Annotated in this window: 49 protein-coding genes and 3 pseudogenes (2 of these 52 only partly in view); 27 read left to right on the forward strand and 25 right to left on the reverse strand. The window is 70.8% G+C overall.

What is annotated here, in order from left to right:
- On the forward strand, positions 1-936 hold the 3' portion of the coding sequence (locus ACFY5C_RS17185) for a FadD3 family acyl-CoA ligase (protein ID WP_389445065.1). Its footprint begins 666 nt before the window's first position; only the last 936 of its 1,602 coding nucleotides appear in the window; its start codon lies beyond the left edge, outside the window; the stop codon is at positions 934-936.
- Between the two features lie 39 nt (positions 937-975).
- On the opposite strand, the gene ACFY5C_RS17190 is transcribed toward ACFY5C_RS17185, so the two are convergent.
- The 3 genes from ACFY5C_RS17190 to ACFY5C_RS17200 form a co-directional block, all read right to left on the reverse strand.
- Positions 976-2,343, reverse strand: coding sequence for an O-antigen ligase family protein (locus tag ACFY5C_RS17190; RefSeq protein WP_389445067.1), 1,368 nt, complete (start codon positions 2,341-2,343; stop codon positions 976-978).
- A gap of 168 nt (positions 2,344-2,511) precedes the next feature.
- Positions 2,512-2,706, reverse strand: a complete 195-nt coding sequence (locus ACFY5C_RS17195; RefSeq protein ID WP_389445069.1) for a hypothetical protein — start codon at positions 2,704-2,706, stop codon at positions 2,512-2,514.
- A gap of 240 nt (positions 2,707-2,946) precedes the next feature.
- Entirely contained in the window at positions 2,947-5,907 is a 2,961-nt protein-coding gene (locus ACFY5C_RS17200; protein ID WP_389445071.1) for a BTAD domain-containing putative transcriptional regulator, read from the reverse strand.
- 197 nt (positions 5,908-6,104) lie between these two features.
- On the opposite strand from ACFY5C_RS17200, the gene ACFY5C_RS17205 reads away from it, so the two are divergent.
- The gene (locus tag ACFY5C_RS17205; protein ID WP_389445073.1) at positions 6,105-7,337 is read left to right on the forward strand and encodes an amidohydrolase family protein; all 1,233 of its coding nucleotides are present in this window, start codon (positions 6,105-6,107) and stop codon (positions 7,335-7,337) included.
- Positions 7,338-7,395: 58 nt separating this feature from the next.
- Here ACFY5C_RS17205 and ACFY5C_RS17210 read toward each other — a convergent pair whose 3' ends face one another.
- On the reverse strand, positions 7,396-8,295 hold the full coding sequence (locus ACFY5C_RS17210; RefSeq protein ID WP_389445074.1) for a hypothetical protein: 900 nt from the start codon (positions 8,293-8,295) through the stop codon (positions 7,396-7,398).
- 335 nt (positions 8,296-8,630) lie between these two features.
- Here ACFY5C_RS17210 and ACFY5C_RS17215 point away from each other — a divergent pair, with 335 nt between their 5' ends.
- The 6 genes from ACFY5C_RS17215 to ACFY5C_RS17240 all read left to right on the forward strand — a co-directional run bounded on the left by ACFY5C_RS17215 (position 8,631) and on the right by ACFY5C_RS17240 (position 15,747).
- On the forward strand, positions 8,631-9,539 hold the full coding sequence (locus ACFY5C_RS17215; protein ID WP_389445459.1) for an LLM class F420-dependent oxidoreductase: 909 nt from the start codon (positions 8,631-8,633) through the stop codon (positions 9,537-9,539).
- 12 nt (positions 9,540-9,551) lie between these two features.
- Positions 9,552-10,322, forward strand: coding sequence for an SDR family NAD(P)-dependent oxidoreductase (locus ACFY5C_RS17220; RefSeq protein WP_389445076.1), 771 nt, complete (start codon positions 9,552-9,554; stop codon positions 10,320-10,322).
- A gap of 117 nt (positions 10,323-10,439) precedes the next feature.
- The gene (locus tag ACFY5C_RS17225; RefSeq protein ID WP_383606576.1) at positions 10,440-11,558 is read left to right on the forward strand and encodes an LLM class flavin-dependent oxidoreductase; all 1,119 of its coding nucleotides are present in this window, start codon (positions 10,440-10,442) and stop codon (positions 11,556-11,558) included.
- 138 nt (positions 11,559-11,696) lie between these two features.
- Positions 11,697-13,427 carry an amidohydrolase family protein gene (locus tag ACFY5C_RS17230; protein ID WP_389445078.1) on the forward strand — a complete coding sequence of 577 codons (1,731 nt, stop codon included), beginning with the start codon at positions 11,697-11,699 and terminating at the stop codon, positions 13,425-13,427.
- Complete coding sequence (locus ACFY5C_RS17235; protein WP_389445080.1) at positions 13,424-14,887, forward strand: aldehyde dehydrogenase family protein; 1,464 nt, start codon at positions 13,424-13,426, stop codon at positions 14,885-14,887. Before ACFY5C_RS17230 ends, ACFY5C_RS17235 begins: the two co-directional genes overlap by 4 nt.
- Before the next feature lie 62 nt (positions 14,888-14,949).
- Positions 14,950-15,747, forward strand: a complete 798-nt coding sequence (locus tag ACFY5C_RS17240) for an alpha/beta fold hydrolase (protein ID WP_389445081.1) — start codon at positions 14,950-14,952, stop codon at positions 15,745-15,747.
- A 15-nt stretch (positions 15,748-15,762) separates the two neighbouring features.
- Here the strand turns inward: ACFY5C_RS17240 and ACFY5C_RS17245 are convergent, their stop codons facing one another.
- Positions 15,763-16,155, reverse strand: a complete 393-nt coding sequence (locus tag ACFY5C_RS17245; RefSeq protein ID WP_389445082.1) for a nitroreductase/quinone reductase family protein — start codon at positions 16,153-16,155, stop codon at positions 15,763-15,765.
- Positions 16,156-16,267: 112 nt separating this feature from the next.
- On the opposite strand from ACFY5C_RS17245, the pseudogene ACFY5C_RS17250 reads away from it, so the two are divergent.
- Positions 16,268-17,109, forward strand: a pseudogene (locus tag ACFY5C_RS17250) (endonuclease/exonuclease/phosphatase family protein).
- Positions 17,110-17,197: 88 nt separating this feature from the next.
- On the opposite strand, the gene ACFY5C_RS17255 reads toward ACFY5C_RS17250, so the two are convergent.
- The 4 genes from ACFY5C_RS17255 to ACFY5C_RS17270 all read right to left on the reverse strand — a co-directional run bounded on the left by ACFY5C_RS17255 (position 17,198) and on the right by ACFY5C_RS17270 (position 22,353).
- On the reverse strand, positions 17,198-19,477 hold the full coding sequence (locus ACFY5C_RS17255; RefSeq protein WP_389445084.1) for an ABC transporter permease: 2,280 nt from the start codon (positions 19,475-19,477) through the stop codon (positions 17,198-17,200).
- On the reverse strand, positions 19,474-20,127 hold the full coding sequence (locus ACFY5C_RS17260; protein ID WP_389445085.1) for an ABC transporter ATP-binding protein: 654 nt from the start codon (positions 20,125-20,127) through the stop codon (positions 19,474-19,476). Before ACFY5C_RS17260 ends, ACFY5C_RS17255 begins: the two co-directional genes overlap by 4 nt.
- A gap of 97 nt (positions 20,128-20,224) precedes the next feature.
- A complete protein-coding gene (locus tag ACFY5C_RS17265; protein WP_389445087.1) occupies positions 20,225-20,647 on the reverse strand; it encodes a hypothetical protein in 423 nt (140 codons plus the stop codon).
- Between the two features lie 182 nt (positions 20,648-20,829).
- The gene (locus tag ACFY5C_RS17270; protein WP_389445089.1) at positions 20,830-22,353 is read right to left on the reverse strand and encodes a CehA/McbA family metallohydrolase; all 1,524 of its coding nucleotides are present in this window, start codon (positions 22,351-22,353) and stop codon (positions 20,830-20,832) included.
- A gap of 214 nt (positions 22,354-22,567) precedes the next feature.
- On the opposite strand from ACFY5C_RS17270, the gene ACFY5C_RS17275 reads away from it, so the two are divergent.
- The 3 genes from ACFY5C_RS17275 to ACFY5C_RS17285 all read left to right on the forward strand — a co-directional run bounded on the left by ACFY5C_RS17275 (position 22,568) and on the right by ACFY5C_RS17285 (position 26,850).
- On the forward strand, positions 22,568-23,416 hold the full coding sequence (locus tag ACFY5C_RS17275; protein WP_389445091.1) for an LLM class F420-dependent oxidoreductase: 849 nt from the start codon (positions 22,568-22,570) through the stop codon (positions 23,414-23,416).
- Between the two features lie 167 nt (positions 23,417-23,583).
- Positions 23,584-26,196 carry a bifunctional FO biosynthesis protein CofGH gene (locus ACFY5C_RS17280; protein WP_389445092.1) on the forward strand — a complete coding sequence of 871 codons (2,613 nt, stop codon included), beginning with the start codon at positions 23,584-23,586 and terminating at the stop codon, positions 26,194-26,196.
- 102 nt (positions 26,197-26,298) lie between these two features.
- On the forward strand, positions 26,299-26,850 hold the full coding sequence (locus ACFY5C_RS17285; protein ID WP_389445093.1) for a hypothetical protein: 552 nt from the start codon (positions 26,299-26,301) through the stop codon (positions 26,848-26,850).
- A gap of 32 nt (positions 26,851-26,882) precedes the next feature.
- Here ACFY5C_RS17285 and ACFY5C_RS17290 read toward each other — a convergent pair whose 3' ends face one another.
- Entirely contained in the window at positions 26,883-27,389 is a 507-nt protein-coding gene (locus ACFY5C_RS17290) for a DUF2165 domain-containing protein (protein ID WP_389445094.1), read from the reverse strand.
- A gap of 88 nt (positions 27,390-27,477) precedes the next feature.
- Here ACFY5C_RS17290 and ACFY5C_RS17295 point away from each other — a divergent pair, with 88 nt between their 5' ends.
- Entirely contained in the window at positions 27,478-30,474 is a 2,997-nt protein-coding gene (locus ACFY5C_RS17295; RefSeq protein WP_389445095.1) for a tetratricopeptide repeat protein, read from the forward strand.
- Here the strand turns inward: ACFY5C_RS17295 and ACFY5C_RS17300 are convergent.
- From ACFY5C_RS17300 to ACFY5C_RS17310, 3 genes are read right to left on the reverse strand one after another with little or no spacing between them, the layout of a single operon-like run.
- A complete protein-coding gene (locus ACFY5C_RS17300) occupies positions 30,410-31,045 on the reverse strand; it encodes a class I SAM-dependent methyltransferase (RefSeq protein WP_389445097.1) in 636 nt (211 codons plus the stop codon). The genes ACFY5C_RS17295 and ACFY5C_RS17300 overlap by 65 nt on opposite strands.
- Complete coding sequence (locus tag ACFY5C_RS17305) at positions 31,042-31,233, reverse strand: DUF397 domain-containing protein (RefSeq protein WP_389445098.1); 192 nt, start codon at positions 31,231-31,233, stop codon at positions 31,042-31,044. Before ACFY5C_RS17305 ends, ACFY5C_RS17300 begins: the two co-directional genes overlap by 4 nt.
- The gene (locus ACFY5C_RS17310) at positions 31,230-32,042 is read right to left on the reverse strand and encodes a Scr1 family TA system antitoxin-like transcriptional regulator (RefSeq protein WP_389445100.1); all 813 of its coding nucleotides are present in this window, start codon (positions 32,040-32,042) and stop codon (positions 31,230-31,232) included. Before ACFY5C_RS17310 ends, ACFY5C_RS17305 begins: the two co-directional genes overlap by 4 nt.
- Before the next feature lie 114 nt (positions 32,043-32,156).
- Between ACFY5C_RS17310 and ACFY5C_RS17315 the strand changes: the two genes are divergently transcribed.
- From ACFY5C_RS17315 to ACFY5C_RS17325, 3 genes are all read left to right on the forward strand, one after another.
- Positions 32,157-32,591, forward strand: a complete 435-nt coding sequence (locus tag ACFY5C_RS17315) for an ATP-binding protein (RefSeq protein WP_389445102.1) — start codon at positions 32,157-32,159, stop codon at positions 32,589-32,591.
- A 225-nt stretch (positions 32,592-32,816) separates the two neighbouring features.
- The gene (locus tag ACFY5C_RS17320) at positions 32,817-33,632 is read left to right on the forward strand and encodes a helix-turn-helix domain-containing protein (RefSeq protein WP_389445104.1); all 816 of its coding nucleotides are present in this window, start codon (positions 32,817-32,819) and stop codon (positions 33,630-33,632) included.
- Positions 33,633-33,806: 174 nt separating this feature from the next.
- Positions 33,807-34,922, forward strand: a complete 1,116-nt coding sequence (locus tag ACFY5C_RS17325; protein WP_389445105.1) for an ADP-ribosylglycohydrolase family protein — start codon at positions 33,807-33,809, stop codon at positions 34,920-34,922.
- A gap of 389 nt (positions 34,923-35,311) precedes the next feature.
- Here ACFY5C_RS17325 and ACFY5C_RS17330 read toward each other — a convergent pair whose 3' ends face one another.
- Together ACFY5C_RS17330 and ACFY5C_RS17335 are read right to left on the reverse strand one after the other, a co-directional pair.
- A complete protein-coding gene (locus ACFY5C_RS17330) occupies positions 35,312-36,898 on the reverse strand; it encodes a sodium:solute symporter family protein (protein WP_389445107.1) in 1,587 nt (528 codons plus the stop codon).
- A gap of 126 nt (positions 36,899-37,024) precedes the next feature.
- Entirely contained in the window at positions 37,025-37,810 is a 786-nt protein-coding gene (locus ACFY5C_RS17335) for an SDR family oxidoreductase (RefSeq protein WP_389445108.1), read from the reverse strand.
- Positions 37,811-37,903: 93 nt separating this feature from the next.
- Between ACFY5C_RS17335 and ACFY5C_RS17340 the strand changes: the two genes are divergently transcribed.
- Complete coding sequence (locus tag ACFY5C_RS17340; RefSeq protein WP_389445110.1) at positions 37,904-38,743, forward strand: hypothetical protein; 840 nt, start codon at positions 37,904-37,906, stop codon at positions 38,741-38,743.
- A 28-nt stretch (positions 38,744-38,771) separates the two neighbouring features.
- Here ACFY5C_RS17340 and ACFY5C_RS17345 read toward each other — a convergent pair whose 3' ends face one another.
- Both ACFY5C_RS17345 and ACFY5C_RS17350 read right to left on the reverse strand, forming a co-directional pair.
- Positions 38,772-40,628, reverse strand: a complete 1,857-nt coding sequence (locus ACFY5C_RS17345; protein ID WP_389445112.1) for an MFS transporter — start codon at positions 40,626-40,628, stop codon at positions 38,772-38,774.
- A 196-nt stretch (positions 40,629-40,824) separates the two neighbouring features.
- Complete coding sequence (locus tag ACFY5C_RS17350; RefSeq protein WP_389445114.1) at positions 40,825-43,707, reverse strand: D-alanyl-D-alanine carboxypeptidase; 2,883 nt, start codon at positions 43,705-43,707, stop codon at positions 40,825-40,827.
- A 253-nt stretch (positions 43,708-43,960) separates the two neighbouring features.
- Between ACFY5C_RS17350 and ACFY5C_RS17355 the strand changes: the two genes are divergently transcribed.
- From ACFY5C_RS17355 to ACFY5C_RS17365, 3 genes are all read left to right on the forward strand, one after another.
- Entirely contained in the window at positions 43,961-44,716 is a 756-nt protein-coding gene (locus ACFY5C_RS17355) for a GPP34 family phosphoprotein (protein WP_389445115.1), read from the forward strand.
- Between the two features lie 374 nt (positions 44,717-45,090).
- Positions 45,091-45,948, forward strand: a complete 858-nt coding sequence (locus ACFY5C_RS17360; protein WP_328881032.1) for a helix-turn-helix transcriptional regulator — start codon at positions 45,091-45,093, stop codon at positions 45,946-45,948.
- Between the two features lie 215 nt (positions 45,949-46,163).
- Positions 46,164-46,355: a DUF397 domain-containing protein gene (locus ACFY5C_RS17365; protein ID WP_383238589.1), complete on the forward strand. Its 192-nt coding sequence runs from the start codon at positions 46,164-46,166 to the stop codon at positions 46,353-46,355.
- 141 nt (positions 46,356-46,496) lie between these two features.
- Here ACFY5C_RS17365 and ACFY5C_RS17370 read toward each other — a convergent pair whose 3' ends face one another.
- The 4 genes and pseudogenes from ACFY5C_RS17370 to ACFY5C_RS17385 form a co-directional block, all read right to left on the reverse strand.
- Positions 46,497-47,351 carry a MerR family transcriptional regulator gene (locus tag ACFY5C_RS17370; RefSeq protein WP_389445117.1) on the reverse strand — a complete coding sequence of 285 codons (855 nt, stop codon included), beginning with the start codon at positions 47,349-47,351 and terminating at the stop codon, positions 46,497-46,499.
- 103 nt (positions 47,352-47,454) lie between these two features.
- Positions 47,455-47,958: a glutathione peroxidase gene (locus ACFY5C_RS17375; protein WP_389445119.1), complete on the reverse strand. Its 504-nt coding sequence runs from the start codon at positions 47,956-47,958 to the stop codon at positions 47,455-47,457.
- Between the two features lie 10 nt (positions 47,959-47,968).
- Positions 47,969-48,430 (reverse strand): annotated as a pseudogene (locus tag ACFY5C_RS17380) (winged helix-turn-helix domain-containing protein); the annotation flags it as partial.
- A 356-nt stretch (positions 48,431-48,786) separates the two neighbouring features.
- Positions 48,787-49,353 (reverse strand): CGNR zinc finger domain-containing protein, encoded by a 567-nt coding sequence (locus ACFY5C_RS17385; RefSeq protein ID WP_389445121.1) that lies wholly within the window; start codon positions 49,351-49,353, stop codon positions 48,787-48,789.
- A 107-nt stretch (positions 49,354-49,460) separates the two neighbouring features.
- Between ACFY5C_RS17385 and ACFY5C_RS17390 the strand changes: the two genes are divergently transcribed.
- Both ACFY5C_RS17390 and ACFY5C_RS17395 read left to right on the forward strand, forming a co-directional pair.
- Positions 49,461-50,333 (forward strand): alpha/beta fold hydrolase, encoded by an 873-nt coding sequence (locus ACFY5C_RS17390; RefSeq protein WP_389445122.1) that lies wholly within the window; start codon positions 49,461-49,463, stop codon positions 50,331-50,333.
- Between the two features lie 215 nt (positions 50,334-50,548).
- The gene (locus ACFY5C_RS17395; RefSeq protein WP_389445123.1) at positions 50,549-51,466 is read left to right on the forward strand and encodes a hypothetical protein; all 918 of its coding nucleotides are present in this window, start codon (positions 50,549-50,551) and stop codon (positions 51,464-51,466) included.
- Positions 51,467-51,544: 78 nt separating this feature from the next.
- Here the strand turns inward: ACFY5C_RS17395 and ACFY5C_RS17400 are convergent, their stop codons facing one another.
- Positions 51,545-51,748, reverse strand: a complete 204-nt coding sequence (locus tag ACFY5C_RS17400) for a hypothetical protein (RefSeq protein ID WP_389445125.1) — start codon at positions 51,746-51,748, stop codon at positions 51,545-51,547.
- Positions 51,749-51,793: 45 nt separating this feature from the next.
- Entirely contained in the window at positions 51,794-52,015 is a 222-nt protein-coding gene (locus ACFY5C_RS17405; protein WP_389445126.1) for a hypothetical protein, read from the reverse strand.
- Positions 52,016-52,348: 333 nt separating this feature from the next.
- On the opposite strand from ACFY5C_RS17405, the gene ACFY5C_RS17410 reads away from it, so the two are divergent.
- The 3 genes and pseudogenes from ACFY5C_RS17410 to ACFY5C_RS17420 form a co-directional block, all read left to right on the forward strand.
- Positions 52,349-52,729: a hypothetical protein gene (locus ACFY5C_RS17410; RefSeq protein ID WP_389445127.1), complete on the forward strand. Its 381-nt coding sequence runs from the start codon at positions 52,349-52,351 to the stop codon at positions 52,727-52,729.
- A 355-nt stretch (positions 52,730-53,084) separates the two neighbouring features.
- Positions 53,085-54,083, forward strand: coding sequence for an RNA polymerase subunit sigma-70 (locus ACFY5C_RS17415; protein ID WP_389445129.1), 999 nt, complete (start codon positions 53,085-53,087; stop codon positions 54,081-54,083).
- A gap of 69 nt (positions 54,084-54,152) precedes the next feature.
- Positions 54,153-54,385: pseudogene (locus ACFY5C_RS17420) on the forward strand (tyrosine-type recombinase/integrase); the annotation flags it as partial.
- A gap of 118 nt (positions 54,386-54,503) precedes the next feature.
- On the opposite strand, the gene ACFY5C_RS17425 reads toward ACFY5C_RS17420, so the two are convergent.
- A complete protein-coding gene (locus tag ACFY5C_RS17425; protein WP_389445131.1) occupies positions 54,504-54,818 on the reverse strand; it encodes a YrhB domain-containing protein in 315 nt (104 codons plus the stop codon).
- A 367-nt stretch (positions 54,819-55,185) separates the two neighbouring features.
- On the opposite strand from ACFY5C_RS17425, the gene ACFY5C_RS17430 reads away from it, so the two are divergent.
- On the forward strand, positions 55,186-55,938 hold the full coding sequence (locus ACFY5C_RS17430; RefSeq protein WP_389445132.1) for a DUF4328 domain-containing protein: 753 nt from the start codon (positions 55,186-55,188) through the stop codon (positions 55,936-55,938).
- Between the two features lie 176 nt (positions 55,939-56,114).
- On the opposite strand, the gene ACFY5C_RS17435 is transcribed toward ACFY5C_RS17430, so the two are convergent.
- Positions 56,115-56,669: a hypothetical protein gene (locus ACFY5C_RS17435; RefSeq protein ID WP_389445133.1), complete on the reverse strand. Its 555-nt coding sequence runs from the start codon at positions 56,667-56,669 to the stop codon at positions 56,115-56,117.
- Between the two features lie 203 nt (positions 56,670-56,872).
- On the opposite strand from ACFY5C_RS17435, the gene ACFY5C_RS17440 reads away from it, so the two are divergent.
- Positions 56,873-56,905, forward strand: the start of a protein-coding gene (locus tag ACFY5C_RS17440) for a DinB family protein (RefSeq protein WP_389445135.1). The gene runs 528 nt beyond the window's last position; only the first 33 of its 561 coding nucleotides appear in the window; the start codon lies at positions 56,873-56,875; its stop codon lies beyond the right edge, outside the window.

A 56,905-nucleotide genomic window follows, 5' to 3' on the forward strand; every position in this document is an offset into this window, starting at 1 on the left:
TACCTCATCGTGAACCCCTTCTTCCACACCTTCGGCTACAAGGCAGGGGTGATCGCCTGCTTGATGCGGGGCGCGACGATGATCCCCCAGCCGGTCTTCAACGTCGGCACGGCCCTGGCGAACATCGCGGCGGAACGGGTGTCGGTCCTGCCGGGCCCGCCCACCCTGCACCAGTCCCTCCTGGACCACCCGGCCCGCGACGCCCACGACCTGTCGGCGCTGCGGCTCGTGGTGACGGGCGCGGCGGTCGTGCCGCTGCAACTGGTGGAGCGGCTGCGCGGGGAACTCGGCGTCGAGACGGTCCTCACGGCATACGGCCTCTCGGAAGCCAGCGGCATCGTGACGATGTGCCGGCGCGGCGACGACCCGTCGGTCATCGTGTCCACGTCGGGCCGCGCGATCCCGGGCACCGAGGTGCGGGTGGCCGGCCCGACGGGACAGCCGGCGCCCGCCGGCATCCCCGGCGAGGTCCTGGTCCGCGGCTTCAACGTGATGCGCGGCTACTACGAGGACGAGGCGGCCACCGCGGAAGTGCTGACGGAGGACGGCTGGCTGCGCACCGGAGACGTGGGCGTGCTGGACGATGCGGGCAACCTTCACATCACCGACCGCATCAAGGACATGTACATCGTCGGCGGCTTCAACGCCTACCCGGCGGAGATAGAGCAGCTTCTGGGCCTGCATCCCGACGTGGCGGACGTGGCGGTGATCGGCGTCCCCGACGCGAGGCTGGGCGAGGTCGGGAAGGCGTACGTGGTGCGGCGGCCCGGGGCGGTGCTCACCGGGGACGATCTGATCGCCTGGGCGCGGCGGGAGATGGCGAACTACAAGGTGCCCCGGGCGGTGGAGTTCCTGGGTGAGCTGCCGCGGAACGCGAGCGGCAAGGTGGTGAAGGGGGAGCTGCGGGGCGGGGCGGCGCGCCGCCGCTCGGGGTAGCACCGCCGCTCGGGGTAGGACCGTGGGGGCGGCCGTCCCTCAGGTCGCCGCACCGACGCGCTGGGGGCCGTGCCGGGGCCGCTTCATCTGTGCCGGCACCACAGTGGCGGGCGTACCGGAGCCGCGGCGCCACCCGGCCGGCGCCTCGGCCATGACGACGGCGAGCACGCACCAGAAGAGCACATCGATCCGGTCCAGGTTGGCCGGGTGGTCCATCATGCTCGCCAGGAAGAACCCGGTCAGCGCGGCCAGCCCGACCGTCCCGATGACCGATTTCGCTCGGGCGGCGCGGGCCGCGCAGGACAGGGCGACGACGGCCACCGCGGTCATGGCGAGCAGCCCGAAAGGCCCCGTCTCCACCAGCCAGTTGAGCCAGAGGTTGTGCGCGTGGACGAATACCCGGTCGCCGGGCGCGGTGGCGGATATGACGGCACCGGAGCGCCCGAGTCCGACGCCGAGGGGGTTGTCGGCGGCGAGCTGCAGCGCGGCTTGCCACGCCTGTCCCCGCACGCCCAGTGAGTTCCCCGCCCGGGACACGGACCAGATGACGCCGGCCGCCGCCAGCAGGGCCACGGCACCGAGGGCGGCGAACAGCCGGCGCTGGGCCCGGTCGGCGAGCCGGGGAGCCAGCCAGTAGGCGCCGCCGAGCACGAGAAGCCCGGCGGCAGCGGCGACGTACCCGGCGCGCGAGAAGGTGGTCAGCAGGGCCCCGTATCCGACGACGACCAGCACCACGATCGCCGTACGGGCGGTCCGCTCGTCCACGCACACGGCGGCGAGCAGGGCGAACGGCAGGAGCAGCACCAGGAAGGCGGCCAGCAGGTTCGGGTTGGAGAAGGTGCCGGTGGCCCGGATGAGGATGCCGTCCCCGCCCGCGTCACAGGCGACGTCGGTGAGCAGGCCCGTCCGGCAGAAGCCGGTCGGCGTCTCGTTGGTCACCTGGGAGAAGGCGGTGGTGGAGGCCGCTGTGACGCCGGCCAGCGCGAGGATCCCGATCGCCCGCCACGACTCGGTCTGCGTACGGCGCACTCCGACGACCAGGTAGTAGCAGCACATGACGGTCAGCAGGCCGCGCAGCGGCGCCGTGGCGTACCCGCCGTGGTACGTCGCCGCCCCGGCGGCCACGACCAACAGGCCGATCGGCACGTCCAGTCGCGTCCGGAAGTCCCGCGCCCGCGCCCGCGCCCGGCCCCGCACGGGAACGACGAGGGCGATCAGGCCGGCCAGCAGGGCGAGCCGCGTCGGCGTGACGATCCCGACGACCGACTCGACGGGGTCGTCGGGGAAGAAGTCGGTGGCGGAGTCGAGCAGCACGACGGCCACCGCGCCCAGCGGCACGAACTGAACGAACCTGACAATCGCCGACGGCCGTCCGGGACCGGCCGGCACGCTCTGGTCGGATGCCATGGCACCCGAGCGTGGCGGCCGGGTGCGACGGTTGGGTGTCGTCAGGAGGAACGGGGCACAGAGCCTTGGCGGACGCCGGTCCCCCATGGCCCGGTCCCGCCCCCGGACACACCTCGGCCGCAGCGGCTCCCCTCCGCGCCGCCGCGGCCGATCCCCGTGGGATGAGGCTTACTTGTCGTTCAGGTCCAGTGCGGCGGGGCCGGCCGGCATGGCGTTGTTGAGGGTGGTGATCTCCTCGGCCTTGGCGGGCTCGCTCGGCATGGCGTTGTTCAGCGTGGTGATCTTCTCGTCCGCGGCGGGCTCGCTCGGCATCGCGTTGTTGCCCTGCGGAGAGACGGTCGCGTCCTTCTTCTGGTCGCTCATGGGCTCGTGGTCCTCTTTTTCGGTGATGAGTGAGGAACGCCCGCCCGGAAACTCCCCCGAGGATTGCCGGGCGGGCGTTCGGAGCCGCACATTAACCCGTCAGGCTCCGGTCGGACCGTCTGCCCCCCGACGCGACGGTCTGACGGGTATGAGCGTGCCGGGTGGAGATAAACGAACGCTGAACGCCGACGCCGTCCCGCAACCACCCGGTGAGCGGCCTGACTTCTGGGCCGTCCGCTTCTACGCCGCGGCGGCCGAGGTGAGCAGCGACCGCACCTCGTCGGCCTCCGCGGCGCTGTTCTGCTCGTAGAGATTGATTGCCTCACGCCAGCAGGCTTGCGCCCGGTCCGCCTGACCGAGCGTGGCGAGGGCGCGCCCGAGCAGTGTCAGGACGTTGCCCCGCATCCGGTCTCCGCCGATGCACCCGAGGGCCAGGGCCTGTTCGGCGTGCTGGGCGGCCTGAGCCGGGCGGCGGTCGGCCAAGTGCACTTCGGCGATGCGGAAGTGGGTGACGCCCTCCCAGAGCCGCTGCCGGTGGTCGTTGAAAATGCCGAGGGCGTCGCAGAACCGACTCAGCGCCTCGGTGTAGCGGCCTGCACGGGTCAGCGCGACGCCCAGCGCGAAGTGGCCGTTGGCCAGGCGTACGGTCCGGCCGATCTCGATGTGCGCGGTGAGACCGTGCTGCGCGATCTCCACCGCCTTCGCGATGTTGCCCATGCCCAGGTAGGCCCGGGACAGATTGCCCAGCGCGGTGGCTTCGAAGGGCCGGTTCCCCGCTGCCCGCAGACCTTCGAGGGCCTGGTCGAAGAAGACCTTGCCGTCGGCGAACCGGCCCTCGTGCAGGCAGATGAGTCCCCGGTTGTTGGCCACCCAGCTGACGGCGGTGGAGTCGTGCGCGCTCGCCGCGAGCTCCATGGCGACCCGCGCCTCCTCCTCCGCCTGCCGGATACGTCCGGAGACCAGGAGGACATCGCTGAGAACCGTACGTGCCCTGCCCTCCGCCCGGTCGTGGCCGAAGGCCCGGGTGGCCCCGCAGGTGGCCCTCGCCGTCATCTCGTACTGATGCGAGTTGGCCCCCGACTCGGTCAGGTCCTTGGCCGCCCAGAGCAGATCGACGGCCCGCCGCAGCCTGTCGGTCCCCGCCGCCTGCCGTACGCAGGCCAGGAGTTGCCCCGCCTCCGTGTACAGCCAGTCGAGCGCCGCCGCCTGTCCGGTGAGGCGAAGCCCCGGATAGCTCGTCGGCTCCAGGTCGTCGATCAGCCGGTCCCCGGGGTGCTCGATCGCGTACACCTGCGCGGTGGTCGCCAGATAGAAGTCCAGCAGCCGTGACAGAGCCGCCTCCCGCTCGCTCGGCGGCTGTTCGTCCCTTTCCGCACACGCACGCGCGTAGAGCCGCACCAGATCATGGAACCGGTACCGCCCCGCCGCCGCCGACTCCAGCAGCGACGTGTCGACGAGGGACTCCAGGAGGTCCTCCGTGTCCTCGACCGGGAGGTCGAGGACTGCCGCAGCTGCCGCAAGGGAGATGTCCGGCCCGTCCGCCAGGCCCAGGAGGCGGAACGCGCGGGCCTGCCCGGCGTCCAGGGCGCCGTAGCCCAGTTCGAAGGTGGCCTTCACCGCCAGGTCGCCGGCCTGGAGCTCGTCCAGCCGGCGGCGTTCGTCGGCGAGCTTGGCGGCGAGGACCGAGACGGTCCAGGTGCGGCGGGCCGCGAGGCGGGACGCGGCGATGCGGATCGCCAGCGGCAGGAAGCCGCACGCCGCGACGACGTCCAGCGCGGCCTCCCGCTCGGACGCCACCCGCTCCTCCCCGACGATCTTCGTGAAGAGGGACAGCGCCTCGTCCGGGGACATCACGTCCAGGTCGACCAGGTGGGCGCCCGCGAGGTCGACCATGCGGACCCGGGAGGTCACCAGCGCCGCGCAGCCCTCGGTGCCCGGCAGCAGCGGCCGTACCTGGGCGGCGTCCCTGGCGTTGTCCAGCAGGACCAGGACCCGGCGGCCGTCCAGGACCGAGCGGTACAGGGCCGAGCGCTCCTCCAGCGAGTCCGGAATGGCCGAGTCCGCCGTGCCCAGGGCCCGCAGGAAGGACCCCAGTACCGTCTCCGGCTCCGCCGCCCGCGGGCCCGCGCCCTGCAGGTCGACGTACAACTGCCCGTCGGGGAAGGCCGAGCGCGCCTGGTGTGCCACGTGCACGGCGAGCGTCGTCTTGCCGACCCCGCCGATGCCCGCCAGCGCCGACACCGCCATCACCCGGCCCTCGGACGAGGCGAGGACCTCGCTCAGCTCGGAGACGAAGGCGGAACGGCCCGTGAAGTCGGGCACGGTCGCCGGGAGCTGGGCGGGCCGCACCGGCATCACCGGCGGGTCGGCCACCGGGGCCGACGGTTCCGCCAGGCCGGGGTCGGCCTGCAGGATCCGCTGCTGGAGTTCCTTCAGATCAGGACGCGGGTCCACGCCGAGTTCGTCCGCCAGCAGGCGGCGGGTGTCCGCGTACACCGCCAGCGCCTCCGCCTGCCGCCCGCTGCGGTACAGCGCGAGCATCAGCAGCTCACGCAGCCGCTCGCGCAGCGGGTGCTCCGCCGTCAGCGCCGTCAGCTCCGAGACCGCCTCGGCGTGGCAGCCCTGCTCCAGGTCCATGTCGAGGCGGGACTCCAGCAACTGCAGCCGCCACTCCTCCAGACGGACCCGCTGGGCCTCCGCGTACGCCCCGGGAACCCCGGCCAGCACCTCCCCGTCCCACAGCGCCAGCGCCCGGCCCAGCACCTCCCGGGCATGGCACAGATCCCCGGCGCCCCGCGCCTTCTCCGCCTCCGCCGCCAGCTCCTGGGCCTGCGCGAGGTCCAGCGCGCCCTCCGCCAGGCCCCGCACCGCGTAGCCGCCCGACTCGCTCACCAGGACCCCGGGGTCCAGCACCTTGCGCAGCCGGGAGGCGTACGTCCGTACCGCCGCCAGCGCCTGCGAGGGCGGCTCCTCGCCCCACAGGGCGTCGATCAGCTCCGCCGCGGTCGCCGTACGGCCCTCGCGCAGCAGGAGGGCCGCGAGCAGGGCGCGTTGCTGGGGGGACCCGGTGGGGAGCTGTTCCTCGCCGCGCCAGGCGCGTACCGGGCCGAGCACACCGAAGCGCAGCGCCCCCGCCTGCTCCGCCGTATCTGCCGAGAAGCCGGGACGCCTCTGCTCCGGCACTCGCGGTACCCCGCCCATCGCAGTCCCCCTAGGACCCGTTTACATCCCCGCCAGTTTGCCTTGTTCACGGCAGATGCGTCAGCTCCGGAGAGGGCGATCACAGCAGGGCGCGCGGGATATCACAAGGTCCTCACACGCTCTCCGCGCGGCGTTGGCCGGTCGCCGCCGCTCCCGCGTAGCTGACGGACCGTCAGATCGGCGCTACCGTGGCGGACATGGACACCGAGACCGCGTTTCCGCTGATCATCTCCGTCGACGACCACACGGTGGAGCCTCCGACCGTGTGGCAGGACCGGCTTCCCAAGAAGTACCGGGACATCGGCCCGCGCATAGTCCGCGCGCCACTGAAGGAAATGACCTTCCTGGGCGGGCGGTTCAAGCCCGTCATGGGCCGGCCGGGCGACGACGGGCCCATCGGCGACTGGTGGGTGTACGAGGACCTCCAGCGGCCGCTGACCCGCCTGGACACCGCCGTCGGGTACAGCAGGGACGAGATCAAGCTGGAGGTCATCACGTACGAGCAGATGCGCCCGGGGTCGTACGACGTCCCCGCACGCCTCGCCGACATGGACGTCAACCACGTCCAGTCCGCGGTCTGCTTCCCGACCTTCCCCCGCTTCTGCGGCCAGACCTTCACCGAGGCGCAGGACCACGAGCTGGGCCTGCTGGGCGTCCGGGCGTACAACGACTGGATGGTGGAGGAGTGGTGCGGGCCCGACGCGCATGGGCGGCTCATACCGCTCACCCTCATCCCTCTGTGGGATGCCGAGCTGGCGGCCGCGGAGGTCCGCCGCAACGCCGCACGCGGCGTGCGTGCCGTCGCGTTCTCCGAGATACCCCCGCACCTCGGGCTCCCGTCCGTCCATACCGACTACTGGGACCCGTTCCTCGCCGCCTGCGACGAGACCGGCACGGTCGTCGCCATGCACATCGGCTCGTCCAGCCGGATGCCCTCCACCTCGGCCGACGCCCCGCCCGCCGTCGGCTCCACCATCACCTTCGCCAACTGCTGCTTCTCGATGGTCGACTGGCTGATGAGCGGCAAGTTCGAGCGCTTCCCGAACCTCAAGGTCATGTACGCCGAAGGCCAGATCGGCTGGATCCCGTACATCCTGGAGCGCGCCGACGTGGTGTGGGAGGAGAACCGGGGCTGGGGCGGGGTCGCCGACAAGGTGCACCGGCCGCCGTCGGAGCTGTTCGCCGACCACGTCTACGGCTGCTTCTTCGACGACGCCTTCGGGCTCAGGAACCTGGACTCGATCGGCGTCGGGAACGTCCTGTACGAGACCGACTACCCCCACTCCGACTCCACCTGGCCGAAGTCGCGCGAGGTCGGCGAGGCTCAGATGGGGCACCTGGACGCGGACGTGGTCGACCGGATCGTACGGCGCAACGCGATCGAGCTGCTGGGCCTGACGGACGACGGGCTGTGGCCCGGGAGGGCATGAGCAGGCCGCGGCCCCGGCAAGGGACCGCGGGCGCACCTCGTGGTCCGGGCCGGTGGCGTCAGCCGAGGAACACCGACGAGATCCTGTCGTCGAAGTCGACCGAGGCCAGGTCGGCGATGTTGCCCTGCACCACCTTGGAGTCGCCCTCGCAGTCCTTCTCGGACCAGATCTTCAGGGTGCCGGAGGCCTGGAGGGAGGAGGCGGAGTCGTCGCGGCCGACGTTCCGGCAGCCGGCGCCCGCCAGCCCCTCCGAGGGGTCGCCGAAGTTCGGCTCGTCGGAGAGGGTGACGCCGGTCGCGGGGGCCACACCGCCCTGCTCGTCACCGGCGCCCCCCTCCTCGTCGCCCGCGCCACCCTCCTCCCCGGCTCCCGCCTTCTGGCCGTCCGGCGTCACGCCGAACCAAGTGCCGCCCACACCCTGCCCGTTGGTGTCACCGGGCTCGAGGTCCTTGCTGAAGCGGTAGACCGGCCAGCCGCCGACGGTCACCTGGAGGTTGCCGTCGGCGCGCTTGACGACGCCCACGTCGGACTTGTCCACACCGTCGATGAAGATCTTGCCGCCGGGGGCGACGAGGACCGGCGGCCAGGTGGTGGCGCACTCGCCGGCGCAGTTCGACCTGGACGGGTTCGCGGTGTCCTTGTCGAAGCGGTAGAGGGTGAAGCCGGCGCCGTTGACGACGACGGGGTTCAGGTCGCCCGCCCGGCCCGCGCTCAGCTGCACCCACTTCTTGGCGACCGGCTTGCCCGCCGGCTTCCCCGGGCTGTCGGCCCAGTCGCCGGTGCCGGGGGCCGCGTTGTTCTGCTTGGCCGACCCGCTGGTGAAGCTCAGGCTCCCCTGCGCGGCGGCGGCGCCCTCCCGGGCGGCGGACGCGGCGTTCTCGGTGCCGTTGCAGGCGGTCAGCAGCAGGGCTGCCGCGGCGGTGGTGGCGGCGATCGCGGCGATGCGGTTGCGGATCATTCTCGGTCTCCCCGTTGTTCCGGCGCCCGGACCTCCCGGGCAGCCACCGCCCAGTACGGGCCCCTCGTCGGCCGCCCTCACCCGGTGACGTGCCTGAGACACGAACACGACGGATCGCGGTCAATCGGACGAAGTTCGCGACATTCCACCGGCCCGGCGAGCGCCCCGCGCGGGCGGCGGCAGTTCCGGCCGCTTCCGGCGGTTGCGTGTCCACCCCTTGTCTGTTGCGGCGCCAGCCCCGACGATGACGGCCGGAACACGGATATGACGGTTCGTCAGATCGAGGAGGGTGTGTGTCCATCCAAGTCCCGCCGGACGGGCGGACGCTGTTCGGGATGCAGCTCCCGATCCAGTCCCAGAGCACGATCTACGCCGAGCCCTGGGAGGCGGCCGCAGGGCCTGGCGACCTGAGGGCGATCGCCGTCGCCGCCGACCGGGCCGGCTTCGACTACATCGCGAGCTGCGACCACGTCGGCGTCCCGCGCCGCCTCGCGCCGGCGATGAGCACGATCTGGTACGACCCCGTCGCCACCCTCGCCCACCTCGCCGCCGTCACCGAACGCGTCCGGCTGCTCAGCCACGTAGCCGTCGTCGGCCTGCGTCATCCGCTGGCCACCGCCAAGCAGTACGCCACGCTGGACCACCTGTCGGGCGGGCGCCTGGTCCTCGGCGTCGGCGCCGGGCACGTGCGCGAGGAGTTCGAGGCGCTCGGGCAGGACTTCGGGCAGCGCGGGGCCGTCCTCGACGAGGCGATCGACGCCCTGCGCGCCGCGCTCGGGCCGGAGGAGTTCCCCGAGCACCACGGGAAGTTCTACGACTTCGAGGGGCTCGGCCAGCTGCCCCGGCCCGCTCAGCCGCGCGTACCCGTCTGGGTCGGCGGATCCTCGCCCGCCGCCGTACGCCGGGCCGCGCTCAAGGGCGACGGCTGGCTGCCGCAGGGCGACCCGCGCGACCGGCTGCCGGAGCAGATCGCCACGCTGCGGCGACTGCGCGCGCAGGCCGGCGTCGAAGAGCCGATCGTCGTCGGCGCCATCACCGAGCCGCTGTACGTCGGCCGGCCCGGCTGGGAGGTGGGGCGGCGGACGATCACCGGTGCGCCGGAGGCGCTCGCCGAGTCCCTGCGGGCCTATCGCGCGATGGGCGTGCACCAGATCCAGGTGCGCTTCCGCTGCCGGAGCCGGGACGAACTCGTGGAGCAGATCACCGCCTTCGGGGCCGAGGTCGCCCCGCACCTCGACCACTGACTGGAGTGAGCCATGGGCAAACTGGACGGCCGGGTCGTGATCGTCACCGGCGCGGCACGCGGACAGGGCGAGCAGGAGGCGCGGCTCTTCCGGGAGGAGGGCGCGGAGGTGCTCGTCGCCGATGTGCTCGACGAGCAGGGCGAGACGCTCGCGAAGGAGATCGGCGCGCTGTACGCGCATCTCGACGTGGGGAAGGAGACGGACTGGCAGGCCGCGGTGGCCGCCGCGAAGAGGGCGTACGGTCGCGTCGACGGGCTGGTCAACAACGCCGGCATCCTGCGCTTCAACTCCCTCGTCGACACGCCCCTCGACGAGTTCATGCAGGTCGTGCGGGTCAACCAGGTCGGCTGTTTCCTCGGCGTCAAGACGGTCGCGCCCGAGATGGAGGACGGCGGCACGATCGTGAACACCGCCTCCTACACGGCCGTGACGGGCATGGCGGCCGTCGGCACGTACGCGGCCACCAAGCACGCCATCCTCGGCCTCACCCGCGTCGCCGCGCTGGAGCTCGCGCCCCGCGGCATCCGGGTCAACGCGATGTGCCCGGGCGCGATCGACACCGCCATGTCCAACCCGGCCCACCTGGACCCGGGCGCGGACCCCGAGGAGACCTCGAAGGCCCTCGACGGGCTCTACCGCAAGCTCGTGCCGCTCGGGCGGATCGGGCAGCCGCAGGAGGTGGCCCGGCTCGCACTGTTCCTGATGTCGGACGACTCCTCGTACATCACCGGCCAGCCGTTCGTGATCGACGGCGGCTGGCTGGCCGGGGTGAGCGTCATCTGACGCATGGCCCGCATCTGATGGTCAGTCAGCTATTGACGGTGCACGTGAGCGGTGCCACAGTCGGCGGAAAGTGAATCTGACGGAACGTCAGAAACTATGTGGGGACGGTGAACCTCCTTGGAATTCGGGCTCTTTGTACAGGGATACGTGGGCAAGCGCGCCGAGACCGACCCGCTCGCCGAGCACAAGGCGCTGATGGAGGAGACCGAGTACGTCATCCAGGCGGACAAGTCCGGCTTCAAGTACGCCTGGGCGTCGGAGCACCACTTCCTGGAGGAGTACTCCCACCTCTCCGCCAACGACGTGTATCTGGGGTACCTGGCGCACGCGACCGAGCGGATCCATCTGGGGTCCGGCATCTTCAACCCGCTCGCCCAGGTCAACCACCCGGTCAAGGTGGCCGAGAAGGTCGCCATGCTCGACCACCTCACCGAGAACCGCTTCGAGTTCGGCAGCGGCCGCGGGGCGGGGTCGCACGAGATCCTCGGGTTCATACCGGGCGTGACCGATATGAACTACACCAAGGAGATCTGGGAGGAGACCATCGCCGAGTTCCCCAAGATGTGGCTCCAGGACGAGTACGCCGGCTTCCAGGGCAAGCACTGGTCGCTGCCGCCCCGGAAGGTGCTGCCCAAGCCGTACGGGAAGTCGCACCCCGCGATGTGGTACGCCGCCGGGTCGCCGCCGTCGTATGCGATGGCCGCGAAGAAGGGGCTCGGCGTGCTCGGCTTCAGCGTGCAGAAGGTCTCCGACATGGAGTGGGTGCTGGAGCAGTACAAGACGGCTGTCGTGAACGCCGAGCCGATCGGTGACTTCGTCAACGACAACGTGATGGTGACGACCACGGCCATCTGCGCGCCGACGCACGCCGAGGCGATCGAGACCGCCGTGAACGGCGGGCTGCACTATCTGCCGTCGCTGGTGTTCCGGTACCACGACACGTTCCCCCGGCCCGAGGGGTTCCCGGTGTGGCCGGAGACGCTGCCCCCGTACACCCCGGAGTTCGTGGAGCTGCTCATCGAGGAGGAGCTGCTGATCTGCGGGGATCCGGACGAGGTGCTCACGCAGTGCAAGCGGTGGGAGCAGGCCGGGGCCGATCAGTTGAGCTTCGGGTTGCCGGTGGGGGTGCCGAAGGAGGAGACGTTGCGGACGATTCGGTTGATCGGGGAGCACGTGATTCCGAAGATCGATACGGATCCGGTGCATCGGACGTCCCGTTTCCGGCAGAGCGCCTAGTCGCCGGGGGGCTGCGGGCCGTTTGCGACTGCGGGTTCGTGGGGGCTGGTCGCGCCCACGCGGCGGAGCCGCATATCGATACAGCCCCGCGCCCCTGGAGGGGCGCGGCCCGCACCCGGAATTTGAGGAGGAACCGTCATGCTCGATCACGTCATCAAAGGCGCGACCGTCGTCGACGGGACGGGCGCGCCCGCCTACACCGCCGACATCGGCATACGCGACGGCCGTATCGCCGTCATCGGCACGATCACCGAAGAAGCCCGTACCAGCGAGGACGCCACCGGACTTGTCCTTGCCCCCGGCTTCGTCGACCCCCACACCCACTACGACGCCCAGCTCTTCTGGGACCCGTACGCCACCCCGTCCCTGAACCACGGGGTGACCACGGTCGCGGGTGGGAACTGCGGGTTCACGCTGGCGCCTCTCAACCCCGCGCGGCCCGAGGACGCGGACTACACGCGGCGGATGATGTCCAAGGTCGAGGGCATGTCGCTGGTGGCCCTGGAGGAGGGGGCGCCCTGGAGCTGGCACAGCTTCGGGGAGTATCTGGACGCCCTGGAGGGGCGGATCGCGGTCAACGCGGGGTTCATGGTGGGGCACTGCGCGCTGCGCCGGTACGTCATGGGGCCGGACGCGGTGGGCGGGCAGCCCTCCTCGGAGCAGCTTGCCGCGATGGTGAGGCTGTTGCGGGAGGCGATGGAGGCAGGAGCCTGGGGGCTGTCCACCACCCAGTCGACCTCGCACTCCGACGGGGACGGGAAGCCGGTGGCCTCCCGGCACGCCGGGCCGGCCGAGCTCCTGGCGCTCTCACGGGCCGTCGGCGAGCACGAGGGCACGCAGATCGAGGCCATCGTGGCGGGCTGCCTGGACCAGTTCAGTGACGACGAGATCGACCTCTTCGTGGAGATGACCGCCGCCGCCGGCCGCCCCCTGAACTGGAACGTGCTCACGATCGACGCGGCGGTTCCCGAGCGGGTGCCCAGGCAGCTGGAGGCGAGTGAGCGAGCCCGCAAGGCCGGTGGCCGGATCGTGGCGCTGACCATGCCGATCCTCACACCGATGAACATGTCGCTGGGCACCTTCTGCGCCCTGAACCTCATCCCCGGCTGGGGGCCGGTCCTGGGGCTGCCCGTCGAGGAGAGGATCGCGCGGCTCCGTGACCCGGACGTGCGGGCCGAGATGCTGCTGCGGGCCCGGTCCAAGGAGGCGGGAGTCTTCCGGCGGCTCACCCACTTCGGGCGGTACGTCATCGGGGACACCTACAGCGAGGCGAACCGCGGGCTGACCGGGCGGGTCGTGCAGGACATCGCGGCCGAGCGCGGGCAGGAACCCTTCGAGTGCCTGGTCGAGATCTGCGCGGCGGACGATCTGCGTACGGTCCTGTGGCCGATGCCCACCGACAACGACCCCGACTCCTGGGCACTGCGTGCCGAGACCTGGGGGCACGAGGACGTCATGCTGGGCGGCTCGGACGCCGGGGCGCATCTGGACCGGATGTGCGGGGCGCCGTACACGACCCGGTTCCTCGGGGACTGTCTGCGCGGGCGGAAGCTGGTCGGCCTCGAGCAGGCGGTGAAGATGCTCACCGACGACCCCGCCCGGCTGTTCGGCCTCCGTCACCGGGGACGTGTCCAGGAGGGCTTCCATGCGGACCTGGTCCTCTTCGACCCGGAGCGCATCGACGCCGGCAAGGCCACCCTGGTGCACGACCTGCCGGGTGACAGCCCGCGGCTGGACTCCAAGGCGATCGGCGTAAGGGCGGTCTGGGTCAACGGCGTCGAGGCGATCCGCGACGACGTGGTGACCGGGGCCGTGCCGGGGCGCGTGCTGCGCTCGGGCCGGGACACCAGGACGGTGGCCACCCGGTGAGCTTCAAGGCCGTCGACCGGCAGCGGTTGTTCGTCGGGGGCTCCTGGGTGGAGCCGGACGGCGGCTACTACGCCGTCGTCGATCCGGCGACGGAGGAGACCGTCGGGTGGGCTCCGGAGGCCTCGCGGGATCAGGTGCACGCGGCCTGCGCCGCGGCCCGCGAGGCCTTCGGGCCGTGGTCGCGTACGTCGCCGGAGGAGCGGGCGGCCGTGCTGGGGCGGGCGGCGGACATCATCCGCGGCCACCTGGTGCCGTACGCCGAACTGGCCCAGGCCGAGACCGGGGCGACCACCGGGACGGCCCGGGGCATGCAGGTGGGCGTCGGGGCGGCCCGGTTCCGGCGCTACGCGCGCGTGGAGCCCGCCGAGTGGGCGATCCCGCCGCAGATCAACGAGGCCGGCCCGATGGGGAAGGCCGGTGTCATGGGTGCGCTGGCCGTCCGCCAGCCCGTCGGGGTCGTCACCTGCATCACCTCGTACAACAACCCGTGGGCCAATCCGGCGGGCAAGATCGCGCCCGCGCTGGCCATGGGCAACACGGTGGTCGTGAAGCCCGCCCCGCAGGATCCGCTGTCCGTCTACCGGATGGCGGAGGCGCTGCAGGCGGCGGGGGCGCCGGCGGGTGTGGTGAACGTGGTCTGCGGGCGGGCCGCGGAGGTCGGCGAGGCGGCGGTCTCCTCCCCGGACGTCGACATGGTGAGCTTCACCGGCTCCACGGCGGTCGGGCAGCGCATCGCCGAGGTGTGCGGGCGGGACATGAAACGCCAGTTGATGGAGCTCGGGGGGAAGGGCGCGGCGGTCGTCCTCGATGACGCGGACCTGGGGTCCGCCGTGGCCGGGATCGGGACGACGTTCTCCTTCTACAGCGGGCAGATCTGCACGGCGCCGACGCGGGTACTGGCCCAGCGGGGCGTGTACGACCGGCTGGTCGAGCAACTGGCGGCTTACGCAGGCCGGTTGACGGTCGGCGACCCGCGCGAGGCCTCCACGATCGTCGGCCCGCTGATCTCGGGAGAACACCGGGACCGGGTGGAGTCGTACGTCGAGACGGGCCGGAAGGAAGGGGCGGTGGTGGTGGCGGGAGGTGAACGGCCGCCGTACGAGCGCGGCTTCTACGTGGCGCCGACCCTGCTCGCGGACTGCACCAACGACATGCGGGTCGCCCGGGAGGAGATCTTCGGGCCGGTCGTCTGCGTCATCCCCTTCGAGGAGGAGGAAGAGGGCATCGCCCTCGCCAACGACACGGACTACGGGCTGATCGACTACGTCTGGTCCGGCGACATCGCCCGCGCCTTCCGGGTCGCCCGGCGGCTGCGGGCCGGGGGAGTGGGCGTGAACACCGTCGGGCGCAACATGGAGGCGCCGTTCGGCGGGTTCAAGAGGAGCGGCGTCGGGCGGGACGTCGGGTCGTACGCCCTGCACGCGTACAGCGAGGTGCAGGCGATCGTGTGGCCGGGGTGAGCCGCGGGGATTGACCGGACGCAGTCTGTCACCGGAGCCGCGTGCCGGGCAGAGTCTTGCGCATGGGACACATGGTGCAGGTCAGGGGCGGCGAGATCTGGGTGGACGACGCGGGCGCGGACGGCGGGGCCGTGGCCGGGCCGCCCGTGCTGCTGCTGCACTCGGGGGTCGGCGATTCCCGGCTGTGGGAGCCCGTACTGCCGGGCCTCGTGGCCGGACGTCTTCGGGTGATCCGGTACGACGCCCGCGGCTTCGGCCGGTCGCCGGCGCCCACCGTCTCCTACACCCAGCTCGACGATCTCAGGAGCGTCCTGGACCACTTCGAACTGCCCCGGGTGGTCCTGGTCGGCACCAGCATGGGCGCCAGGACCGCCATCGACCTGGCCCTGAGCGACCCCGGCCAGGTGGCGGCCCTGGGTCTGCTGGTGCCCGGCGTCAACGGCTACGAGGGCCTGGAGGTGCCGGAGGTGACCGAGGAGATCGGCCGGCTGGCCACCGCCCGTGACATGGACGGCCTGGTCGCCTTCGCGTTGCGGACCTGGGGCGCGGCGGGCGCCGACCCCGACACCGAGGCCGAGCCCCTGCTGAGAGAGGCGATTCCCGCGTGGTTCACGACCTACGGCCACGAGACCGAGGGCGGGCGGGCCTTCGACCGGCTGGGCGAACTCGACCTGCCCTGCACGCTCCTGCTCGGGGAGCGCGACCAGCCCGAGGTGATCCGGTGCAACGAGGCGATGGCCGCCCGCATCCCCGGCTGCCGGCTGGTCCGGCACCCCGACTGCGACCACTTCCCCACGCTGCGTGCGCCGCGGGACGTCGTACGGCTGGTGACGGAGCTGTGCGAACGGGCGTCGGCCTGACCGGTGCCGTACGCGTCAGCCCGTGAGGTCCACCCGGATCGTCAGCAGCTCCGCCCCGAACGCCCGCACCCCGGCGCTGTTGAACCGGGGCAGGCCGCGCAGCCGGGCGACCGGGTCGTCGTCGGGCACCAGATGCGCCGTGCCGGTGTGCCACCGTCCCCTTATCCGCACCCGCACCCGCGCATCGGCCTTGATGTTGCGCACGTACTGCGACCGCTCCCCGAACTCCGACACCAGCCAGAACGAGTCCCCGACCCGGCGTCCGCCCACCGGAGTGCGGCGCGGCAGACCCGAGGTGCGGCCCGTGGTCTCCAGCAGGGTCTGCGTCGGCAGGCGGCGCATCACGGCGTTGAGCGGCCTCTGGAAAGCCCGGACGTTGCGGTATTTGGTCTCTGCGCGGCTGGACATGGGTGTGCGGATCTCCTGTGTCGTAGCGGTACTGATGCTCTTCAATGTCTCTCATGGGGGATCGAACGAACGGTGGAGCCTCGAACGGTTCCTCTCTGAGAGACGGTGGCCCATGCGGGTGGTGACCTGGAACCTTTGGTGGCGCTTCGGGCCCTGGGAGACCCGGCAGAAGGCGATTCTCGCCGATCTGCGCGATCTGCGCCCCGACGTGGTCGGCCTGCAGGAGGTGTGGGCCGACGACCGCGAGAACCAGGCCGAGTGGCTGGCAGCCGAACTCGGCATGCACTGGGCCTGGGCCCCGTCCCCCGCCCCCGAGCGCTGGCGCCGGCGGATCGGCGACCCCACGGTCGACATCGGCAACGCCGTGCTGAGCCGCTGGCCGGTCACCGACCGGCGGACCCTGCGGCTGCCGGCGCCCCGGACGTCGACGACGGCCGCCTCGCCCTCTTCACCCGCCTCGCCGCCCCCTCGTACGACATCCCCTTCTTCACCACCCACCTCACCTCCGCGCTGCACGCGTCGGCCGTGCGCTGCCGCCAGGTCGCAGCGCTCGCGGAGTTCATCGCCGAGAACCGGGGTGACACGCCTTTTCCGGCCATAGTCACCGGCGACTTCAACGCCTGGCCGGACTCCGACGAGATCCGCCTCTTCGGCGGCTACCGGACCGCGCCGGTGGTGCCCCGCCAGGTCTTCTTCGACGCGTGGCAGTACGCCGCCCCGGACGCCCCGTCCGTCACCTGGGACCCCGCGAACCCCTATGTAGCGGCGGGCCGGGAGCCGGGCGTCCGGATCGACTACATCCACGTGAGCCCACCGGGCCCGGCCGGCCTCGGCCACGTCCGCTCCGTACACCGCGCCTGCGACGGCCCGGTCAACGGCACCTGGCCGTCGGACCACGCGGCGGTCGTCGCGGATCTGGCCGACGTGCCGGTGCCTCGGGTGGCAGTGCCTTGACGGTGTCGGTCGGCGAACGGCCGGCCCGGCTCGGCTTGCGTGCGGCAGAGCAAGCCGAGCCGATGAAGCGTGGGCGGCCCTGAGTCGCTCAGTCGCGGCGGATCAGTTCCGGGTCGATGCGGCGTCCGACGAGCGGAAGCGTTCCGACGGCGGACACGGCCGCCACCCCCGCCGCCGCGAGCGCGAGCACCGGGACGCCGGCAAAGTCCCAGTAGATCTCGCCGCCCCCGGTGATCAGATAGCTGGCCTCGGCGAGCTTGCCCGTCACGAGCGCGAGTACCAGACCGACGCTCAGCGGCAGCACCACCTGGACGCACTGCACGGCCCGCATCGTCCGTGCTCGCGCGCCGATCAGTGTGACGGCCGTGACCTGCGCGCGCCGCTCCATGGCCCGGTCGGTCGCCGAGACGACGAAGGCCGCGGTCCCGATGACCAGACCCATGACCATGCCGACAGCGAGAAGCGTCTCGAGGACGGCGATCTGCTGAAGCCCCTCGATGTTCACGCCGACGGGCTCGACTTCGGCGGTGGGCGTGACGGCGGCGATGCCGTCGAGGACCTTGCGGACCTCGTCGTGGTCGGAGCTGCTGGTGAGGACGTACCGCGCGTACTCCGGGCGGGCGGAGGCGGGCAGAGCCGACGGCGGAATGAGTACGTCCGCTCCGTGCACCGCCGACGGGTCGTACGCGCTGTAGGCGATGGTTTCGCGCGGAAGGGAGATGGTCAGGGTCCTGTCCTTGCCGCCTTCCCGCAAGCGGAAGCGGAGTTCGTCGCCGGGGCGCGCGCCCTGGCCGGTGCCCGCGTTCGGGTCGCTGAGCCGCATGACTTTGCCGTCCACGCAGCCCTTGGAATCCCTTACCAGCTTGGCCAGTTGATCGCAGGTGCCGATGACGGCGCTCGCCCAGGGCTGGTCGGCGGAACCCTCGGGGTCGGTCCAGGACTCCGCGGTCACCGCATGCGCGCGAACACCCGGTACGTCGGCGAGCCCGCGCCGCTGCTCGGTGGTGAGGGCGGACAGGGCGAGGGAGTAGTCCTGCACGGGAGCGGACGGTCGGGTGACCTGCTCCAGTTGGATGAGGACGCCCTGGGCGAGGGAGGCGGAGAAGACGAGCAGGACGAGACCGGTGACGACGCGCATGGTGCTGCCGGGCTCGACCTCGTTGCGGCGCATCGCCAGATTGAGAGTGAGGGACTGGGTGGAGCGGGCCAGCCGGCGGGCCAGGGCGTAGGAGATCAGGGGCAGTGTCAGCACCAGCCCCAGTCCCGTCAGCAGGATGCCCGCCGGGATCAGGAGCGTGTTCAGGCCGACACTGTTGGCGGGGCGGTCGGTGAAGCCGGTGGCGCAGTAGCCGACGACGATGCCGAGACCGGTCACCAGCAGCAGGCCACCCCACTTGGCGGGGCGTTTGGGTGCGGCGGTGCGGCGTACCGCCAGGGGATTGGCGGCGGCGTCGCGTGCGCTGACGCGGCCGACGAACCAGGCGAGGACGGGGCAGCCGATCAGACAGACGGCGACGGTCGTCGCGGACAGGGCGCCGTCGGCCGGGTACCACCTGAGGCTCGGCAGGCCGGTCCGGGTCATGACCTGGTTGAGGACCCAGTACTCGCCGAGGCCGAGAATCGAGCCGAGCAGGGCCGCGACGACGGTTTCGGCGGCGTTGACCCGCTGGGTGCCCCTGGTGCTCAGTCCCAGCAGCCGCAGGGAGGCGAGGCGGCGGTTCCGGCTGGCGGCGGAGAGCCGGGCGCAGACGGAGAGGAAGATGCCGAGGGGGAGCAGGACGAGTGACCCCAGGGCGAAGCGCAGGTAGGTGAGGGTCGAGGGTTCGACGGCCGGGAAGGGGGCGTAGCTGTACCCCCAGCCCTTCAGGGCGCGGCCCTCGTCGGCGATCTTGTCGGGGGACGTGCCGATGTAGGCGAACAGCTCGTCGGGGTGGGCGAGTCCCGGCGCGCGTATCAGGCCCTGCTCATGGCCGGGCAGGAGCCCCTTGACCGCAGGCTGGTCACGGAGCAGGTCGTGGGCGCGGGGGGAGAGGAACACCTCGCCCGGGTCCGGAAGTTCCGTCAGTCCGGGCGGGACCTCGCCGGCGTCCTTGGTTCCCTTGGCTATGAACACGCGGGTGAACGCGTGGGAGCCGTAGGGGTCGGTGCGCTGGAGGACCAGCGTGGCACCCGCGGGCCGCGCGGAGGCGGACTGCGGCTGGCGTGCGGCGTCCCGGCCGTCGTGGGCGTCGAGGATCTGCGGGATGGTGAGGACGAGGGCGAGGCAGCAGACACCGAGGGATCCGCCGGCCGTCATGAGGAAGAAGCGGACGCGGTTGCCACGGCCGGAGCCGAAAAGCAGACGCAGGCCGAGCAGGAACTCCCTCACGCCGTCTCCCGGGGGGTGAGGACTCCGTCGGACATGGTGTAGTGACGGTCGGCCTGCGCGGCGACGGCGGGGTCATGGGTGACCAGGATGACGGCGGTGCCCTGCGAGCGTGCCAGCCCCAGGAACTCCTTCAGCACGGCGGATGCGTTGGCGCTGTCCAGGGAGCCGGTCGGCTCGTCCGCGAAGACGACGGCGGGCCGGTGGACCAGGGCCCGTGCGACGGCGACGCGCTGACTCTGGCCGCCCGACACCTGTGAGGGGCGGCGCTCACGCAGATCACCGAGTCCGAGCCGGGTAAGGACCGCACCGGCGGCCGCGAGCGCAGGCTTCTTGCGCTGTCCGGCCAGGCGCAGCGGCAGGGCGGTGTTCTCCTCGATGGTCAACTCGGGGAGCAGTTCGCCGTACTGGAAGACGAAACCGAAGCGTTCCCGGCGCAGTGTGCTGATCTCGTCGTCGCTGAGCCCGCCGAGCGTCCGCCCTTCGAACCGCACCTGCCCGCGCGCGGGTGGCAGCACTCCCGCCAGGCAGTACAGCAGCGAGGACTTCCCCGACCCGCTCTGCCCGGTGATGACCGCGATCTCCCCGCGGCCGACCGAGAGATGAGCATCTTTGACGGCCGGCTGCGCACCGTAGGAGAGGTCAACTCCCACGGCTGACAAAACTTCTGACGTACTGATGGCTTCCCCCAAAGAAGCAACCGGGCCCAGGCGGTCTACCTGGGCCCGGGATGTACCGGTGTGCCGTCGCTTACCTCTGGTAGTGCTTGGTCGAGGAGCAGTTGTCGGGGTTCAGGGAACCCTTGTCACGGCAGACGCGGATGTACGCGTCGTCGGTGTACCGCTGCGCGCCCGACCAGTTGAGGTGGTTCAAGGGGACGGTCTTCTTCTGCTTGCCGTTGTAGCGGCTCCAGTCGTAGCCCTCGACCTTCACCTGTATGTACACGTTGTGGCCGTCACCGTGGTCGGCGTCCTGGAGCTGTCCCTTCCACTCGAAGGCGCCGTGGTTCTGGCCCGCGGGCCACCACTTGTACTGACCGTGGTGGAACTTCGCGCCTCCGGTCGAGAGCGTCGGAATGTTGTGCCACGAAGCGGCGACCGCCGTTCCGGCGCCCATGGCGAACAGGCCCGCCACGAGGGCGCCCGTCGCCAACTTACGCGCGTTCTTACGCACGTTTCCTCCCGTTTGTCTTCTGTTGTACGGCTCTGTTGGTCGTGGTGCTTCAGAGCCGTCGTGAAGTTAACTCACCGGTAAGGGAGGAATGGGTGAGTTGGTTCGTTCTCGACGCGTCTGTCCCGCCTTCGATCGAGATCATTTTGCCTCGACCTTGCCTTCGATTTACTTGTACATGACCTTCACGGGCGCCCCAGGAAGATCGGGTTCGTGAAGGCCGCCAGGGCGCCGGGGAGGGGGCCGATGGCTGTTTCGTGTCGCAGTTCCGCCCGCACGTAGGCCGCGTACGCGGGGGTCGTGCGCCATTCCACGGCCCCCGAGCCCGAGACCGGCAGCGGCGCGCTCGTGAACAGGACGCCCTGGTCGGTGACGAAGCGGACCGTGCAGCGCGGGGCACCCGTGGCTTCCAGGCGAACGGTCACCGGCGTGCTGCGGGGGACCTCCAGCCGCTCTGAGATGCCGGCGTGCTCGCCCTTGCCGCCGGAGACGCCGAAGGTCAGGGAGACGTTCTTCGACTCGGCGATGTACGACCGCCCCGCCTTGATCGCCTCCTGGATCGCCTCCCGCGTCAGGTCGTCGGCCAGGACGACCGTCTGGGGCGTGCCGACCGGGTCGGGGTCGCGGTGGGCGTCGCTGTTGCCCATCGCCGGGATCCAGGCGTCGGAACCCGAGCGTACGGACGCGACCAGCGTGCTGTCCCAGTCCGCCAGGGCCATCTCGTCGTCCGGGGTCCACGGCCCGTTCCAGACCTCGATCGCGTCCGCCTCGCCGAACCCGAACTTCCAGTTGCAGCCGACGCAGGTGGCGTGCGGGTGGGCGGGCACGACGAGGCCGCCGGACTTGCGGATCTGGCGGGCGAACTTGCCGAAGCGGTTGTCGCGGGCGCGGTAGCGCCAGTCGACGAAGGTGCCGGGGTCGACGCCGAGCGCCACGACGTGGCCGTTGCGGGTCGTGACCTCCTCGCCGAGCATGATCAGCAGGTCGTCGCCCGCCGCGTCGGCCCAGTGCGCGTGGGCCGAGTGGGTGTTGTGCTCCGAGCTGTTGATGAAGTCCAGGCCGGCCGCGCGCGCGAGGGCCGCGATCTCGGCGGGCGTACGGCGGCCGTCGGAGTACCACGAGTGCAGATGGCAGTCGCCCCGGTACCAGGCCCGCCCCCGCCCCTTCGCCCGCTCCGGCGGGTACGTCGGCTCGACGGACTCGGCGGGCTCGCCGTAGATGAGCGTGATGGTGACCTCGTACGGCAGTCCCTGCGGCGCCACCGTGTACGGGCCGAGGGCGATGTGCCAGGTGCCCTCCCGGACCGGCCCCGGGATGTACCCCGGCGTCGCCTCGTCCGTCCGGATGAAGAACTCCGTGCGCGCCCCGCCCGACCAGCCGCGGAAGCCACGGCCGCCGAGCTCGGTGCCGCGCCAGTCGAAGATGCCGATGTCGAGGGCGTTGCCCGGGGTGCCCGCCGGGACGGACGGCTTCTCGTAGGTGTAGGAGACCTTGATCTCCCGTACCCCGGACGGCACTTCGACCGGCAGGTACACGAAGTCGGGGGACCCGGGCGGCAGGGTGCCCCGCACGGTCCGGGTCTCGGCGTCCTGGGTGTCGTCGGCACCTCTGGCGAAGGTCACGCTTCCCAACGTAAGCGCGGCGGCGGCGCCCGTCACGAACAGTGCGCGTCTTCCCAGGCCGGCGCCCGCGTACTCGTCCTCGCACATGCTGCTGCTCCCCAGGTCGTCGTGAAGGACTTGGCATGGGTGGTGCAGGGTGGTGCGTGCAACTCTGGTATTCAGCCGTGAACTGTCGTGCAAGGGAAGGGAATCGGCAGCCAATCGGAAGCTGTCCAAGCTCCGCGGGGCGCCCGGGGGAAGATCCATGTGTGCCGACCGGTCGGTATCGACATCGCGGCGTCCGCACGGTACAGATGCAGTCATGCGCATCTCCGTCACGATCTTCCTCACCGACGAGACCATCACCCCGACCCGGCTCGCGCGTGAGCTGGAGCAGCGCGGGTTCGCGGGGCTGTACCTGCCCGAGCACACCCACATCCCCGTCGAGCGGACCACCCCGTACCCGGCCGGCGGCGATCTGCCGCCCGAGTACGGCCGTACCCTCGACCCCTTCGTCGCCCTCGGCCAGGCGGCCGCCGTCACCGAGCGGCTGGGCCTCGGCACCGGCATCACGCTGGTCGCGCAGCACGACCCCATCGATCTGGCCAAGCAGATCGCGACCCTGGACCACCTGTCCGGCGGACGGTTCACCCTCGGCCTCGGCTTCGGCTGGAACGTGGAGGAGGCCGCCGACCACGGCGTCGAGTGGGCCACCCGCCGCGACCTCGTCCGGGACCGGATGGCCCTGATGCGGGCCCTGTGGGCGGACGAACCCACCGCGTACGAGGGGGAGTTCGACGCCGTGCGGGCGAGCTTCGCGTATCCCAAACCCGTACAGAAGCCGCGCGGTCCCAAGGTCAACGGCCCTCGCACGCTCATCGGTGGAGCGGCCGGCCCGAAGCTGTTCGCGCACATCAGCGAGTACGCCGACGGGTGGCTGCCGATCGGCGGCCGCGGACTGTCCGAATCTCTACCCCGGCTCCGGTCGGTCTGGGCCGACGCCGGCCGCGACCCGAACGCCCTCCAGGTGGTGCCGTACGCCGTGTTCCCCACCCCCGGCAAGCTCGCGCACTACGCGGAACTCGGCATCGAGGAGGTGGTCGTGCAGTTGCCTCCGGCCACGGAGACGGACGTTCTGCGGGTGTTGGACGGGTATGCCGAGTACTTGTAGCCGACCGGGCGGGCAGCTGACCCAGGGGCGCGGGGCTGTGCGGATATGCGGCTCCGCCGCTTGGGCGCGACCAGCCACGACCGGCCCGCACCCGGCAACGTACCGCGGCTCCCCAGAACCAACCCCGGCCTCGCTGAACTGGCGGAGCCCGACCGTATGCTCGAAGGATGACGACTCCCGAGACCTCCGGAACCGGCCCCACCGACCGCCCCGGCGGCACCGGCCCGACCGAGAACTCCATGCGTCGCGCCCTCAAACGCGCCCGGGACGGCGTCGCCCTCGACGTCTCCGAGGCGGCCGTACTGCTCCAGGCCCGCGGCGAGGCCCTCGACGACCTCGTCGCGTCGGCCGGCCGGGTGCGGGACGCAGGCCTTGAGGCGGCGGGCCGGGCCGGTGTCATCACGTACTCGAAGAGCGTCTTCATCCCCCTCACCCGGCTGTGCCGGGACAAGTGCCACTACTGCACTTTCGTCACCGTGCCCGGCAAGCTGCGCCGCGCCGGGCACGGGATGTTCATGTCGCCGGACGAGGTCCTCGACATCGCCCGCAAGGGCGCCGCGCTCGGCTGCAAGGAAGCCCTCATCACCCTCGGCGACAAACCTGAGGACCGCTGGCCCGAGGCCCGCGAGTGGCTCGACGCGCACGGCTACGACGACACCATCGCCTACGTCCGCGCCATCTCCATCCGCATCCTGGAGGAGACCGGCCTGCTGCCGCACCTCAACCCGGGCGTCATGACCTGGACCGACTTCCAGCGCCTCAAGCCGGTCGCCCCGTCCATGGGCATGATGCTGGAGACGACGGCGACCCGCCTGTGGTCCGAGCCCGGCGGCCCGCACCACGGCTCCCCGGACAAGGAACCGGCCGTCCGGCTGCGCGTCCTGGAGGACGCCGGCCGTTCCTCCGTCCCCTTCACCTCCGGGATCCTGATCGGGATCGGGGAGTCGTACGAGGAGCGGGCCGAGTCCCTCTTCGCGCTGCGGAAGGTCTCCCGGGCCTACCACGGCATCCAGGAACTGATCATCCAGAACTTCCGCGCCAAGCCGGACACCGCGATGCGCGGCATGCCGGACGCGGAACTCGACGAACTGGTCGCCACGGTCGCCGTCGCCCGGCACATCATGGGCCCGAGCGCCTGCCTCCAGGCCCCGCCCAACCTGGTGGACTCCGAGTACGAGCGCCTCATCCACGCCGGCATCGACGACTGGGGCGGCGTCTCGCCGCTCACGATCGACCACGTGAACCCCGAGCGCCCCTGGCCGCAGATCGAGGAGCTCGCCGAACGCTCGGCGGCGGCCGGCTTCGAGCTGCGCGAACGCCTCTGTGTCTACCCGGAGTTCGTCCAGCGCGGCGAGCCCTGGCTGGACCCGCGGCTGCGCCCGCACGTACGAGCCCTCGCCGACCCGGAGACAGGCCTGGCGCGTGCGGACGCCGTGGTCGAGGGACACCCGTGGCAGGAACCGGAGGAGGTCTTCGTCGCCTCCGGCCGTACGGATCTGCACTCCACGATCGACACCGAGGGCCGTACGTCCGACCGCCGCGACGACTTCGACGAGGTGTACGGCGACTGGGGTGCCCTGCGCGAGGCGGCGGCGCCCGGGATGGCGCCGGAGCGCATCGACACGGACGTACGCCAGGCACTGGCGACCGCGGCCGACGACCCGACCCGGCTCACCGACGACGAGGCGCTGGCGCTGCTGCACGCGGACGGCCCGGCGCTGGACGCGTTGTGCAAGGTCGCCGACGACGTCCGTAAGTCGGCGGTCGGCGACGACGTCACGTACATCGTCACCCGGAACATCAACTTCACCAACGTCTGCTACACGGGCTGCCGCTTCTGCGCCTTCGCCCAGCGCAGGACGGACGCGGACGCCTACACCCTCTCCCTGGACCAGGTCGCCGACCGCGCCCAGCAGGCCTGGGACCTGGGCGCGGTGGAGGTCTGCATGCAGGGCGGCATCCACCCGGACCTGCCCGGGACGGCGTACTTCGACATCGCGAAGGCGGTGAAGGAACGGGTCCCCGGCATGCACGTGCACGCCTTCTCACCCATGGAGGTCGTCAACGGCGCCACCCGCACCGGCATGTCCATCCGCGAGTGGCTGACGGCGGCCAAGGAAGCCGGGCTGGACTCCGTCCCCGGCACCGCCGCCGAGATCCTCGACGACGAGGTCCGCTGGGTCCTGACCAAGGGCAAGCTGCCGACGGCGACGTGGATCGAGGTGATCAGCACGGCACACGAACTCGGTATCCGGTCCTCGTCCACGATGATGTACGGCCACGTCGACCAGCCCCGCCACTGGCTCGGCCACCTGCGCACCCTGGCCGGTATCCAGCAGCGCACGGGCGGCTTCACGGAGTTCGTGACGCTCCCGTTCATCCACACCAACGCGCCGGTGTACCTCGCGGGGATCGCGAGGCCGGGCCCGTCGATGCGGGACAACCGGGCGGTGACGGCGATGGCCCGCCTCCTGCTCCACCCGTGGATCCCCAACATCCAGACCAGCTGGGTGAAGCTGGGCACCGAGGGGGCGGCGGAGATGCTCCGCTCGGGCGCGAACGACCTGGGCGGCACGTTGATGGAGGAGACGATCTCGCGGATGGCGGGGTCGTCGTACGGCTCGTACAAGTCGGTACGCGACCTGGTGGCCGTCGCCGACGCGGCGGGGCGCCCGGCGAAGCCCCGGACCACGTTGTACGGCGAGGTGTCGGAGGAACGGCAGCGGGCGGCGGCGGCCTCGGACGGGCACCTGCCGGAGCTGTTGCCGGTGCTGGACTGAGGCAGAGACGGAGTCGGAGACGGCACAGGACCGTGTCGCGGGGGTCGGTACGATGATCCGACCCCCGCTGGAGGGGTTCCGTAGCTGAGGAGATGCGTGCCCGTGCCTGCTCCCAAGGTCTGGGTGACCGGTCTGACGGTGGGCGCGATAGCCGCCGTCACCGTCCTCGCCATGCAGGCCGACAAGGGGCCGCACCCGACGGCCTCGGCGGCCCGCCCGAGCCCGTCTGCGTCGGCGGGGGCGAGCCCCGCCCCGACGAAGTCCGCCGCGCCCGCCGTCGTCCCGGACGGCTCGGGCACCGGGCGCCGCGTCGTCTACTCCCTCGCCCAGAAGCGGGTCTGGCTGGTCGACGCGAGCGACGCGAGCCGCCGTACCTTCACCGTCTGGCCGGGCACCGTGAACCCGGACCCCGGCACCTACACGGTGTCCTCGCGCAACGAGGCCACCACGGGCTCGGACGGCGTGCAGATCGAGAACATCATCTACTTCGCCGCGAAGTCCGGCATCTCCATCGCCTTCTCCAACGCCGTCGACGGCTCTTCGCCCCCGCCCGCCGCGGGCAAACAGACCGGCGGGGTCCGGATGCGCGCGGCGGACGGGGCGGCGCTGTGGACGTTCGGGGAGACCGGCACGACGGTGGTCGTGGTCAAGTAGCGGCGGTCCCGGTCAGCCGTTGGTGGCGCCGGTCAGGTGGCGGACTTCTCCTTGCCGGACGGCAGATTGACCACCAGCAGCACGACCCCGCTCAGCAGGAACACCCGCGTCGCCGCGTCGAGCCCGTTCCAGTCCCCGGACTGCCACATCGAGAACCACTCCCCGCCGATCGCGATGAACCCGCCGCCGAACAGCAGCATCAGCATCAGCAGACCGTAGGTGGAGAAGCGCCGGGCACTCAGGTCGTCGCGGCGGAACCACAGCCAGGTGCCGTATATGAGGACGAGCGCGGCGACGGCCTCCCAGATGATGATCGCGACGTACGCCGCGTCCTGAAGTCCCTTGCTGGTGATGGCTCTCCACATCAGGTCCTCGTCCTTGAACGTCGTATCCATCGCCAGGACGTGCCGCACGAACTGCTGGTTGGTCCCGAAGTCGGTGATGTTCCCGAAGGCGACGAGGGTGATGTAGAGGGCGACGGTCGCGGTGAGGAGGGTGGCCGCGAGGTGAAGTGCGCTGCGTGGGGGTGTTGTTGACATGATGGTCATCTTCCCTGTGCAGGCCCTGTGCTCCATAGGCATTGAGCCAGAATGATGGCGTAGGGCAGCCGAGCGGGAGGATCCACGCGTGGGACAGGCGCGGCCGTCGATGCAGGAGCTGATCGGCCGGCGCAGTCGTGCCGGATTCGTCGGCCGGAGTGCCGAACGTGCGGCCTTCCGGGCCAACTTGGACGTCTCGCCGGAGGACGAGCGGCACCGGTTCCTCTTCCACGTGCACGGAAACGCGGGGGTCGGCAAGTCCTTCCTGCTCCGCGAACTGGAGCAAGTCGCCCGGGAGCGCGGTGCCCTGACCGCGTTCGTTGACGAGAACGCGGGAAGCGTGCCGGAGTCGCTGGAGGCGATGAGCCGGCAGTTCGCGGCGCAGGGCCGGCGGTTGAAGGACCTGGACCGCCTGCTCGCCGCGCATCGGGAGCGCAGGCACGAGGCGGAACTGGCGGCGATCACCGCGCCGCCGTCCGAGCCGCCCGGGCCGTCGACAGGCAGCATGGCGGTGGCGCGGGCCGGCCTGGTGGGACTGGGCATGGTGCCCGGTGTCGGCGCCTTCGCCGGCGCGGTCGACGCCGCACAACTCGCCCACGGCGCGGACCGGTTGCGGTCCGGACTCGGTGCCCGCTTCCGCACCCACGAGGACGCCCGACTCGTACTCGCGCCCGAGAGCGTGCTCACTCCGGTGCTGCTGGAGGAGCTCTCCCAGGCCGCTTCCGCCGTGCCGTGGATCGTCCTGTTCTTCGACACCTACGAGCGCACCGGCCGGTTCCTCGACGCGTGGCTGCACGCCGTGATGACCTCGGACCTGTACGGCCCGCTCCCGGCCACCGTCGTCGTGGTGACGGCAGGCCAACTCCCCTGCGACGCCACTCGCTGGGGCGGCTTCGGCGACTTCATGACCGACGTGCCGCTCCTGCCGTTCACGGAGGCGGAGACGCGGGACCTGCTCGCGGGCAGAGGAGTGGTGGCCGAGCCCGTGGTGGGGGAGGTGCTGCGCCTGACCGGTGGCCTGCCGGTGCTGGTGTCGACCCTCGCGGAGGGCCGCCCCACCGATCCGGCCGACGTGCGGGACCCCAGCGCCACGGCCGTCGAGTGGTTCCTGAAGCGGGCGGAGGATGCGCTCCAGCGGTCGGTCGCGCTGGCGTGCGCGCTGCCGCGGCGGCTGGACGCGGATGTGTTCCGGGCGGTCGTGGGCGACTCCGACGCGGAACTGGCGGAACTGGACGGGCTGTACGCGTGGTTGCGGGGCCTGCCGTTCGTCAGCGAGCGGGGCGGCCGGGTCCGGTACCACGACGTCGTACGGGCGCCGATGCTGCGGTTGCAGCGCCAGGAGGCGCCCCGGACCTGGGCGGCCCGGCAGCAGGCGCTCGCCGCCGTGTTCCGGGAATGGCGGGCCGAGGCGGAAGCCGGACGGGACACCGAGGAGCTGTGGGCGGACGAGGCGTGGCGGGAGCTTCGGCTGGCGGAGCTGTACCACTTGCTGTGCGCCGGGGAGCGGGCGGCGCTGACGAGCGTTCTCGGGGATGTCGTCGACGCCTGCGAGCAGGGTGAGTCCGTCGCCGAGCGGTGGGCTCGGGTTCTGGTGGAGGCCGGGTCGGACGCCGAGACCCGGGCGGTGTCCCAGTGGGGCCGGCGGCTCGCGGCGGCCCTCGGCAGCGGCGGAACGCCCGCGGCCCTCGAACTGGTACTGCGTGCGACGGGCTTCGAGCGGACGCCGGTGCCGGTGCCCACAGGGGCGGCTGCGACGGTCGGCACGGGGTACGGAGCGGCGGCTGCGGCTGCCACCGGGCTGGGTGCGGGGGCGGCCGGACGGAGTGGTGCGGGCCGCGCGGGGGCCGCCGGGCTTGGCACCGCGGCTTCCTGGTGGGGGGCCGCAAGGCCCGGAACCATCGGCTCCGCAAGGGGGCCGCTGGCCAGGAGGAGGTCCGCCACCGCGGACGACACGGCGACCACCCCGCCGGGCAGTTCGGCCGGCGCCCAGCCCCGTGAGATCCGAGAGCCCGCATCACAGGGTCAGGGCGCCCAGCCGTCGGCGGCGGAGTCGCCGGGGCAGCGCGCTGATCGGCCGTCGGAGATCGGGGGGGAGGGTCGGCGTGCCGAGCCTTGGCAGATCGGGTCGCCGGGGCAGCACACTGATCCGCCGTCGCAGATCGAGCCGGAGGGTCAGGGCGCCCAGCCGTCGGGGGTGGAGTCGCCGGGGCAGCGCGCTGATCGGCCGTCGCAGACCGTGCCGCAGGATCAGCGTTCCCACGCGATGCCGCGATCCATCACCTCGCCCGGGACCCCCCGGCAAGACGCGTCGGCCGATCCCGGCTGGCGGGTCGCGCTGGACCCCGCCGTGGCGGCCCGCGCCTACCGCGCCCGCGCCATCGCCCACGACCTCGCCGGGGACCGGCGCGCGGCCGTCGCCCTCCTGAACCGGGCCCTCGAACTGCACCCCGACGACCCCCGCAGCCTCGGCCTGCGCGGGGAGTACCACCGCGTCCTGGGGCGCCATGACGAGGCGATCAGAGACTTGGACCGGGCCCTCGAACTGAACCCCGCCGACGCCTTCGCCCTGGCCTCCCGCGGTGCCACCCGGCTCGGTCGCGAACGACTCGACTCGGCGCTCGCGGACCTTGACGGTGCCGTTCGGCTGAAGCCGGACTACTCCTGGGCCCTGATGCGGCGGGCCCGGGTACACCGAGCCTTCGGCGACCACGTACGACAACTGGCGGACCTCGACCGGGCCGTGGCGGTGGACCCCGACTGGGCCTGGGTCCGCTGCGAGCGCGGTGACGCCCTGCGCGCCGCCGGCCGCGACCAGGACGCCCTCGCCGACTACGACCACGCGCTCGCCCGGGAACCGGAATACAACTCCGCCCGCGCGAGCCGAGGCGCCTCGCTGGCGAACCTTGGCCGCCACGAGGAGGCCCTCGCCGAGCTGGACCGGGTGCTGGCAGCCGACCCGTCGTACACCTGGGCCGCGGATCAGCGGGCCGCCGTGCTCCGTCACCTGGCGGCCGAACCGGCTACTCCCGCTCGCAGCGCAGGAACAGATGAGGCTCGTCCCCGGCACCGGGATGGTCAGGCGTGAACAGCACGGTCTCCGCGGACAGCACCGTCAGTCCCGCCGCGGCGACCATGTCGGTGAAGTCCTCGGCCGCGAAGCTGGTCGCCCGCACCTTCTGCCCCATGAAGACGACTTCGACGTCCTCCACGTTCGCCGGCACGGTCGCCAGCACCATGCTGCCTCCCGCTCTCAGCGCCCGTGCCAGCCGCCGCACGAGAGTCTCCTGCCTGGCACGGGACATCTGCAGCAGGGAGAAGTACACGCAGACCGCGTCGAACGCACCGTCCTGGAGCGGGACTTCGTGGATGTCGGCGTGCCGGAAGCCGGCGGCGGGCACCTGCCGGGCGGCGAGTTCCACCATGACGGGGGACACGTCGATCCCCAACACGTCATGGCCCGCCGCGGCGAGCGTCTCGGCCGTGGGGCGCCCGGTTCCGCTTCCGACGTCCAGCACCCGGCTGCCCGGTGCGAGCCGCTCGACCAGCCAGGCCAACGACGCCCGGTGTGTCTCCGAGCGCGAGAACGCCCTCTCGTAAGCGAGCCCCAGTTCGTCGAAGACGGCGGCGGCACGCTGTGCCTGAGACGCGTCGGTCACGGCATCGCGCTCATGCCGTCGATGAACTCCGCCCAGGAACGCGCTTCGAATGCGAGCCGTGCGCCGTCCTTGTCCTTTGAGTCGCGGACGTGGACGCCGGCGTCGGCGGGGGATATGGCGACCTCGACGCAATCAGGGCCGTCGTTGCTGCTGTAGCTGCTCTTGAACCACTCCAGGGCTGAGGTCATGTTTCTTCTCCCAGGACTTTCTCGATGAAGGCCAGCGACTCGCGTGGCGACAGAGCCTGCGCCCGGATCATTCCATAGCGCATATCCAGGATCTGAACCTCCCGAGGATCGCTGATCACGCGGCTGTGTAGCTGTGCCTCGGAGTGACCCAAGGTCTTGCCGTCCCGGAGCTTGAGCAGCCTGATCGGTCCACCCATGCCTGCGTGGTCCTCACGGTCCGTGGGCATCACCTGAATCTCGACGTGCCTCAACACACTGATCTCCAACAGGTGTTCGAGCTGCTGCCGTAGCACCATTCTGCCTCCGACAGGCCGCCTCAGCGTCACCTCTTCCTGGACAAATGTGAGGAGGGGGGCGGGCATCCGCTCGAAGACGCGCTGCCGCGCGATACGGGCGGCGACTTGGCGGTCGATCTCCTCCTGCGAGTACGAGGGTCGGCGAATGCCGAACAACGCCCGTGCATACTCCGGGGTCTGGAGCAGACCGTGCATGTTGTGGTTGGCGTAGGCGCCCAGCTCGACCGCCTCGTCCTCCAGCTTGGCCAGATCCCGAACCTTCTTCGGATACCGGGCCCTCTCCACGTCCTCCTTCATCGCCGAGAGCTTCCCGCCCGCCCCCAGCACCTCATCGGCCTTGTCCAGGAAGTCCGGCTTCGGAATCCGCCGACCCCGCTCCACCGAGGAGACCATCTCCTCGCCGTACCCGATGGCGGCGCCCAGGTCGGCCTGCGTCATTCCGGCGGCCTCGCGCCACATCCTGATCTGCCGCCCGACCGTCCTGAGAACGGCCTCGGCTTCCTCGTCCTCCACGTCTTCCCCTCCCGACGTACGAGCCGTACGACCCCGTCGGCCATCCGTACAGTCACGCTCCGTACGGAGGCCATTGCTGTTCAGCGTAGGAGTCGGTTCGCCACGCTGGGTGACATGAGCCAGAAATCCCTCGCCCAAGTCACCCGCCTCACGCACCACTTCACGGTTCAGCTGTCCGCGACTCGAAGAGGCGCTCGACTCGCGCGCCTGCTCACCGAACGCCAACTGGATGACTGGAACGTGCCGTTCGAGGGTGCGGTGCACATCGTGGCGGAGCTGGCGTCGAACGCCGTACTCCATGGCCGCGTCCCGGGGCGGGACTTTCGGCTCAGGCTGAAGCTGCACACCGACGGCACTCTCCGTATCGAGGTGACCGACGCCCGGGGCGACCGGATCCCGCAGGTCCGGGACGCGGTGGGTGACGAGTCGGGGTCGGGGCGAGGGCTGCTGATCGTGGCGGCGTACGCGGACGTTTGGGGCGTCGAGGCGGCCCCGGCCAACTGCAAGACCGTGTGGGCCGAAGTGACACCGGATCGCGGAGGGGCGTGACCCGGCGGCTCCCGACGCAAAGACCAAAGAACCGGGGAAAGAACCGAACCCACCCCCACCGCCCCCGTCGATCACCCGCAGGGGTGAACATCGCCAACTCGGCTGGCGCGCACGGGCTTTGGTGGTGCAGCGTCACCCAGAGACAACCGCACACATGAATCGGCCCCCGCCGGGACTGGCATCCCAATGCGAGGGCCTAACACCGAGGAAGAAGCAGCTTCCCCAATGACTGAACAGCAGCCTAGCGCGCCCGCGCGCGCCGAGTCCGGCCATTCCGCCGGAGGCGTCGAGCACGTCAACGAACCCCACCACGACCAGTTCGTCGTGGTCGGAAACCACCTCGCCCAGCACCCCGAGCTGTCCCTGACGGCGATCGGGCTGGCGGTCCACATCCAGTCACTGCCCGCCCGGACCCCGGTCGGGATCAAGACGCTGGCCGCGAAGTTCCCCGAGGGGGAGATCCGGGTCGCTGCCGCCCTGCGGGAGCTGGAGGCACACGGATACCTGGCGCGCACCAAGGAGCGTCTTCAATCGGGGCGAGTCGTGACCCGGACGATCTCCTACAACAGGCCGGGCGTCGCCGCGGCCCGAGCCGCAATGAAGCCCGCCGCACCCCGCCCGGCTCCGCCGTCCCCCGGCTCGAAGGTGTCGGCCTCCGCACCCGATGCCGGTGCCGCCCTCGATGCCGCCCTGGATGTCCTCGCGGGACTGCGCGCCCACGACCCCCGCCTGCTGCTGGCCGAACGTGACGTACACCGTCTGGCCCCTGCCGTCTCCGCCTGGCTGGACAGGGGCGTCCCGCCCGCCGCCGTGCAGCGCACCCTGACGAACGCCCTGCCCAAGGACCCCATCCTGAACCCGGCGGCGTTCCTCGCCCACCGCCTCCGAGCGCTGCTGCCACCACCGCTCCCGGCCCCTGCACACCCCTCGACCCCCGTCCGCCCGGACCCACTCCAGACCTGCGAGGGATGCGACCGGGCGTTCCGTGCACCGGGCCCGGGCCGCTGCCGGGACTGCCGTCCGGTGGGTGTGGCGGCGTAGAGAGTCGGACGGGAGCTTTGTACGGGCCATAGCTGATCATTCCGGCCCACTCCGGACCATTTCTTGCCACCTCGGTCACATTCCGCATACCGATCCGCACCCTGAACCGACCGTCCCCGGTCGATTACAGTGTCGAGCCGTCGTACATACGGACGCTGTCACGGGGAGGTCTTGATGGGTGCGATAGCCGGCGCCGTCTGGGGCCGTACCGAGCAGCAGGACTTCCGCAGCCGGGTGCGCGGCACGCTGCTCGGCGTGGCCGTCGGGGACGCCCTCGGGGCGCCGGTCGACGCTCTGGGTCTGGAGGAGATCCGGGAGCAGTACGGCGCCGAGGGGCTCCTCGATCTCGGGTTCGGGTACGGGCGGCGCGGTGCCGTGACGCATCTCACGCAGCTCACGCTGTTCAGCGTGGACGGCCTGATAAGGGCGCAGGTCCGGCGGGACACCGGCGCCTGGCACCCGCCGACCGATCTGCACCGCGCGTATCTGCGGTGGGCCGCCACGCAACACGACTGGGGACCCGACGAGCGCCGCAAGGACGACGGCTGGCTGGCGCGCGAGGAGTGGCTGTACGCCCGCCGCGACCCCACCCGCGCGCTCCTGATCGGTCTCGGCGACGAGGCCATGGGCACCCTGGAGTCGCCCAAGAACGCCACCGAGCTCGGGCCCGAGGCCACCGCCCGCTCCGCGCCCTTCGGGCTGCTCGTCGGCTGGGAGCCGCAACTCGTCGTCCAGCTCGCCGTGGAGTGCGCGGCGCAGACCCACGGCCACCCCGTCGCCTACCTGTCGGCGGGCGCGTACGCGGTGATCGTGCACGGGCTCGCCAGCGGGGAGAGCCTCGACGGGGCCGTGCAGCGGGCCCTCGCGCTGCTCGCCGTGCGGCCGGGGCACGAGTCCGTGTCGGACGCGCTGCAGCACGCGCTGGGTGCCGTACGGCAGGGCATGCCCACCCCGGCCCGGGTGGAGGAACTCGCCGCCGACGGCTCGGCGGACGGGCTGCTCGCGGCCGCCGTGTACTGCGCCCTGGTCGGTGAGGACGTCCGCCACGGCCTCTGCCTCGCCGTCAACCACGACGGCCCCTCCGCCGCCGCGGCCGCCCTCACCGGCGGCCTCCTCGGCGCCCTCCACGGCGAGACGGCCCTTCCCCCGGCCTGGCTCGCCGAACTGGAGGGCCGCCCCACCATCCTCGAACTCGCCGACGACTTCGCCATGGAGATGACCCAGGGCCCTGCCCTGCACAGCCCGGCGGGAGCGTCTCCCGGGTGGCTGGCGAGGTATCCGCGCGGCTGAGCGGAGGCGGGTGGAAGCAGAGGCAGATCCCATGGTCTACGCGCCCACCTTGCGGCCCCAGCCACGCCCCACGGCTTGACCACCATGCCCCCGGCGCCGCCAACTCCTGGCGTCCGCCCCGCCGAGAGACCCCTGGCCGGGCACAAGCGCCCGCACCGCTCCAGCGCCGTCATGCCCACCTGCCGACCCGCGGCCTGGCTCGCGCTCCCGGACCCGCGGCCTGGCTCGCGCTCCCGGGGCGCGCCCGGCCGTCGCTCCCCGGTCTTCGGCCCCGTCCGGTTTGTCTCCGGCGACAGCCTGCCCCCGCCGGTTGCCATCTCGACCGCAGCCAACGACAAGGGCGGCCCCCGCCGTGCGAGTGGCCGCCCTGCCCCAACCGTCCCCCGTCCTCAGTCCTTCGCGCGGACCACGTCCTCCCTCGCATCCGCATCCGCGTCCGCGTCGGCCGGCGCCGGCACCGCCGCCGCGGCGGCCCCGTCCCCGTCCGTGTTGATCCGCTCGACGATCGCCATCCGCTCCGGGGTGTCCTCCGGCTTGATGAAGCCGATGAGGATGTACAGGACCAGGGAGACGGCCAGCGGGATGGAGACCTGGTACTGGAGGGGCACCCCGCCCTCGATCTGCCAGCTGATCGGGTAGTTGACCAGCCAGAAGGCGAGCAGGCCCATCGACCAGCTGGTCAAAGCCGCCGTCGGGCCGGAGCGGCGGAACTGGCGCAGCAGGCCCAGCATCATCGGGATGGCGATCGGGCCCATGAGACCGGCGACCCACTTGATCACGACGGTGATGATGTCCTTGAAGGTGGGGGAGTTGACCTGGGTCGCCACCGCCATCGACAGGCCGAGGAAGACGACCGTGGTCACCCGGGCCGCGATCAGCCCGGACCGCTCGCCCCACGCCCGCGCCTGCTTCGACAGCACCGGCGCCACGTCCCGGGTGAACACGGCCGCGATCGCGTTGGCGTCGGAGGAGCACATGGCCATCGTGTGCGAGAAGAAGCCGACGATGACGAGGCCCAACAGGCCGTGCGGGAGCAGCTGTTCGGTCATCAGGCCGTACGAGTCCGAACCGTCCGCCTTCTGCGACTCGACCAACAACGGCGACATCCACATCGGGAAGAACAGCACCACCGGCCAGACCAGCCACAGGATCGCCGACAGGCGCGCCGACCGCTCGGCCTCCCGCGGGGTGGCCGTGGCCATGTAGCGCTGGGCCTGGTTGAGCATGCCGCCGTTGTACTCGAAGAGCTTGATGAAGAGGAACGCGAGCAGGAAGACGGTCCCGTACGGTCCGACCAGCGGCTCACCGTGGCCCTGGAGCTCCGGCCGGTCCCAGGCTTCGAGGAAGCCGATGCCCTTGTCGTTCAGTTCCATGATGACCGCGATGAACATCGCGACTCCCGCCAGCAACTGGATGACGAACTGGCCGAGTTCGGTCAGCGCGTCCGCCCACAGGCCGCCGATGGTGCAGTAGATGGCCGTGATGGTGCCGGTGATGAGGATGCCCTGGTTCAGCGACACACCCGTGAACACCGACAACAGGGTGGCGATCGCGGCCCACTTCGCGCCCACGTCCACGATCTTCAGCAGCATGCCGGACCAGGCCAGCGCCTGCTGGGTCTTCAGGTCGTACCGGTTCTTGAGGTACTCCAGCGGAGACGCCACATGCAGCCGCGACCGCAGCCGGTTGATCCGCGGCGCGAACAGCTTCGACCCGATGGCGATGCCCAGCGCGATGGGGAAGGACCAGGTGACGAAGGACGTGACGCCGTAGGTGTAGGCGATGCCCGCGTACCCGGTGAACATCACCGCGCTGTATCCGGACATGTGATGCGAGATGCCGGACAGCCACCACGGCATCTTGCCGCCCGCGGTGAAGAAGTCACTGACGTTGTCCACCCGCTTGTGCGACCAGACGCCGATCGCCACCATCACGCCGAAATAGCCGATGAGCACGGCCCAGTCGAGACCGTTCATGTGCGCCCTCCCAGGGTTCAGCCCGGCGCTCATCGTGGGCGCTGCCGCGTGAACACGACAAGCTGGCGACAGGTCAAGGGGAGGTAAAATCATTCGGCATGCTGGTTGTGGTTCAGCTATGTGAACTCATCGCATCAGCTCCCCTGCGTTGACCAGCAGTGACTGCCCGGTGATGGACCGCGCCCTGTCCGAGGCCAGGAACACCGCCGCGTCCGCCACATCCCCGTCCGTGGCGAGGTCGGGCAGCGCCATCCGCCCGGTCAGCCGCCCCAGCACCTCGGACTCCTCGATTCCCTCCGTGTGCGCGGTGAACTGCACGTAGGCCTGCACCGGCGGCCCCCACATCCAGCCCGGCAGCACGGTGTTCACCCGTATCCGGTGCGGGCCCAACTCCCGCGCCAGCGAGTACATCGCGCTCGTCAGCGCCCCCTTCGAGGCCGCGTACGCCGCCTGCCGCACCTGCGAGGGGGCGGCGACCGCGGACTGCGTGCCGATGAACACCACCGACCCGCCGCGCTCCTTCAGCGCCGGCAGACAGGCCCGCGTCATCCGCAGCGAGCCCAGCAGATTGACGTCGATGACCGACTGCCAGGTGGCGAAGTCGGCGTCCTCCAGCCCGCCGAAGTAGGAGTCCCAGGCGGCCACGTGAACCACCCCGTCGATTCCGCCGAACCGCTCCCGCCCCAGCGCGGCCAGCGCCTCGCACTGCCGCTCGTCGGTGATGTCGGTCGCCAGGTACGCCGTGTGTGCCCCGTCGGGATCGATCTCGCCGGCGCTCTTCGCCAGGTTCGCCTCGGTGCGCGCCCCGAGCACCGCGTTCCCGCCGTCCCGTACGACAGCTGCGGCGATCTGGTGACCCAGTCCGGCGCCGACCCCCGAGACGACGACGGTCTTACCGCTGAGCAGTGACATCAAGGCCTCCCGGGCTCTGGCGGATTATCTGACGGAGCGTCAGAGTATGGGCGTTCGAGGGAGGACGGAAGCCACCGGAAGGAAGGCAACGGCATGAGCGAGGACACCCGCAGTGAGACGTACGCCGAACTGGCCGCCGTCGGCCCGTACGGAGTCCACCCGGGCCACGCCCTGATCACCATGGTCGAGCCGCACCCGGGCCACGAGTACGCCTACAACCGCTGGTACGAGGACGACCACTACTACGCCGGCGCGATGGCGATGCCCTGGATGTACGCGGGCCGCCGCTGGGTCGCGCCGAGGGACCTCCAGCTCCTGCGCTACCCGGAGAAGTCGGCGATCGCCCAGCCCGTCACCGCCGGCTGCTACATCTCCACGTACTGGATCACCGCCGGCCGCTACGCCGACCACATGCGCTGGACCGTCGGCATCAACAAGCGCCTCAACCGCGACGCCCGCGTCTACCAGGACCGCACCCACGTCTTCACGGCGTTCCAGGACCACGAGGCCACGGTGTACCGCGACGGCGCGGCGGGCCCCCGCGACTTCCACGCCCTGGACCACCCCTACGCGGGCCTGGTGGTGCAGGTCGTCGACGCCGACTCACCGGAGCAGCGCACCGGACTGCTGGAGTGGCTGCGCTCCCGGCATCTCCCCAAGCGTCTGGCGGGCTCCCCGACGGCGATGGTGACGATCTTCCGGCCCACGCCCCTCCCGCTCGACCGCATGTCGTACGTCAAGCAGGTCGAGGGCGTCGACACCCGCCTGACCCTGCTGTGGTTCCTGGAGGCGGACCCGAGGGAGTGCTGGGAGGACCACTTCACGGGCCTGGATGCGGTGGTGGAGGAGGCAGGGCTGGGGCGGGTGGAACTCGTCGCGCCGTTCATCCCCACGGTCCCCGGCACCGACCGCTACGTGGCCGACCTGCGCTGATCAACGCGGGCCGGTCAGCGCGGGCCGGTCAGCGCAGTTCCTCCGGGCACGTCGTCCCGCGCGAGAACGCGTACGGCGCCGCGAGCCGGTACTCGCCCGCCCGCGGAGCGAGCAGCATCGTCCACTTGTCGCCGAGCGCGTCCTCCTCCGTCTCCATCAGGCAGCCGTTGACGTTGTCGTACGACTTCGGAGAGCCGTCGGGACGGTTCTTGGACGCCTCCGTCTCCTTCGGCGGGTCGAGCTTCTTGCCGTCGGCGTCGACGAGGCTCAGCCAGGGCGAGTAGGGGATGCGGATGAGGACAGGTCCCGGCTTGCTGACCCGCATCGTCATCTCGCCCTGCTCGGCCCGTTCGACGACGGTGTTCGGCTCGGCGAGCGGCGCCGGGGCGGTCACCTCGAACAGCTGCCAGTTGGCGTCGCCCCACACCTGCTTCAGATACGGCAGCCCGCGCTGCACCAGCTCCCGCTCACGCTCCGCCCCCGAACCGTCCGGCTCGTCCTTGGGCAGCACCACGTAGTGCACGGCCCAGCGCTTGAGCCACTCGCGGTAGTTCGCGGAGTTGAGGGTGTCGTCGTAGAAGAGCGGGTTGCGTTCCATGTCGGCCTGGCGGTTCCAGCCACGGGCCAGATTGACGTACGGCGCGAGCGCGGAGGCCTCGCGGTGCGAGCGGGCCGGTACGACCTCCACCCGGCCCTTCTCGGCGCCGACCTCCTGCAGTTCGTTGACCAGCGGGGCCAGCTCGCGCGCCCAGGACGCGGCGGGGGCGGCGTGGATGATGTCGTCGACCGTCTTGTAGCCGATCCACCCGGCGAAGGTGAGCAGCGCCAGCACGGCCGTGTACCACTTGCGGGAGCGCGGCACCGTGTAGGGCAGCACGGCCACCAGGGCCGTCCCCGCGAACAGCATCGCCAGGCGTGTGATGTTGGAGCCGATCTGCGAGCTGACCACCCAGACCAGCACGACGGCGAGGCCGTAGACGGCGGACACCAGCCGGACCGTCTTCCACTCCTCGGGCACGAGGAAGAAGGTGACGACGGCGAACAGCAGCGGCAGCAGCACCGAGCCGATCACCATCGGCTGGGTCCCCGAGAAGGGGAACAGCCACGCCGACACCGCGACCACGGCCGCCGGCGCCAGCCCCAGCGCCCAGGCGCCCGGCCGTCGCTTCTGGAGGAACAGCGCCACCGCCACGAAGCCCACGAACAGCCCCGCGACCGGTGACGACATGGTCGCGAGCGCGGCCAGCGGCGCCGCGCAGAGCGCCTTCGCCCAGCGCTTGTAGCGCCAGCGGTGCGGCCAGCAGAACACCACGGCGACCGCGCCCAGCGCGAACATCGTGCCGAGGCCGTACGTCACCCGCCCGGAGATCGCGTTGGCGATCAGCCCGAGGACCCCGGCGAACGAGGCCCACAGCGGATTGCGCACCGACCGGCTGCGCAGCAGGACCAGCGTCAGCAGACCCGCGGAGATCGTCCCCGCGATCATCATCGTCGTACGGACGCCGAGCACCGACATCAGATACGGCGACACCACGCTGTACGACACCGGGTGCATACCGCCGTACCAGGCCAGGTTGTACGCCGAGTCCGGATGCCGGCCGACGAACTCGGCCCACGCGTCCTGGGCCGCGAGGTCGCCCCCGCTGCTTGCGAACGTGAAGAACCAGATGATGTGAAGGAGCCCGGCGAGGGTCGTGATCGACAGCACCGGGTGGCGCAGCAGGCGCTCACGCAGGGTGAGGAGGGCGGCGGTCAGACGCGAGGGTGGTCTGTCCTCCGTGCGGCTCGGACCATCTCCCGAGCGTGGCGCGGGTACGCGTATTCGCGGACCCGCTCCCCGTCCCGGATCGGCGTCGTCGGCGCGTGTCGGCTCCGCAGTGGCCACGTCTGAGGCACTCCCCGTGCTGTCCCGTCTTCTGTTCTGGCCGCGTCCCGTTTCCCGCGTGTTGTCGGCCTTGTCCCTGAAGGTTCTCCGGCCGCGCCTTGTGGGCGACGACCTGCCCGATTCGTGACGCTAGCACGCAGCCCGCCGACAGGCGCTGTCGGCGGGCTGCGTCCGGGTGCCGTGGTGCCGTCCCGGGTCAGGCGATGCGGGTCAGCTTGTCCGTGAAGCCCGGTTCGGCAAGGTCCGACTGGAGGGCGACCGGGATCTTGACCGCGCCGCTGCTGCCGTCACCCACGGTGAGGGTGCCCACCTTGGTGCCGGCCGTCGCGGTGTGCGGTACGGGGTCGGAGGCGAAGGTCAGCTTCACCTTCAGGCCCGACCAGCCGATCGCCGTGACGTCCTTGGTGGCGACGACCGGGGTGCGGCCGCCGAGGCCGTCGTCGACGTACCCGACGACGTCGCCCTTCTTCAGGATCGTCGCCGACTCCAGGGTGTCCTGCGCGGCGCGGATGAGCTGGTCGCCCGAGTCGAGAGCGGCGGCGAGGATGCCGCTGCCCGTGTCGGGCTGGCGCACCACGGCGCCGACGATGGTCCGGGTCTCGCCGTCGATCTCCTTCTTCGCGGCGAACACGAGGTTGCCGAGGGCGGAGGTGGTGGTGCCGGTCTTGATGCCGACGACGTTGTTCCTGCCGACCAACTGGTTCCAGTTGCCGTGGTTCTTCCCCTTGTAGTCGTCGTACGACATCATCGCGGCGACCTCGCGGAAGGCGGGGTACTTCATCGCCGCCTTGGCCAGCTTCACCTGGTCCACGGCCGTGCTCACGGTGGTGTTGTTGAGCCCGGAGGGGTCGGTGTACGTCGTGTTCGTCATGCCGAGGTCCTCGGCGGCGGCGTTCATCTTCTCGACGAACGCCTTCTCCGAACCGGCGTCCCAACGGGCCAGCAGGCGGGCCACGTTGTTCGCGGATGCGATCAGGATGCTTTCCAGTGCCTCGCGCTGGGAGATCTCGTCGCCGGCGGTCACATCGACGGTGGACTCCTGGCCGGCGTCCGACTGGTCCTCGGCGGCCTGGTCGATCTTGATCTTCGGTTCCTCGGCGCCGCTCTTGAGGGGGTGGTCACGCAGGATGACGTACGCGGTCATGACCTTGGCGACGCTGGCGATCGGGACGGGCTTCTGGTCACCGGAGGAGCCGAAGCTGCCGATGCCGTCGACGTCCAGCGCGGCCTGGCCCTCGGCGGGCCAGGGGATGTCGACCTTGCTGCCGTCGAAGGTGTAGCTGTCCTTCGCGGTGAGGTCGAGGGTGGGGGCCGGGAGCGGGCGCACGTTCTGCACGACCGCGAAGACGATCGCGAGCAGCAGGACCAGCGGGGTCCAGATCTTGACCCGGCGGATGGCCGTGCGGACCGGGGTGTCCGGGGGCGGCGGCGTGTTCGTCAGCTCGGCGAGCAGGTCCAGCGGGGGCCTGGGGGGCAGGGGTTGCTGGGTGGTGCGCTCGGGGCCGATCTGGGGGATGGCGGCGGTGGCGTCCGCTGCGGGGGCCTTCGGCGTTTCCGGGGTCCTGGTCGGGGCCGTGGTCGGGGGCTTGGGGGCGTCCGGCTTGATGTCGGGCTTGAGTGCGACGAACTTGCTGGTGCGCTCGGAGGGGGTCTCCGGTGCGGGGGCCTTCAGCATGGTGGTGGGCTGGTCCACCGGGGGCTGCTCGGCGGGGCGTACGGCTTTGAAGACGGCGGTGGGCTGATCGACGGCCTTGCCCTTGGCATCGGCTTCGCCTTCGGCCCTCGTGCTCTCGTCGCCCGCTGCGGTGGGCCCCTGGGGGGCGTCCTCGCCGTCGGCGGCTGCCGGTGCGTCAGGCGCACTGCCTTCGGCTGCCTCGGGGGAGTCGTCCGACTCGGCGTCAGCGGCCTCGTGGGCCGCGTCCGTGGCTGCCTCAGAGGCGTCAGCGGCTTCGCCTGTGCCGTCCTCGTCGGCAGCCTCGGAGGGTTCACCTGAGTCGCCTGCAGCGGTCTCGGCGGAGACGGCGTCGTCGGTGTCACCTTCGGCGTCCGCCGGGGTCTCGCCCCGCGGAGCCTTCTCCACCTCGCCTCGCGCGTCTTCGCCCGGCGTCGCCGTCTCGCCCTCGCCCTGGGCCTCGTCGGCAGCCTCGGAGGGTTCACCTGAGTCGCCTGCAGCGGTCTTGGCGGAGACGGCGTCGTCGGTGTCACTTTCGGCGTCCGCCGGGGTCTCGCCCCGCGGAGCCTCCTCCGCCTCGCCTCGCGCGTCTTCGCCCGGCGTCGCCGTCTCACCCTCGCCCTGGGCCTCGTCGGCGTCCGAGGAGGCCACCCAGGCCGCCACAGCCGCCCTCAGCCGGTCGTCACCCTGGGCGGGCGCGTCGGAATCGGACCCGTCGACGGGATCCTCGGCCTCGGCCTTGTCCTGCGCGTCCCGCGAGCCATCGGCGTCCGTCGCGTCGGCGCTCTCAGAGATGTCCTCCACGCCGCCCTCGCCGACCGCTTCGGTTTTCGCGCTCTCGACGTCGGTGCCCTCGGCGTTCTCGGCCGCGGCCTGCGCACTCTCGGCGCCGTCACGCACCGCGCCCTCGGCGGGCGAGGAGCCGTCCTCCGCCTCCGCGTTCCCAACCACCGACCCCGCCTCGCGGGCGTCGTCGTCCGCGGCGTCCCCGCTCCCGGTGGTGTCGGCCGCGGTGTCCGTGCCGTCGGCGCTGTCGGCCGAAGCGTCCGCGCTCCCGGTGGTGTCGGCCGGAGCGTCCACACTCCCGGAGCTGTCGGCCGCGTCGTCCATGCCCTCGGCGCTGTCCGCCGCAGCATCTTCGCCGTCGGCGTCCTCGGCGGTGCCCCCCGCCTCCTCCAGCCGCGCCCTCACCGCGTCCAGGTCCTCTCGTGACAGGACCCTCGTCGCCGTATCGACGCCACCGCGCGGCGCCGTGGTTTCGCGGGCCACCGCGAGGCGTGGGTCTCGCCGTTCGCCGGCGTCCTGCCGGATGGAACCCTCGGGTTCGGGAACCGGGGCCGCGCTCCCCGACGTCGGTTCTGCCGACGACTCGCGCTGCTTCGACCTGTCGGGGGACTCGCCCGCCACCGATGCCTCCTCCATGTGCCGCCGCACGGCCTCCGTGCGGCGTCCGAACCGTGAGCCGTCACTCGGACACCGTGCCCGTACGACCCCCCGTGCCGCTGTCCGAACCATGTACCAGTGTCCTGTGCGCGGCACTCGACTCAACCGGTAGACGAGAACGACATACCTACCGGTTCCCTTACGAACCGGTCACGCACCCTCGACAGATGAATGTGAGAGGGGTCACCCTGTCTTTCATCCACGCGGGGAGGCATGGATGGGCAGGAGCCGCAGAACACTTCCGGAGGAGCTTCTGCTGCTGGCGTTGGACCCGGCCACGGGTACCACCGCACAGCCGCAGTCGCTCGACCTCGGTCTGGCCGGAGCACAGCTAGTGGAGCTGGCGCTGGCCGGACGGATAGCCCCAGACGGGGATCGTATCGCCGTGGTAGCCCCACGGCCGACTGGAGATCCGACACTGGACTGCGCGTTGGAGTTGCTGCGAAGGCGTGGCGCTCCGGTGCGTGCCGTCCACTGGATCGGCGGGCCCCGGCTGGGGTTGCGCCAGACCTACCTCTCGCATCTGGAGCGGTGCGGCATGGTGCATGCCGTGGCCGGTCAGATGTGCGGGGTGTTGCCGACGACTCGCTACCAGGCGACGGACAACGCCATCAGCCGGGAGATCAGGGCCCGGCTGGATTCCGCGATCCGCACCGGCATTCCGCCGGACCCACGGACCGCGGCGCTCGCCGCACTGGCCCACGCAGTCGGCCTCGGCAAGCACCTGTATCCGGGGAACGAGGGACGGTCGTCCCGGTCCCGGCTCAGGGATCTGATCAGGCACGACCCCATGGGCGGTCTCGTCGCGCACGCCGTGATGGACGTCCAGAACGGTGCGGCGGCACAGCCGCGCCGCAGTCCGGCCCCGGCCGGCCGTCAGGCCGCCCCCGGAGGCAGGGCCGCAGCGGAACCCGCCCGCGGTGTTCCGGTGCAGCCGCGCCGCGGATCCATGGCGCGTGTCGTGGCCCACTGAGCCGCAGTTCCACGACCCGCACCACCCGAATCACCCGGGCTGCGGCCCGGCTTGCTCGACGCTCGACCACGCACCATCACGCACCGCCACGCTTCACACGCTCGAACTCGCACGCCATGTGCAGCGCCGCACCGCCGTCACCGAGACCGGTTCGGGAGCCGCTGGTCCGCGCGGGGTGACGGGACCGTATGCCCGGACGACGGCATCGGTCCCGCCGCCCCGCGCGGCCGCATGTGCCGGGCAGGCCCCGAACTGGCGTGTACGCAGCGCATATCCACCGTTTCCCAGCGGTAGTAAGCACCTTGGTGGCAGTCTGCTCAACAGCAGATACGCAAAGTGGCAATCACAGGCAGGCAGCCGGAGGTGCACGTCCCGTGGCGTCCAATGTCAATCCCACCGTCAGGCGACGCCGGCTGGGCCAGGAGCTGCGCAGGCTCCGGGAGCTCAAGGGCATGACGGCCGAAGAAGTGGCCGAGCGGCTGCTGGTGTCGCAGTCGAAGATCAGCCGGCTGGAGAACGGCCGACGCAGTATCAGCCAGCGCGACGTCCGCGATCTGTGCGGGGTCTATGAGGTGGAGGACCACCGGATCGTCGACTCCCTGATGCAGATGGCCAAGGATTCGCGACAGCAAGGATGGTGGCACTCGTTCGGCGACATCCCCTACAGCGTCTACATCGGGCTGGAGACGGACGCGGCGAGTCTGCGCGTGTACGACCCGCAGGTCGTGCCGGGGCTGTTGCAGACGAACCAGTACGCGGAGGCCCTGATCGCCGGGGCGTTGCCGGAGACGGCGCAGACCGAGATCGAGAAGCGGGTCCAGGTGCGGATGCGCCGACAGGAACGAATCTCCACCGAGGAGAACCCGCTCCGCCTGTGGACCGTCCTGGACGAGGCCGCCCTGCGCCGCGTCGTCGGCAACCGCTCCCTCATGCGCGACCAGTTGGAGCAGCTCGTCGAGCAGTCCCAGCTGCCGCACGTCACCGTGCAGGTGATCCCCTTCGACATGGGCGCCCACCCGGGCCTCAACGGGCAGTACGCGATCCTCGAGTTCCCGGACGCGGCCGACTCCAGCGTCGTCTACATCGAGGGCGTCACCAGCGACCTGTACCTGGAGAAGGCGAACGACGTCCAGAAGTACAGCGTGATGTACGAGCACCTGAGGGCGCAGGCCCTGAACGTGGAGCAGTCACGGCAGTTCATCGCGGACATCGCCAAGGAGTACGCGCGTTGATGAGCGCCGTAAGGTACACCGTCCCCGGGCCGGGGCGGAAGACTCCACTGGAATATGCCACCCAGCCGAGTGAATAGTCGCTTCGTCGGCCGATGTTGGCGAGTAGCGTCGATCACGCCACCGAGCAACAACGTTGGCGCGAATCGCGCTGCGGTGTCCGGTCCGGACGCGCAGCGCGGTGACAGCAACTCAACATCTGGCAATTCGGAGCAAACATGGCAATTCGTCAGGGTGCCACGGACACGTGGACCAAGTCCTCGTACTCCACAGGGAACGGCGCGTGCGTCGAAGTCAAGTCACCGGTCGCTGCGGCCATGGCGGTACGGGACTCCAAGGTTCCCGAGGGCCCGGTCCTGGCGTTCCCCGCAAACGCGTGGAACACCTTCGTGGCGTCGGTCAAGGCGTAAGGGGCGGGTCTAGCTGATCCTCACCCCTCAACCGACCGCACGATCGACAACTGCACAAGCACCACAGGAAGAGCCCTCTCGACCAGCCCGCCGTCCTTGCCGAGAGGGCTCGGCCGTGCCCTCACCCGTGGGCCGGGCGGATCACCTCACCGGGAACGCCACATCGCACACCGGGTCCTGTGATCCGGCCCCGTCCCAGTCCTCCACGAAGTACACCTCGCGGCACGGGCCCGCCTGCTCCAGACCCTCCCGGGCGATCCACTCCTCCACCGCCTCGAACGCGGCCAGGATCTGCGGATGCGCCACCTGCGCCTTGGTGATCCGGGTGAAGGCGAGGCGCTGGGCCGGCTCCACCCGTACCTTCGCCTCCCAGGTACGGCCGTGCTGCTCGGCCCACGCCCGGGCCGCCGCCTCGTCGGCCACGGGCACGCACGACTCGGCGGGGCCGTCGCTCTCCATCGACACCTCGGAGTGGTAGACGACGAACGGGGGCGCGGTGACGCCGCCGCACTCCCGCGCCGCCGACTCCAGCCGGCCCAGCGAGCCTCCGATCCACGCCGGCAGCTCGCCCGCCAGCACATGCCGTGCCTCGCTGATCACCACCTGCGTCGGCACGTCCACCGTCTCGACCACGAACTTCCCGTACATCTCGGAGCTCCTCCCCGACAGTCGTCCACGGAGGTACTCGGCCAGCGTCCGCTGCCCCGCCACCCGCGCCTCGACATCCGCCCAGTACGCGTCGAGCCGGGCGGCCGCCGCGACCCCGTCCGGGGCCTCGACGATCTCCGCGATCCGGGCGAGCGGCATGTCCAGCTGGCGCAGCAGCGCCACCAGACGGGCACGCTCGACCTGGTCGGCGCGGTAGTAGCGGTAGCCGCTGGCCTCGTCGACGTGCGCCGGGGCCAGCAGTGCGAGGCGGTCGTACAGCCGCAGGGCCTTGGCCGACAGCCTGGCCCGCGCGGCGAACGCGCCGATGGTGAGCAGTTCGTCGTCCACGGCCTCATCCTCCGTCGCCGGGCGGCCTGTTCCGCCCGGCGACAAGGACGCTCGGCCCTGCCCCAGGGGCAAGGTCAAGGAGCCGCTTCATTCGAGGGCCGCGTTACTTGATCGCGGACTCCACCGCCGCCACGACCTCCGCCGCCTCCGGCTCGGTCTGAGGCGCGAAGCGGGCGACGACCTGGCCGTCGCGGCCGATCAGGAACTTCTCGAAGTTCCAGCGGATGTCCCCGGTGTGTCCCTCGGCGTCCGCGAAGCCGACGAGCCGCTCGTACAGCGGGTGCCTGCCTTCCCCGTTCACCTCGACCTTCTCGGTCATCGGGAAGCTCACGCCGTACGTCGCCGAGCAGAACTCGGCGATCTCCTCGGCGCTGCCGGGCTCCTGCCCGAGGAACTGGTTGCAGGGCACGCCGAGCACGGTGAAGCCGCGCTCCGCGTACTGCGCCTGGAGCTTCTCCAGGCCGGAGTACTGCGGGGTCAGGCCGCACTTGGAGGCCACGTTCACGATGAGCACGGCCTTGCCCGCGTACTGGGTGAGATCGGCGGTGCCGCCCTGGAGGGCATCGATGTCGACGTCGAGGGGGGAGCTGCTGTCAGTGGTCGTCATGAAACGGATGCTAACTCCGGTACGTGTCGGGGCGGTGCCGGGCCTCGACGAGGACGTCCCCCGCCGCCGTCCGCTCGTACAGCACCGAGCGGCCCGCTCGCCGCCGCGCCACCAGCCCCGCGTCCAGCAGGACCCGCACATGCCGTCCGACCGAGCCCAGCCCCTGCCCCAGCTGGGTGGTGCTGAGCGGGGAGTCGAGGAGGACGAGCACCGCGGCTAGGGCGGGCCCGAGCAGCGCTCCGAGACTCGCGGGGACGGTCCGGGCGCCGGGGCCGGTGAGCGCGCCCGCGCAGGGATAGACCACGGCGTACCGCTCGGGCGCCTCCCAGGGCACCCGGCCGCCCTTCGGCGTGACCGGCACGAAGACGAGTGCGGCGCCGCAGATCTCGCGGGGCGCGTACTCGCGCAGGTTCACCTGGAGCCGGTTGCCACCTGGCCGGCGCGTGCGGCCCGGCCGCAGCGAGTCCGGCACGCCGCCTCCAGGCCGGGCTGCGCCGGCGCCCACGCGGCCGTGGGTGCTGGGCGAGGAGCTAGGCGAGGGCGACCTGCCCGGGCGTGGCGTCCTGCTCAGAGCCCCACCTCGGCGGACGTGCCCCTCGGGCAGGGCACGCAGTATCGGCGAGATCGCCGCCCTCTTCGCAGGCCAGGCCTGGACCTGGTGCACCCGGGCCTCGTCCAGGTGCCCGAGTGGCGGCCCGACATCCGGGGCCCGACATCCGGGGCCCGACGGACCCGGCGACGGCGGCGGTCGACGCGTACTGGGGGTGGGGGGTACGCCCTGAGGCGCGGTGCGCGCGTTTCTGACCGCCTTGCTTCGGCTTCGGTCGCCTAGCCGGTCTTGTGCCGCTGGTAGTGGCGGGCGACGCGCACCCGGTTGCCGCAGCGGGCGGCCGAGCACCAGCGGCGGCGCGGATGGGTGGGCAGGAAGACCATCACGCAGTCGTCGGCCTCGCACTTCCGGATCCTGGCCACCGCCGGATCGGCGAGCAGTTCGGCGGCAGCCTCCGCGAGGCACGCGGCCAGCCGCAGTCCCGGTGCCCCCTCGCGCCGCTGCGTGGTGACCACCGCCGACCCGTCCCACGTCAGCTCGTGGATCGCCGGCGCGGCACGCTGCGCGTCGTTGAGCGCCGCAAGATCGGCGGGCGGGGGCTGCTCGCCCCGGCGGACGTGGTCGAGGGCTTCGGCGGTGTGCTCCCGTACGGCGAGTACCGCGGCCAGGTCGGCGGCGGTGACGCCCGTGCCTTCGCGCGGTGCGGCCTCCGGGAGGCGGTCGGCCTGGAGCTCCCACCAGGCCCGCAGGTCGCGCGGCGTGGTGAGCAGGTCGCCGACGGCCGTGCGGGTGTTGACCAGGTCCAGGGCTAGGGGTTCTCCGGTCAGCGGTACGGGATCGCTCATGCGGCTAATGGTACATAGGCGGGTTGACCTGTTAGTCGACTCGGGGTTATACCGGAGGTGCACCTAATGCATCACCAGGCGAAGAAACAATTAGGCAGGGGTCCGACATGCTTGCTGCAACCGCCCGCACCGCCCATCGCCACCTGGAGATCGAGGGAGTCCGCGTCTTCTACCGGGAATCCCTCCCCGACCGCACCGACGCCCCCGTACTGCTCCTCCTGCACGGCTTCCCGTCCGGTTCCCACCAGTTCCGCGGCCTCATCGACACGCTCGGCGCGGACTACCGGCTGATCGCCCCGGACTATCCCGGCTCCGGCCACACGCAGGCCCCCGACGACTTCACGTACTCCTTCGACAGGCTCGCCGACATCACCGAGGGCTTCATCCAGCGCCTGGGCCTCGACCGCTTCGTGATGTACGTCTTCGACTTCGGCGCCCCCGTGGGCTTCCGCATCGCCGAACGCCACCCCGAGTGGATAGCGGGACTGGTGGTCCAGAACGGCAACGCGTACGTGGACGGCCTCTCGGACATGGCCCGCGACCTGCTCAGCCTGACCCCGGAGGCGCCCGGCGCCCATGACGCCATCCAGGACGTGCTCACCCTGCGAACCACCCGCGGCCAGTACGAGACCGGCGTCGCCACCCCCGACCTGGTCGCCCCGGACGGCTGGACCCTCGACCAGCACTTCCTGGATCAGCCGGGCCGCAAGGCTGCCCAGCAGGCCCTGCTCTTCGACTACCACTCCAACGTCGAGCGCTACGACACCTGGCACGCCTGGCTGCGCCGCCACACCCCGCCGACCCTGATCACCTGGGGTGCCCACGACCCGTTCTTCACCGAGCTCGGCGCCCATGCCTACCTTCGCGACCTCCCGGACGCCGAACTCCACCTCCTCGACACCGGCCACTTCGCCCTGGAGACCCACCTGGGGGAGATCGCCCCGTTGATCGCGGACTTCGTGGACCGGGCGTGGAAGTGAGGTGAGGTGAGGGGGCCGGCGGTGCCGATGCCGCTGCCGACGGTGCCGGGTGCCGATGCCGACGGTGCCGCTGCCGGCGGTCCCCGTGCCCGGCACGCTCGTGTCCGCCATGCCTTGCCCGCCGAATCGATCGTCGCCGCAATAGGTACCAAAGGTGCGAAAATCGACACGGGTCTCTGTTGGCCTCTGTGACGTGGTGAGGGACGCAGAGAGGGATGCCGATGGACCATGACCGGGACCGGGACGCGGACCTGGACACTGTCGCCGACGAGTTGTACGGCCTGCGACCGGAGGAGTTCATCCCCACCCGCGCCGCACGAGCCGCGGCAGCGCGCACGGCCGGCGACCGTGCCCTGGCAACCGAGATCGGCAAGCTACGCCGCCCGAGCCTGTCGGCCTGGGCCAGCAACCTTCTGGTCCGCGAGCGCCGCAGTGAGGTCGAGCCGCTGCTCCGCCTCGGCGAAGGCCTCCGGCAGGCCCACCAGGACCTGGACGGAGCGCAACTGCGCGAGCTCAGCCGACAGCAGCGGATCCTGATCGGCGAGCTGTCCCGACAGGCCGGACAACTCGCCGCCCAGGCGGGCCACCCGATCAGCGACGCCGCCCGCCACGAGGTCGAGAGCACCCTGCACGCCGCCCTCGCGGACCCCGAGGTGGCCCGCGAATGGGCGAGCGGCAGACTCACCAAGCCCTACAGTGCGGCGACCGACTTCCCGGTGGTGGCGGCCCCCGCGACGACCGCCCGCCGCACCCCGCCGTCACCGGCCGAGTCCCGCAAACGCCGGCCCGCCCCTCGCGACACCAAGGCCGACAAGGAACACCGCCGTCGCCTCACCCAGGCCCGCAAGGACGCCGACGAGGCGGCCCGAGAACTCCGGGCCCAGGAGGACGAGACGGCGACCGCAACCCGCCAGGCCTTCGCAGCGAGGAAGCACCTCGACGAGACCCAACAACGCGTCACCGAACTGACCGCAGAGCTACAACACGCCAAAACCGAACATCAACAGGCTCGCACCGCCGAACAGGAGGCCCGCAACGACGCCCGCACAGCCGACCGCCGACTGCGCGAGGCTCGGCGGCGGGCGGAGGGGGCTGCGGGGGAGCTGGAGGGGCTGGAGGCGGAGGGCCCGTGAAGTGCCCCCGTGGCCACGTGGGGCGTTCACCTGCGTTGATGGGTGGCTGATCGCAGGTGGGAGCCCGGCTCGCGGCTGTCAGGCCGCCTTGGTTCCGGTGGCACGTGTGCCCGAGGCGGGCTCCTGTGCATCGTCGAGAAGGAAGCTCTCGTCTTCCCCGAAGTCCGGGGCCTGGAAGGGGTCGGTCGCCGGAGGCGGCGATGCCGCGGTGGAACGGCGGGGCTGCCCTTCCGGAGCGGAGAACAGCGAGGTCAGTTCGATGAGAGGTCTCTCCTTCGTCACAGGTCCCTGAAGGGCCCTGTTGTGCCGTGACCGGGCACAGCGGTCCTAGAGCTTGGTCATCTTGGCGTACGGGCTCAAGATCCGTATCGGCGTGGATCCGAAATCGACGAGCGCCGCGATTCCGGCCTCGATACCGATCACACGACCGAGGCCGTACATGTCGTGGGTGACCTGGTCGCCCACGGCGAAGTGCTTGGGTGCAGGCGCGACCGGGGCCTTGAAGGGGCTGGTGGGCAAGTGACGCTTCTGGGCAGCAGGCTTTGTCATTGCCCCCAGTATGCGCCTACGGGCATCCCCTTCGCTGCCCCTGTCCACGTCCAATGCTCGGCACCGACCCGGACGGGAGCGTTCATCTCGGGGTTACGGCGGATGTCAATGCCGCTGACCAGGCAATTCCATCCGGTGAGGCCATCTGGAGCCGCTCATTGCCGAGAATGGGAGCTCAGTCGGGTCACGCCCAGTCGCGCAGACCGGCGCCGGGCGCCGGCGCCGGCGCCCGGCGAGGAAGCCCGGGTCAGCCCCACGCCGGGCCGCAGGTGAGCACAGCCGAAGTGACGGTGGGCAGACCTGCGTTGCAGGGACCTGCCTGGAATCGCAGTCGTGTCGGCATCCCCCACATATGGTCCCGCCCCCACCGCCACCGTCATTCACACCGCCCAGCGAGTCGCCCGACAGGGCTTCGTGCTCGGTGGGGTCTTCATGGTGATGGGTGCCCTGTTCGTGGTCCTTGCGGTGATCATCACTGCCGGCCTCAACGGCAACGACCCCCAGCCGGTGGGACTCGTAGCACTTCTCTTCGCGACCATCGGCTACTCAGGCCTCAAGATCTTCCGCTCGGCCCTCGCACTCCGCCCGATGGCAGTGAGCGTCGACGAAACAGGGCTGTGGCTCCGCAACAGTGCCGGTCAGAACGTCAAGACGTACTCCGTGACGTCCCTGAAGCTGTCGTACACGCGTCTCGGCGGGCCGTTCGCACGCTGACCCACCGACCGCTGCGACTGCCGCTGAGGAGCGATCCACAGCCGGCTCCACCTGCCCCCGGCTGCCGGCACCGAGCCCGCAGGCGGGGGCTTTGCGTTGCGCCACCACGTCCCGACTGCGGGGGCGGACACCTCACACACCGTCGGACCTGATGAAGCCATCATCAAGGGGGAGCTGCCGGACGACGGCTCGGCGTCCCCGGCTGACCTCGATGAGGCCGTCGTTCCCGAGCCGCGTGAAGGCGCGTTGAGCGGTGCCGACCGACCCGGGTGATGAGTCCGACCCGGGTGATGAGTTTTCGCGCCCGCACCCGTCACACCTACGCCGGGACACGACGAGGCGGAAGGATGACGTGATGAGTGCGGACACGCGGTTGGAGGAGCTGGGTGTGAGCGGTCTGGGCGAGGTCGACGAGCCGACGTTCTCGGGGCTGGCGGAGCGGCACCGGCGGGAGCTGCACGTGCACTGCTACCGGATGCTCGGTTCGTTCGAGGATGCCGAGGACACCGTGCAGGAGACGTTCCTGCGTGCCTGGCGGCGGCGGGAGACCTTCGAGGGTCGGTCGACCTTCCGGGCCTGGCTGTACCGGATCGCCACCAACGCCTGCCTGGACCTGCTCGCCAAGTGCCGACCGGAGCCTGCGACCGGCGGCGAGGTCCTGTGGCTGCAGCCCTACCCCGACCGGCTGCTCGACGAGCTGCCCGCGGGCGACGCGGACGAGCCGGAGACCGTCGCCGTCGCACGGGAGACGATCGAGCTGGCGTACCTGGTCGCAGTCCAGCACCTCGCGCCGCGCCCGCGTGCCGTGCTGATCCTGCGGGACGTGCTCGGCTGGCCGGCGAAGAACGTCGCGGAGCTCCTCGGGGACTCCGTCAACTCCGTGAACAGCGCGCTGCAGCGGGCCCGCGCCGGCATGCGGGAGCACCTGCCCGCCGAGCGGCAGGACTGGACCGGCGACGAACAGGACGCCGGGACGCGCGAGCTGGTGCGCCGCTATACCGACGCCAGCGTGGCCACCGACGTCCCGACGCTCGCCTCGATGCTGCGGGACGACGTCCGCAGCTCGATGCCGCCCACGCCGGGCCTGTACGTCGGCCGCGACACGGTCGTCAACTACTGGGTCGAGAGCGGCTTCGAGGGCATGAAGGGCCTGCGCGCCGTCCCCACCTCCGTGAACCGGCAACCCGCCATCGCCTTCTACCAGTGGCGGAAGCGGGAGGGCGCGTACCTGCCGCTGACGATCGACGTCCTGCGCGTCACCGGCGGGGCGATCACCGAGATCATCACGTTCCACGACGACCAGTTCCTGCGGCTCGGGCTACCGGAGCGCCTGCCGGCGGACGCCATGGAGTAGTCCCGGTGCGGCTGGTGGGCGGCCAAGAGCAGCGCTGTATGGGCGTCTCGCCGTAGCCCGCGCCGCAACCGCTCGTTCACCCGCGTCGCCGAGTCCGCCGACCTCCGCGTCATCCGCCTCCACGACGCTCGCCACGGCACCGCCACCCTCCTCACGGCGGCGGGGGTGTGATGGAGATCTTCGGACATTCCCAGATCAGCATCACCATGGACGTCTACACGCACGTCGTGCAGGACACCCAGCGCGAGGCCATGAGCCACATGGACCGGCTACCACGAAAGCGGCGGCCCGGTCGTCAGTGACCGACCCCGTTGATGTCAGTCTGCTGGGTGTGGTCTCCACTAGCAGCCGCAGTTCCCCGTGAATCCCCGTCTGATCTGGCGCGGTTGTGGCACGGAACTTCTGACCCGGCGGGCACGGTCAGGACTTTCCGACGGTAGACGTCTCTTGATCGTAAACGCGCTGGTACTCAGCGACCGTGTCGCCGAACTGCCTGCCGCCAAGTTCCTCCAGGCGGCCGTCGCGTCGGTCAACAACGATGGGCCCGGTCCCGATCCACATGTCTTGCGAACTCCCCGTTTGCACGTATCTGGAGCTTTGATACCGAAACTCCCACCCGAAGCGGTGTTCCTTCACACGGATCAGTACAGCGGTCACGCCCTCCTCCGGAGGGTGCGACTGCATCTGTGCGAGATGGGCGTCAACGATCTCTCTGGCCCGCTCGGATGTGATCACTCCGCGAGACTACGAAGCATCTGAAGTCGGTGGAGTCTTGATGACCGAGTCAAGCTGGTAGGGCGCCCCCCTTCGGCTGACCGTGGCACCCCCTTCGTACCCACGCTTTGAGGTCTGGCCTCATCCTTATCAGGTCGACTACGAGGGCTCGATTGCCCTCGTCTTCTCCTGGTGGTCGCAGGATGAGCGGTCGTGCGGGTCCGGCATTGACTGCCTACGTCCGCACTTGTTGGCGTCTTCGCTGGTGATGTCAGCCCCCTGTGGCCTTCTTGACCTGCCGAGACGCTGTGTCAGCCGCTCCCCCGGGGGTTAGGATCCGCTGCCGACCTGTGGAAAGTCCGACCGGGCGGCTTCCCGGAGGTGTGAAGTGGCTGCAGCAGTCAGGTTGCCGCGTGGGCAGGCCTGGTTTGCCTGCGGCGCGCTCGCTGCGTTCGCGTTGGTGACTGTCGCGGCCGGGCTGACGGCATGGCACAAGTACCAACTGCTAGCGGAACCGCTGACGCCGGGGCCATACGTCGACAACCCGCTGGTCGAGGCCGACACGTATTTCAGAAACTTCATGGGCTGGCGGACGGGGCTGCTCCTTGTGGCCCTGCTGCAGTTCAGCATATGGCTCGCCAATATGCGCGATGTCGCGGATGTGCTGTGGCGTGAGGGACAGCGTCGGCGTAGGGCGTGGTTGTTCTTCGGCTGGGTGATACCGGTTGCACAGCTCTTCGTGCCCAAGATGTTCGTCAACGATCTGTGGGCTGCCAGCCGGCCGGAACCGCAGCGCCGACGCGGACATCCTCTGCTGACGGCGTGGTGGCTATCTGTCCTGGCCGCAGCCAACGCGTATGCGTTCAGCGGTGCCTCCAAGGATTTGAAGAAGGCCGCCACCACGACCCAAGCTCGGGATGCCCTGCGGCAGATCATGTTCAGCGAAGGCCTGTACATCTGCGCCGCCGTGCTGTCGATCGTCGTCGTCTGGCAGCTCATCCACAGGTTGGAGCGCGCCGCTGCGACAGCGCCCGATGAGATCTGGCCGATGGGCCGAACGACACCTGAGGTCCCAGGACTCATGCATGCTACGCAGGCGGCGGAGCCTCAATGGGCGAGTCAAACTCGTGAGGGGTCTTGAAAACCGTCGTGGCAGCGATGCCACCAGTGGGTTCAAATCCCACACCCACCGCACAGGTGAACGGCCCCTGACCAGGTCATATGGTCAGGGGCCGTTGTGTGGGGCACTGTCCGCGAGTGACCGCCGTTCCCCGGTGTTCCCCGCTCGATCGGGCACGGCAGGGGCACGCGTAGGCGTTACTGCACCGAAGTGAGGTGGTCCCCGGCGAGGCACCAGCGACGACCATGCGAGTCGGTGAAGGAAACGCGAGGCACGTAGTTCCTCGGGTGGTCATCTTCCTTCCACTCACGGGCCTGGAAGTAGCACGAAGAGCCACGGCTCAGCACGGGCACTGTGAGAGGTAGTTCTTCGCCGGACCCTAGCTCTCCCCACTCGTTGGCTCTAACCGCTGGGCCGAGGTGACCGAAGTCGGCCTTTATTCCCTGGATTTCGGCTTCGCTCTCATTGTGTACAAGCACGAATGCGGCTTGGTCATCAGCTGAGATGATTCCTTCGAAGCGATGGCCGCTGAGTCGGACTCCGCGAGCCTGACGCTCTGTGCGCTCCTTCCGCTCCAGGAGCAGCACGTCTCGCTCCACGGTGAGGACCTCAGCTTGCTGCGCGATGAACTCGCGCTGTTCTCGGATCTGGTCTCGCTGGCTCTTAAGCGTCCAGGCAGCCGCACCAGCCGCAAGTGCGGCAAAGATCGCTCCTACCCACGTTGGGGCGTCCCCCCAGTCGATCTCGTTCATCGAAACAGGCTAGGTACACCAGCCTGCACGCGGGTGGCTTTCTTCACCCACCACTCTGGGGGTGGCGGTGGGTTGCGGGAGTCTGTGTCGTGATCGGCCGGATTCCCGCTATACCTCAAATCCCCTTCCTGGACTGCAACTTGAATACTCGTAGCTCAGTGGATAGAGCGCAGCCAGATCTCCGTCGTATGTAGTGTGCGGAAATGACGAGAAGCGAGCGGCTCGCGGAGCAGCTG

This window comes from Streptomyces sp. NPDC012935 (genome assembly GCF_042900345.1).
In the GTDB taxonomy this organism is placed as follows: domain Bacteria; phylum Actinomycetota; class Actinomycetes; order Streptomycetales; family Streptomycetaceae; genus Streptomyces.

Coding starts and splice junctions, on each gene's coding strand:
- ACFY5C_RS17320 (WP_389445104.1), top strand. CDS start 32,817: ATGACTGAACAGCAGCCTAGCGCGCCCGCGCGCGCCGAGTCCGGCCAT.
- ACFY5C_RS17405 (WP_389445126.1), bottom strand. CDS start 52,015: ATGACAAAGCCTGCTGCCCAGAAGCGTCACTTGCCCACCAGCCCCTTC.
- ACFY5C_RS17365 (WP_383238589.1), top strand. CDS start 46,164: ATGGCAATTCGTCAGGGTGCCACGGACACGTGGACCAAGTCCTCGTAC.
- ACFY5C_RS17415 (WP_389445129.1), top strand. CDS start 53,085: ATGAGTGCGGACACGCGGTTGGAGGAGCTGGGTGTGAGCGGTCTGGGC.
- ACFY5C_RS17335 (WP_389445108.1), bottom strand. CDS start 37,810: ATGTCACTGCTCAGCGGTAAGACCGTCGTCGTCTCGGGGGTCGGCGCC.
- ACFY5C_RS17240 (WP_389445081.1), top strand. CDS start 14,950: ATGGGACACATGGTGCAGGTCAGGGGCGGCGAGATCTGGGTGGACGAC.
- ACFY5C_RS17305 (WP_389445098.1), bottom strand. CDS start 31,233: ATGACCTCAGCCCTGGAGTGGTTCAAGAGCAGCTACAGCAGCAACGAC.
- ACFY5C_RS17205 (WP_389445073.1), top strand. CDS start 6,105: ATGGACACCGAGACCGCGTTTCCGCTGATCATCTCCGTCGACGACCAC.
- ACFY5C_RS17200 (WP_389445071.1), bottom strand. CDS start 5,907: ATGGGCGGGGTACCGCGAGTGCCGGAGCAGAGGCGTCCCGGCTTCTCG.
- ACFY5C_RS17210 (WP_389445074.1), bottom strand. CDS start 8,295: ATGATCCGCAACCGCATCGCCGCGATCGCCGCCACCACCGCCGCGGCA.
- ACFY5C_RS17195 (WP_389445069.1), bottom strand. CDS start 2,706: ATGAGCGACCAGAAGAAGGACGCGACCGTCTCTCCGCAGGGCAACAAC.
- ACFY5C_RS17330 (WP_389445107.1), bottom strand. CDS start 36,898: ATGAACGGTCTCGACTGGGCCGTGCTCATCGGCTATTTCGGCGTGATG.
- ACFY5C_RS17390 (WP_389445122.1), top strand. CDS start 49,461: ATGCTTGCTGCAACCGCCCGCACCGCCCATCGCCACCTGGAGATCGAG.
- ACFY5C_RS17275 (WP_389445091.1), top strand. CDS start 22,568: ATGCGCATCTCCGTCACGATCTTCCTCACCGACGAGACCATCACCCCG.
- ACFY5C_RS17290 (WP_389445094.1), bottom strand. CDS start 27,389: ATGTCAACAACACCCCCACGCAGCGCACTTCACCTCGCGGCCACCCTC.
- ACFY5C_RS17245 (WP_389445082.1), bottom strand. CDS start 16,155: ATGTCCAGCCGCGCAGAGACCAAATACCGCAACGTCCGGGCTTTCCAG.
- ACFY5C_RS17435 (WP_389445133.1), bottom strand. CDS start 56,669: ATGAACGAGATCGACTGGGGGGACGCCCCAACGTGGGTAGGAGCGATC.
- ACFY5C_RS17355 (WP_389445115.1), top strand. CDS start 43,961: ATGGGCAGGAGCCGCAGAACACTTCCGGAGGAGCTTCTGCTGCTGGCG.
- ACFY5C_RS17190 (WP_389445067.1), bottom strand. CDS start 2,343: ATGGCATCCGACCAGAGCGTGCCGGCCGGTCCCGGACGGCCGTCGGCG.
- ACFY5C_RS17385 (WP_389445121.1), bottom strand. CDS start 49,353: ATGAGCGATCCCGTACCGCTGACCGGAGAACCCCTAGCCCTGGACCTG.
- ACFY5C_RS17280 (WP_389445092.1), top strand. CDS start 23,584: ATGACGACTCCCGAGACCTCCGGAACCGGCCCCACCGACCGCCCCGGC.
- ACFY5C_RS17220 (WP_389445076.1), top strand. CDS start 9,552: ATGGGCAAACTGGACGGCCGGGTCGTGATCGTCACCGGCGCGGCACGC.
- ACFY5C_RS17375 (WP_389445119.1), bottom strand. CDS start 47,958: ATGACGACCACTGACAGCAGCTCCCCCCTCGACGTCGACATCGATGCC.
- ACFY5C_RS17270 (WP_389445089.1), bottom strand. CDS start 22,353: ATGTGCGAGGACGAGTACGCGGGCGCCGGCCTGGGAAGACGCGCACTG.
- ACFY5C_RS17230 (WP_389445078.1), top strand. CDS start 11,697: ATGCTCGATCACGTCATCAAAGGCGCGACCGTCGTCGACGGGACGGGC.
- ACFY5C_RS17395 (WP_389445123.1), top strand. CDS start 50,549: ATGCCGATGGACCATGACCGGGACCGGGACGCGGACCTGGACACTGTC.
- ACFY5C_RS17215 (WP_389445459.1), top strand. CDS start 8,631: ATGCAGCTCCCGATCCAGTCCCAGAGCACGATCTACGCCGAGCCCTGG.
- ACFY5C_RS17340 (WP_389445110.1), top strand. CDS start 37,904: ATGAGCGAGGACACCCGCAGTGAGACGTACGCCGAACTGGCCGCCGTC.
- ACFY5C_RS17315 (WP_389445102.1), top strand. CDS start 32,157: ATGAGCCAGAAATCCCTCGCCCAAGTCACCCGCCTCACGCACCACTTC.
- ACFY5C_RS17325 (WP_389445105.1), top strand. CDS start 33,807: ATGGGTGCGATAGCCGGCGCCGTCTGGGGCCGTACCGAGCAGCAGGAC.